This is a genomic window from Bradyrhizobium sp. (assembly GCF_035935975.1).
Lineage (GTDB): Bacteria > Pseudomonadota > Alphaproteobacteria > Rhizobiales > Xanthobacteraceae > Bradyrhizobium.
Window position 1 is genome coordinate 114,430 of the sequence record NZ_DASYWN010000006.1, and the last position, 57,671, is coordinate 172,100.

42 protein-coding genes and 1 tRNA gene (2 of these 43 only partly in view) are annotated in these 57,671 nt (G+C 59.7%); 16 read left to right on the forward strand and 27 right to left on the reverse strand.

Going from position 1 to position 57,671, the window contains the following annotated elements; all coding sequences use genetic code 11:
- Positions 1 to 36 carry the end of a plasmid partitioning protein RepB C-terminal domain-containing protein gene (locus VGR99_RS01440; RefSeq protein WP_326896515.1) on the forward strand. The gene continues 861 nt to the left of window position 1, outside the view, so the window shows 36 of its 897 coding nt (coding positions 862-897); its start codon lies beyond the left edge, outside the window; it ends in the stop codon at positions 34 to 36.
- 196 nt (positions 37 to 232) lie between these two features.
- On the opposite strand, the gene VGR99_RS01445 is transcribed toward VGR99_RS01440, so the two are convergent.
- From VGR99_RS01445 to VGR99_RS01460, 5 genes are all read right to left on the reverse strand, one after another.
- Entirely contained in the window at positions 233 to 757 is a 525-nt protein-coding gene (locus tag VGR99_RS01445; protein WP_326896516.1) for a TIR domain-containing protein, read from the reverse strand.
- A gap of 209 nt (positions 758 to 966) precedes the next feature.
- Positions 967 to 3,720, reverse strand: a complete 2,754-nt coding sequence (locus VGR99_RS01450) for a hypothetical protein (RefSeq protein ID WP_326896517.1) — start codon at positions 3,718 to 3,720, stop codon at positions 967 to 969.
- Positions 3,721 to 4,126: 406 nt separating this feature from the next.
- On the reverse strand, positions 4,127 to 9,997 hold the full coding sequence (locus VGR99_RS01455; RefSeq protein ID WP_326896518.1) for a caspase family protein: 5,871 nt from the start codon (positions 9,995 to 9,997) through the stop codon (positions 4,127 to 4,129).
- Positions 9,998 to 10,388: 391 nt separating this feature from the next.
- Positions 10,389 to 11,531: a toll/interleukin-1 receptor domain-containing protein gene (locus VGR99_RS40070; RefSeq protein WP_414645078.1), complete on the reverse strand. Its 1,143-nt coding sequence runs from the start codon at positions 11,529 to 11,531 to the stop codon at positions 10,389 to 10,391.
- A gap of 405 nt (positions 11,532 to 11,936) precedes the next feature.
- Positions 11,937 to 14,108 carry a DEAD/DEAH box helicase gene (locus tag VGR99_RS01460; RefSeq protein ID WP_326896519.1) on the reverse strand — a complete coding sequence of 724 codons (2,172 nt, stop codon included), beginning with the start codon at positions 14,106 to 14,108 and terminating at the stop codon, positions 11,937 to 11,939.
- 49 nt (positions 14,109 to 14,157) lie between these two features.
- Between VGR99_RS01460 and VGR99_RS01465 the strand changes: the two genes are divergently transcribed.
- Positions 14,158 to 14,424 (forward strand): hypothetical protein, encoded by a 267-nt coding sequence (locus VGR99_RS01465; RefSeq protein ID WP_326896520.1) that lies wholly within the window; start codon positions 14,158 to 14,160, stop codon positions 14,422 to 14,424.
- 69 nt (positions 14,425 to 14,493) lie between these two features.
- Positions 14,494 to 15,762: an HNH endonuclease family protein gene (locus VGR99_RS01470; protein ID WP_326896521.1), complete on the forward strand. Its 1,269-nt coding sequence runs from the start codon at positions 14,494 to 14,496 to the stop codon at positions 15,760 to 15,762.
- 237 nt (positions 15,763 to 15,999) lie between these two features.
- Here the strand turns inward: VGR99_RS01470 and VGR99_RS01475 are convergent, their stop codons facing one another.
- The 4 genes from VGR99_RS01475 to VGR99_RS01485 all read right to left on the reverse strand — a co-directional run bounded on the left by VGR99_RS01475 (position 16,000) and on the right by VGR99_RS01485 (position 18,574).
- Positions 16,000 to 16,386: a hypothetical protein gene (locus tag VGR99_RS01475; protein ID WP_326896522.1), complete on the reverse strand. Its 387-nt coding sequence runs from the start codon at positions 16,384 to 16,386 to the stop codon at positions 16,000 to 16,002.
- 1,098 nt (positions 16,387 to 17,484) lie between these two features.
- Complete coding sequence (locus VGR99_RS40075; protein WP_414645079.1) at positions 17,485 to 18,147, reverse strand: helix-turn-helix domain-containing protein; 663 nt, start codon at positions 18,145 to 18,147, stop codon at positions 17,485 to 17,487.
- Positions 18,104 to 18,331 (reverse strand): hypothetical protein, encoded by a 228-nt coding sequence (locus VGR99_RS01480; protein WP_326896523.1) that lies wholly within the window; start codon positions 18,329 to 18,331, stop codon positions 18,104 to 18,106. Before VGR99_RS01480 ends, VGR99_RS40075 begins: the two co-directional genes overlap by 44 nt.
- 24 nt (positions 18,332 to 18,355) lie before the next feature.
- Positions 18,356 to 18,574, reverse strand: coding sequence for a helix-turn-helix domain-containing protein (locus VGR99_RS01485; RefSeq protein WP_326896524.1), 219 nt, complete (start codon positions 18,572 to 18,574; stop codon positions 18,356 to 18,358).
- 1,533 nt (positions 18,575 to 20,107) lie between these two features.
- On the opposite strand from VGR99_RS01485, the gene VGR99_RS01490 reads away from it, so the two are divergent.
- The 3 genes from VGR99_RS01490 to VGR99_RS01500 all read left to right on the forward strand — a co-directional run bounded on the left by VGR99_RS01490 (position 20,108) and on the right by VGR99_RS01500 (position 22,385).
- Entirely contained in the window at positions 20,108 to 20,551 is a 444-nt protein-coding gene (locus VGR99_RS01490) for a DUF2924 domain-containing protein (RefSeq protein WP_326896525.1), read from the forward strand.
- Positions 20,548 to 21,927: a recombinase family protein gene (locus tag VGR99_RS01495; protein WP_326896526.1), complete on the forward strand. Its 1,380-nt coding sequence runs from the start codon at positions 20,548 to 20,550 to the stop codon at positions 21,925 to 21,927. Before VGR99_RS01490 ends, VGR99_RS01495 begins: the two co-directional genes overlap by 4 nt.
- A 65-nt stretch (positions 21,928 to 21,992) precedes the next feature.
- Positions 21,993 to 22,385: a hypothetical protein gene (locus VGR99_RS01500; protein ID WP_326896527.1), complete on the forward strand. Its 393-nt coding sequence runs from the start codon at positions 21,993 to 21,995 to the stop codon at positions 22,383 to 22,385.
- Positions 22,386 to 22,516: 131 nt separating this feature from the next.
- Here VGR99_RS01500 and VGR99_RS01505 read toward each other — a convergent pair whose 3' ends face one another.
- The 6 genes from VGR99_RS01505 to VGR99_RS01530 all read right to left on the reverse strand — a co-directional run bounded on the left by VGR99_RS01505 (position 22,517) and on the right by VGR99_RS01530 (position 31,413).
- Positions 22,517 to 25,612, reverse strand: coding sequence for a type I restriction endonuclease subunit R (locus tag VGR99_RS01505; protein ID WP_326896528.1), 3,096 nt, complete (start codon positions 25,610 to 25,612; stop codon positions 22,517 to 22,519).
- Positions 25,609 to 26,232 carry a retron system putative HNH endonuclease gene (locus VGR99_RS01510; protein WP_326896529.1) on the reverse strand — a complete coding sequence of 208 codons (624 nt, stop codon included), beginning with the start codon at positions 26,230 to 26,232 and terminating at the stop codon, positions 25,609 to 25,611. Before VGR99_RS01510 ends, VGR99_RS01505 begins: the two co-directional genes overlap by 4 nt.
- Positions 26,233 to 26,234: 2 nt before the next feature.
- On the reverse strand, positions 26,235 to 27,485 hold the full coding sequence (locus VGR99_RS01515) for an AAA family ATPase (RefSeq protein ID WP_326896530.1): 1,251 nt from the start codon (positions 27,483 to 27,485) through the stop codon (positions 26,235 to 26,237).
- Positions 27,482 to 28,729 (reverse strand): restriction endonuclease subunit S, encoded by a 1,248-nt coding sequence (locus VGR99_RS01520; RefSeq protein WP_326896531.1) that lies wholly within the window; start codon positions 28,727 to 28,729, stop codon positions 27,482 to 27,484. The genes VGR99_RS01515 and VGR99_RS01520 overlap by 4 nt, the downstream gene beginning before the upstream one ends.
- Positions 28,726 to 30,729, reverse strand: coding sequence for a class I SAM-dependent DNA methyltransferase (locus VGR99_RS01525; protein ID WP_326896532.1), 2,004 nt, complete (start codon positions 30,727 to 30,729; stop codon positions 28,726 to 28,728). Before VGR99_RS01525 ends, VGR99_RS01520 begins: the two co-directional genes overlap by 4 nt.
- Positions 30,730 to 31,323: 594 nt before the next feature.
- Positions 31,324 to 31,413, reverse strand: a tRNA-Ser gene (locus VGR99_RS01530).
- Positions 31,414 to 31,608: 195 nt separating this feature from the next.
- On the opposite strand from VGR99_RS01530, the gene VGR99_RS01535 reads away from it, so the two are divergent.
- Entirely contained in the window at positions 31,609 to 31,950 is a 342-nt protein-coding gene (locus tag VGR99_RS01535) for a hypothetical protein (protein ID WP_326896533.1), read from the forward strand.
- 119 nt (positions 31,951 to 32,069) lie between these two features.
- Here VGR99_RS01535 and VGR99_RS01540 read toward each other — a convergent pair whose 3' ends face one another.
- The 5 genes from VGR99_RS01540 to VGR99_RS01560 form a co-directional block, all read right to left on the reverse strand.
- Positions 32,070 to 33,533 (reverse strand): trehalose-6-phosphate synthase, encoded by a 1,464-nt coding sequence (locus VGR99_RS01540; protein ID WP_326896534.1) that lies wholly within the window; start codon positions 33,531 to 33,533, stop codon positions 32,070 to 32,072.
- Positions 33,534 to 33,768: 235 nt separating this feature from the next.
- Complete coding sequence (otsB, locus tag VGR99_RS01545; RefSeq protein WP_326896535.1) at positions 33,769 to 34,590, reverse strand: trehalose-phosphatase; 822 nt, start codon at positions 34,588 to 34,590, stop codon at positions 33,769 to 33,771.
- Between the two features lie 3 nt (positions 34,591 to 34,593).
- The gene (locus VGR99_RS01550; protein WP_326896599.1) at positions 34,594 to 36,078 is read right to left on the reverse strand and encodes an MFS transporter; all 1,485 of its coding nucleotides are present in this window, start codon (positions 36,076 to 36,078) and stop codon (positions 34,594 to 34,596) included.
- Positions 36,079 to 36,505: 427 nt separating this feature from the next.
- Positions 36,506 to 38,539, reverse strand: coding sequence for a methyl-accepting chemotaxis protein (locus VGR99_RS01555; RefSeq protein WP_326896536.1), 2,034 nt, complete (start codon positions 38,537 to 38,539; stop codon positions 36,506 to 36,508).
- A gap of 240 nt (positions 38,540 to 38,779) precedes the next feature.
- Complete coding sequence (locus VGR99_RS01560) at positions 38,780 to 40,819, reverse strand: HAMP domain-containing methyl-accepting chemotaxis protein (protein WP_326896537.1); 2,040 nt, start codon at positions 40,817 to 40,819, stop codon at positions 38,780 to 38,782.
- Positions 40,820 to 41,162: 343 nt separating this feature from the next.
- Here VGR99_RS01560 and VGR99_RS01565 point away from each other — a divergent pair, with 343 nt between their 5' ends.
- The 4 genes from VGR99_RS01565 to VGR99_RS01580 all read left to right on the forward strand — a co-directional run bounded on the left by VGR99_RS01565 (position 41,163) and on the right by VGR99_RS01580 (position 46,212).
- Positions 41,163 to 41,648 carry a (2Fe-2S)-binding protein gene (locus VGR99_RS01565; RefSeq protein ID WP_326896538.1) on the forward strand — a complete coding sequence of 162 codons (486 nt, stop codon included), beginning with the start codon at positions 41,163 to 41,165 and terminating at the stop codon, positions 41,646 to 41,648.
- 85 nt (positions 41,649 to 41,733) lie between these two features.
- Entirely contained in the window at positions 41,734 to 44,076 is a 2,343-nt protein-coding gene (locus tag VGR99_RS01570) for a xanthine dehydrogenase family protein molybdopterin-binding subunit (RefSeq protein WP_326896539.1), read from the forward strand.
- Between the two features lie 15 nt (positions 44,077 to 44,091).
- Positions 44,092 to 44,892, forward strand: coding sequence for a xanthine dehydrogenase family protein subunit M (locus VGR99_RS01575; RefSeq protein WP_326896540.1), 801 nt, complete (start codon positions 44,092 to 44,094; stop codon positions 44,890 to 44,892).
- A 207-nt stretch (positions 44,893 to 45,099) separates the two neighbouring features.
- Positions 45,100 to 46,212, forward strand: coding sequence for a CaiB/BaiF CoA-transferase family protein (locus VGR99_RS01580; protein WP_326896541.1), 1,113 nt, complete (start codon positions 45,100 to 45,102; stop codon positions 46,210 to 46,212).
- A gap of 155 nt (positions 46,213 to 46,367) precedes the next feature.
- Here VGR99_RS01580 and hppD read toward each other — a convergent pair whose 3' ends face one another.
- On the reverse strand, positions 46,368 to 47,486 hold the full coding sequence (hppD, locus tag VGR99_RS01585; protein WP_326896542.1) for a 4-hydroxyphenylpyruvate dioxygenase: 1,119 nt from the start codon (positions 47,484 to 47,486) through the stop codon (positions 46,368 to 46,370).
- A gap of 122 nt (positions 47,487 to 47,608) precedes the next feature.
- Here hppD and VGR99_RS01590 point away from each other — a divergent pair, with 122 nt between their 5' ends.
- The gene (locus tag VGR99_RS01590) at positions 47,609 to 48,088 is read left to right on the forward strand and encodes an Lrp/AsnC family transcriptional regulator (RefSeq protein WP_157333018.1); all 480 of its coding nucleotides are present in this window, start codon (positions 47,609 to 47,611) and stop codon (positions 48,086 to 48,088) included.
- Between the two features lie 73 nt (positions 48,089 to 48,161).
- A complete protein-coding gene (locus VGR99_RS01595; RefSeq protein ID WP_326896543.1) occupies positions 48,162 to 48,473 on the forward strand; it encodes a DUF1272 domain-containing protein in 312 nt (103 codons plus the stop codon).
- A 193-nt stretch (positions 48,474 to 48,666) separates the two neighbouring features.
- Here VGR99_RS01595 and fahA read toward each other — a convergent pair whose 3' ends face one another.
- The 5 genes from fahA to VGR99_RS01620 all read right to left on the reverse strand — a co-directional run bounded on the left by fahA (position 48,667) and on the right by VGR99_RS01620 (position 54,360).
- Positions 48,667 to 49,941, reverse strand: a complete 1,275-nt coding sequence (gene fahA / locus VGR99_RS01600) for a fumarylacetoacetase (RefSeq protein WP_326896544.1) — start codon at positions 49,939 to 49,941, stop codon at positions 48,667 to 48,669.
- 229 nt (positions 49,942 to 50,170) lie between these two features.
- Positions 50,171 to 51,517: a homogentisate 1,2-dioxygenase gene (gene hmgA / locus VGR99_RS01605; RefSeq protein ID WP_326896545.1), complete on the reverse strand. Its 1,347-nt coding sequence runs from the start codon at positions 51,515 to 51,517 to the stop codon at positions 50,171 to 50,173.
- Between the two features lie 2 nt (positions 51,518 to 51,519).
- Entirely contained in the window at positions 51,520 to 52,476 is a 957-nt protein-coding gene (locus tag VGR99_RS01610) for an MBL fold metallo-hydrolase (protein ID WP_326896546.1), read from the reverse strand.
- Positions 52,477 to 52,498: 22 nt separating this feature from the next.
- Entirely contained in the window at positions 52,499 to 52,723 is a 225-nt protein-coding gene (locus VGR99_RS01615; RefSeq protein ID WP_129274078.1) for a DUF2783 domain-containing protein, read from the reverse strand.
- An 8-nt stretch (positions 52,724 to 52,731) separates the two neighbouring features.
- Positions 52,732 to 54,360 carry an FAD-dependent oxidoreductase gene (locus tag VGR99_RS01620; protein ID WP_326896547.1) on the reverse strand — a complete coding sequence of 543 codons (1,629 nt, stop codon included), beginning with the start codon at positions 54,358 to 54,360 and terminating at the stop codon, positions 52,732 to 52,734.
- 110 nt (positions 54,361 to 54,470) lie between these two features.
- Between VGR99_RS01620 and VGR99_RS01625 the strand changes: the two genes are divergently transcribed.
- A complete protein-coding gene (locus VGR99_RS01625; protein WP_326896548.1) occupies positions 54,471 to 55,013 on the forward strand; it encodes a MarR family transcriptional regulator in 543 nt (180 codons plus the stop codon).
- 79 nt (positions 55,014 to 55,092) lie between these two features.
- The gene (locus VGR99_RS01630) at positions 55,093 to 55,818 is read left to right on the forward strand and encodes a class I SAM-dependent methyltransferase (protein ID WP_414645082.1); all 726 of its coding nucleotides are present in this window, start codon (positions 55,093 to 55,095) and stop codon (positions 55,816 to 55,818) included.
- Between the two features lie 371 nt (positions 55,819 to 56,189).
- Here VGR99_RS01630 and VGR99_RS01635 read toward each other — a convergent pair whose 3' ends face one another.
- Positions 56,190 to 56,996 (reverse strand): N-acyl homoserine lactonase family protein, encoded by an 807-nt coding sequence (locus VGR99_RS01635; protein WP_326896550.1) that lies wholly within the window; start codon positions 56,994 to 56,996, stop codon positions 56,190 to 56,192.
- A 366-nt stretch (positions 56,997 to 57,362) separates the two neighbouring features.
- Between VGR99_RS01635 and VGR99_RS01640 the strand changes: the two genes are divergently transcribed.
- Positions 57,363 to 57,671 carry the start of a caspase family protein gene (locus tag VGR99_RS01640; protein WP_326896551.1) on the forward strand. It continues 1,221 nt past the right edge of the window, so only the first 309 of its 1,530 coding nucleotides appear in the window; the start codon lies at positions 57,363 to 57,365; the stop codon falls past the right edge of the window.

The following is a 57,671-nucleotide window of genomic DNA, read 5'->3' on the forward strand; positions in this document are numbered from 1 at the left end:
CAGCGCATCACCGAATCCGAGGCCAGCCCGGCTTGAGCCGCTCGATGACAATTTGAATCGAGCTGGCGACATTCGCGTATGCCTTGTTATGGAAAAGCTCGGCCAGCAAGCCGATGCGTCCATTACAGACCTGCATCCTAGGATTTACCTAAGCGCTGACTACATTCGCAGAAAGAGTCACCACCGCCCGGTCAGATCCGGGGGCGGCACACGAAAGCCTCTCGATATACGCTCATGCATTACGCAGCCGCCGACTTCTTACGTTGTTGATTAAGCTATTTTCCCTGAGCTTGGCAGCCGCGATGCAAGCATCGAGCTTTGCAGCACCAGATGTTACGGATTCCCAACTCTCCCACAGCGCGTATCCAGATACGATGTTATCGTGCAGCCGACCGGGAACCGTAACTTTACCGCCGCTCACTGGCGCCGTTGGTAACCTAACTCCAATCAGAGCATGGTTCATTTCCAAGCTGGCATCGATTTCCCAGTCGACGTATTTGCGCCCCCACGTCTGCGCACCGACCAATACGATAGTGCAGGAGGTTCCTTTGATAAAGTCTTCCCGGATGCGTCGCCTTACATACTCAGCGTTATCGCTATCGATGGCACGTTCCAACGAATTGTCATAGATCGTTTCATAAGCGTCATGGAATACACTCGAGAACTTATCATAAAAAGCTTGGTCACCTCCGTGATGGTAGCTGACGAAAACCCTATGCTTAACAGCGAAGAGCGCTCCAATTTGACTATAGGTCATTGTCCATCCCGATGCCGAAATAGCAACTGCTGAGAACGCCGCGACGAGAGCTCAACACCCTAGGCGACACAAGATTCCGACTTAAAACCCTGCAATCGTGGCGGCCTCCTATCCCCTACACCGGCAGGGCCGGGGTTCCGAGCCTTGGCAGCCGATTGCGGAACGCCACGGCAAGCCCAAAATCGTGTCGGATCCATGTGTTTCTCACCTCACGGCAATGGCTCGAGCATGCTCTTCCCGATTTCAACAAACCATTGTTCTAGTTCGACACTATTCGCCGTCGCGATAGCAGGTCCCACAATTGCCGGAAGAAACATTTTGTCCCCTATATGCTCGCCCAGGCTTCGATAAGCCTCGAACTGTGCCTCCGTAAAGAATTGATCTGCTGTGGAATGATGCGGGAAGGCCGGCTCGTCGATTCTATAGCGGCGGATGAATTCCCCTTCATTGCCAGTGAGCGATAGCTTCAGATAGATCAAATAGCCGAAGTTCTCCGGACCGTCGCGCGAACCGGACGGATACCGTATGCGGCAAAACGCAAAGTGCGAGTTGCTCAAGCCCTCATCGTTCAGTCGCAGAGGATCAAGACCGATGTCGAGCGTGACACCAAGGTCAATGAAGGCCAAGCGCTGCAAAGTTGTTAAACCTTGGAAAGTCATCTTGGAATCCTGCTCTCCGTCAATGGCAACGATGAATTTGCAACGACGGCGTAGCAATTCGTAGATTCCTAGATTCTCGATATGTCCTCCATCTGAAATGTTCACATAAGTTCGCTTCTCGTTCGCCCAACCAAACATCTCCTGCAAAAGATAAAAGAGACCAGGCGGCGTTTCGCGCGCACGACGTCGGAGAGCTGCGGGATTTCGAATCCAATATCCAAGACGAACATTGAATATGGCCAGCCAGAAGCTCAGATTTCTGATCGTCCCTAGCCCCATCTGCGGAGCGGCAGCCGCTCCGGAGACCGTCATCGCCGTCCCGAGATCGAGAGCATGGTTCGCGGCTTCCCAAGAGCTTGTTGGCGAATAATCCAAGAGAGGACTACCGGAGAAGTAGGGACTGAAAAGGAAGAAGTCCGTCAGTCGACCTTGCATGGCTGGATTTTGTGAGGCGGGAACATTAAGCGCACAATTGATGAGATGATAGGGAACTCGCCCTCCTTGGGCACACTCTGACACTCGCAGCGATACGCTGCTGACTAAACTGGCATTGGGATCGCTCGGATTGAGCTGCAAGAGATACGCCTCACTGAGTTTGCGCTTGTAGTACCGATTTGGAGAAGTGAAATTGATGTCAAAGAAAAAGTAGAACAGAACTGGCCCACCAAATGTCGCAGCAATCACTCCGAAGATGACCCAAGGAGAAGCTAAGCCGTATCCCGAGGCGACGAAATCGTAGACATACTGCTCAAGTCCGAAAAACAAGACGGGAGCAGCGAGCGCCGACAACCCTATCAAGACAGGCCGAATCAGAGGAAATCGACGTCCGACTAGAACTAGCAACCCCGACGACACCAAGGGCACCGCAGCAGCGCACGCTATCACTAGTCCGTTCGAACTACCGATGAAGTGCAAATAGCTGAGCCCCTTCCAAAATAGCAGGCCAACCAGGCCGATACTGGCGATTGTCATTACGGCGTCTGCCAGACTCTGCGCGCTTGGCGACTTTTCGGCCACCATCGACGTCAAGAATGCCGCTGCTGCAGTTGTCGCAACTGTTAGACAGGCGGACTTCCATAAGCTGTCGATCGGCAAAGCTTGACGAAGACCATGTTCCGCGACTGCAGCGACGAGAGCCAGATACGCAAACCCGAGACCGTTGAGGGCCATTCCGTAAACTTGAGTGAACGCCATCTGCAGACGCTCCCATAACCGTCCAGTTACCAGATATTTGCTGTGATGACGGACATAGCGGAGCGCTGCAGCCTCTCCGTCTTGGCGACGAAATGGCAGATCATTTCGAAGCAATCCGACCTGAGGCTGCTCATCGCCCTCTTCGTCTCCTATTTTCGAGCTCGGTCCGTTAAGGAACGTGGTCAGAAACGTCCCGAGGTATCCACCGCCGGAGACAGTCGACAGATAATCAAACTGAAAAAGAAGATTGCGCCGAGCCAAGGCAACAAGCACTCCAAGCGCGAATGTGGCCGAGCGAATGCCGCCGCCGGAAATGGCCAACGCCGTTGCATGTGGCCGATTTACCCAAGCCGCAGAATGCCCCCCCGCCCCCTCGGCCTTAGGATTGCCTGTAACGGCCGCGCCGCTCAAGGTGATCCCGCCATCAGTCGCGTGCGTCGATTGTTCGAGACGCCACTGATAGTAGCGACGTCTTTCTTTAATGGCCTCCATTTCTTTAGCATTTATCTGCTCCGCTGATCCGCGAGAAAGACCTCCTAGCTTAGGGTCGATCCCCCACCCTAACGATTGCCCCATCTCTTCGGTGATGCGCTTGTCACGATCGCTCTCGATGTTCTCCTTAAACGATTGAGTAGGCGGTATCCCATCGCGAATCTCGACCAGTAGAGCGTCAAAGCGTATCAGCAACCTCTGAAGCGCTAGTAGCTCATCTCGAAACACGTCCGATGCATCGGTCGCAGAAAGCCCACCGCGCTCGCTTTGTCGATGCCATCTAGCGGTGAAAGGCCTGACATGTGTGTTGATGACGTACCAACTAACCGCATCCGTTAAACGCGATCTTGGATGCGCTTGAAATATCTCACGTGCCGCACCAAAAAGCTCGTACACGCTTTTGAGCGCGGCAGCCTCCACTCCATCGGAATAATACAGACGTTGAGTAGTTATTCGCGACACCAGTTGCATGTGCAGCTTCGCAGCGGAAACTGTGTCATCGGCACTTTTTGGATCGTCATGGAGGGGCCATGTCTGGTTTCCCCAATGATCGAAAAATGCTTCGTCGAACAGCGCATAGCGAGCAAGATGATCTCGCCATGTAGACTGACTGCCCAATTGCGCCTCCGATTTTATGCCATTTCAAGATTGAGCTCGCGTGCGCGTAATCAGCAACTTATTGGGCCAAACTCAGCCTTGGCAAGCCTAGGAGCCAGCACGTCGTTGCCATCGGATCGGGTCGCTACTGGCAGCGCGCTGGTCTACGGATTCGAACCCAACATATCCTTACGGAAGCTTGATAACGCCGCTCGGGCCCTCGAACGGCTATCGGCCGAACACGCCGAACGAAGCACCTACCCCTCCAGACCGCTGCACAGCGCTCGGGCAGGCATTCCGGCTCGCTCGCCTGATCAGGAAGAGCTCCCGCGGGAGCCGCGGGAATTGGCTGCCAAACGATTAAAGCGACTGACATCGGAGCCGTTATGCGGCGACACCTCTGTAGGCAGAGGTATCATTTCGATAGCTAGAAAAGCGGAATTTCTCCAACCATCTGCGTGCGCGCAATCCAGGGGGTTTGGTCGCCATGCGTTTCTGCAACTATTGCCGATTTTAACGCCGCATACAACTCAGACTGCTCTATCGTCCCATTCGCATTAGTATCCGTCTTATCACGATTCAGAACGGCCTGCATAAGTCGTACAGTGAAGGCGCCTCCGCCGCCATCCCATTCTTGCCCCTCATTACTGAATTGGCGTCCTTTTGAGGCCGCCAAGACTGTGAGGGCAGCACGACCGGCTATCAGATGACGAACGGCATCGTCGTTGGTCGCCGCCCCCTCAATTGAGCCCGAATGACACGCATCTATGAAAACGAGAACCCGCGCCTTAGAACCATCGATCTCGCGCACGATGTCGTCCCATGATGCCGCGGTGTCTGCCAGGCGGCCTAGAGATGTTTCTCGCGTGGCGAGGTAGAATTTTCCGGCTCGATCCAACAAGCCATGGCCAGCAGCAAAGAGCATGATTGTGTCGTGCTCGTTGGCGGCGGCCACCAGTCGATGCAGAGCCTGCGGAAGCACATGGCGGAGGTCGGCTTGGTCCAGAATTCCCTGGGACTCGACACGTGAGTAGTAGATGCCCCGAGCGGCCTCAGCTGCTCTAATGAATCTCTGAGCGTCTGCCTTGGCATAATCAAGCGCAGCAAAACGAGGATCTGTGTAGGTGTCGGTTCCTACCGCTAGGACAAACAAACGTCCTTGCGGGTGCGCTGGAGCGGACCTGTCGGTCGGTATTGGGATCGTTTGAACCGCGCTCTCCGTGCCCGACCTGTCGATAGCGACAGCCGAGATCCAACGCGTTTCCGGCTTGACGGTCACGGCAATTGATTGCCGCACGACTTGACTCGTGAACGCGCGCTCCAAAACTTGCCGCCCATCGCTATAAATGCGGACCCCGGTCACATTGTTTTGCGAGTGAGATTCCACCATCAGCTCAAGATCGATACTCTGGTCGGATCTTGCCTTGACCCTACCGCCAAGCGCCAGAGAAGGAGGGAGTTTAATGGGCAGATCTTTGTAAGGAGCCACCTCGCCTCTTAGTAAGGCGGCTATTATGTCCGGTCGATGCAGCGACTTGGCGAACTGTTGAAAGGAATGAAAGCCGGCCAGCCCTGGAAATCTGAGAAACAGGTGCTGCGCGGCTTCCGGAGTGGCATCATAGCGCCAATGCTCATCGTAAAGAACGATTTCGTCATCGACAAAGTAACCGGCCAGGATGTGAGCTTGGCTCGCCAGATCGTAAATATGGAATTGCCCGTCAGAATTAAGCTGCACGATACGCTTAGCGTCGGTAGTGAGAAACACTTTGTCCGTCAAATATCCGCTTCGAGAGTTCTCTATTACAGACGCCACCTTTGATGCGACTAGATCATACACGACGAGAGACGGATTACGACCATTTGAGGCGATTAGGACGTATCGATCGTGCGACAGAGTCAAACGCAACGGCGACGGATCATACGTAGAGAGATAATAGGACAGTTTCTTGCCTCTCCACAGCTGCTCCGTAAGCCAAATCCATGATCCACTCTTCGCGCCAGGCGTCTGGCGCAATATAATTAGATGCCCGTAAGCATCCTGCGCACTCCCATTGGTACATTGGTTCTGTAGAGCAACAAGCTTTGCCCGCGAAACTTTCCAAGACCACAGTGAATGCACATTGCCGGGATACAGATGTCCTACGCTCTCCATACATCCCGTAAGGAAGCCTGATCCAATCTTGCGCGTATCAAAGAGCGTCGACGAGCCATTTATCTCGCTTTCCACGCGGATCTGCACCGCTCTACCAAAACGGTCGGCTGCGGATACATAGTCGCCACTATAATCGCGGGTCTCGCTGGGGGCGTGCATGACTTCGCCAACCGAGCCGGGCTGCAAGTATACTCTAAACGGCTCGAGCCGGCGGCGAAATCGCTCCGGGAGACTTAAGGGTGCGGTATCCGGGCGTCCGTCATCATAAGCTCTCGTGGCTCGAACAGCGCGCAGCTCCCCGCTTGAAGCAAGCGTCGATGCAAGGGCATCATCGAGCTTGACCGGCTTCGGGGAGTGCCTCTCGATATGAACGCCCTGATCAGGATAGTAGCTGTGACTGAAAGGCTTTTCATTTGCGGTAAGCCAATGATTGCCATCACGGCCGTCCATTGGGTAAGAGGGTATCACAGCCTCGGCGTCAAAGAACTGCTCGTAAGCGGTGTTATATTGAGCAGCCAGACCAGTGAGAGGTTTGTCGGCCTTCTGCGCTTCCTTCGGCTTCACCATAACCAAGCTAGCACTTGTCCAAAGGTCCCAAGGGGTGAACCCTCCATCGGGAGCCTCGCTCTCCCTAGTGAGCGATTCGCGGTGGTCCAGCATGGCGGTGGCCCACGATCCCGCTGGTCCGGATCTAGTCGTCAGGACAGCCAAATTATCAGGATCGAGGGCGACATTTTGTTGCGGCGCACCGCATGCATGACACGCGTCGCTCGAAATCTCGCTTGGTTCTCTGGCGATCAAAGTCGGTCGCACCTGTATGTTTCCATACACGTTGTATCCAAGTATCACGGCGGAATCGTTTAAGGCCCAAGCAATTGCGCCGAAACGATAGTCGCGAGCTTCATAACCCTCTTCTCCGAAGGAGCGCCGGATCGAAGAGACAATTTCTCCGGTGTATAGATCTACAATCTCAACAGATGCAGTGTCCGCCTCGGTTCGCGAACCTCCAAACGCAGCAATAAATCGCCCGGTAGGAGAGAAATTGGGCTCCTGGCCGGGACGTTCTACGATAAGGGCGCCCGTATGAGCATCAATGACGCGATAGTACCCTGAGAAGTCGCGTAAGATGTACTCTCCCGTCCTGGAATAGGTGACACGGGTAGGAGCATCGACACTGAAGCGGTCTTGCACGAAGAGTACTGGCTCTCGAGCTCGAACCTCTTGCACAGCTCTCCAAGACTCGTTCGTCAAAACGACAGCTTTGTCACCCGAGAAGTCGGCAGCATTTTTCGATTCCGGTCGAAATTTTGGAACTTCGATCAACGCCCACCTAATATCCATGGCACCGATGTCGTAAGCGCGAACAATCAAGCTGCCATTAAGGAGGGCCGCACTCTGATGGAGCGGCACGATGACGCGTGTCCGATCCTTCCAATGCGATATGCCAAATGGCGCGCGTGCCTCTGGTGTCAGTGCTGCAAATCCATTTCCCTCGAATCTTACGCGAGCGGGAAACGAAACAACGAGATAGAGCGGCGAATGACAACCCGCAGCGGGAGGCCGAGTAGTTCGCCAGCTCACACTAATTGGCGTTCCAGCTGGAATAGCGCCCTTTGTCGCAACCCGCACTTCAACAGCGGGAACTTTGGCATCACCACCCGTCAAATGGCACGCGCGTGCCAACCCGCCACCACCAGGGAGAACCTCTACTGCAGATACGCGAGTTCTTTCTTTGGATACCGACCGCCATTCGTCCACCGCTTGGGCGCCGTCAGATCCGCCTGCAACTACCTTCGCGTAAAGCGAAGTTGTATCGCCAATATCCACAGTCTCGGACACTTTGGCGAGGACAGCTGCGACGTATGGATTCCCGTTATCCGCGATTGACTGCCACAGTGACCGATGCGCCGCGGGAAGATTTCGCCATATTTCCGCGCCAGCTTCGAGAATCGACCGAAACTTTCGATACTCGAGTGTAAAGAGCTTATCTAGCTTACCATCGTTTTCCAGAAAAACGGACCATGGACCATAATTGACTTCAGCTTGCCAAAGACCTGCTTCAAGCGGAAAGGAATTCGCCGAGAAAGCTTTCAGCACCGACGAGCGTTCAGCGCCGTTAATCCGTCCCTCGAGCAGGGCCGCGTACAGATAGTATTGAGCCCACCACCGGATGCCGTCGTCCTTCGTTGACGCTATTGCTTCGAGATAGTTGGTTACGAAACTTTCATCCGCGGCCCGCGCTCTTGCTCCATACACATCGATCAGCCGCGCCAGTCCGTACGATGTGTCTGCAAGTCCCGATGTGCGCGCGGCCTTCAGATAGGCGTAGGCCTGCCGCACTCCTTCGTCATCCGACGCGTCCATGGCGAGATGCCACGCTCCCAGAAGATGAGCGTTCTCATATCCTCGTCGCCCGAGTTCGATGACGACGTCCGAAAATGTTTGGTCGGGGTTCTTCTTGAAAAGATCTCTCGGATTGAAGACAATATCTAGCGCTGCCAATCCATTATTATTTCCACTCTTCTCAAAATACTTTAGTAGCCAGTCGGCCGCATCAGTTACTTGCTTAGGTCCGCCCTTCCCTTTTTCCTCACGCTTGGCAAGCTCCAGCATGGCCTCTTTCAGGCCCTTACTGGCAGCCCGACGATAATATTCAGTGGCAAGGGTTTCATTCTTGGGCTGATCCGCGCGTCCAGAATCCAGTATTGTGGCTATGCTAACGTAACTTTCGACATCGCCCGCATTTGCTGCCTGCTCATACAACGATATTCCACGACCGACGTTCGTCGGAAGTCTGCCGCCGGCTACGAACTCATCCGCGAGCTCCGTCATGGCTTTTATCTGCCCCATGCCCGCCGCACGTTCGAAGAATTGCACCGCGATCTCGGTGTTACGCTTGACATCTTGACCCTCGAGAAATTTCTCAGCAGCCGCGAGAACGGCGGCAGGATCACTGCTTTGGCCCGCCTGACGGAACATTGAAACCGCCCCTGTCTCAGACTCAACGATTCCATCTCCCTTCGCGTAAGCTTCGCCAAGCTTGATGGCCGCCTGCCCATCTCCAATCTTTGCGGCAATCTGCAATAGATCAGCAGCATGAGCTTTGGACACGTCCACCACTTTAGCTTTCCCCGTCGCATAAACTGCAGCTAGTTGCACAAGCGCGGGAGTTGGTGGCCGATTAGCTTGCCGCTCGATCGCAGCCGCTTGCTCCAGGAGCTTCAAGCCTAGCAATGGGTCCTTATGCGTCTCTCCCGATTCGAAGTAAAATTTCGCAAGCTCGGTCATCGCACCGGAGTTTTGCGTTTGCGCAGCTAAACTTAGTACGGTGAGTTGAGCGTCTTTGTTGTCAATTTCCTTGAGGGCGCTGGCGGCCGGCTTTGATTGAGATACGGGGCGAGCCGCTAAGCTACGATAAAGCTCACGTGCCTTGGGAAGATCGCGCCCCCCCAGCCGACCACTTGCCAACATGGAAGCATAAATCAGAATTGAATCTGGGTCGCCATATCCAGCCCCTCGATCGAGATACTTTCGAGCCGCCTCGGGATCGCTATTTGGCAGCCTCTTATCGATGTGGAATTTTGCCATCAAGGCCAGCGCCGGTCCGAAGCCCGCGTCCGCCGCCTTAGAGACCAGAACAACGCCCTGGCTAAACTCTTTTTGATTGCGAGTTAACGACTGCCCAACTGCGTATTGAGCTGGCGGAAAACCTCTATCGGCAGCTTGGGCGTAAAGCTTGTTGCCCTCATTTTCGTCCTTGTCGACGCCCTGCCCTTGAATGAAGAGATTGCCAAGACGCATCAATCCTTCTGAATCACCAGATGCGCTCGAACGCCGCGCGAGATCCACAGCTTCCTTCAGATCGACTTCAGCGCCACTCTTTTGCAGAGCACGAGCCAGATATGCTTGGAGTGACGGGTTATTGGAGTGATCGCCGAGAGCTTTGCGGCATACAGCTATAGCACTTGCGGCGCTGATCTCTTCGAATGATATACCTTTGCCGGCTATCGGATAAGCGGCAACGTCACGGCAAGCCGCGACATCGGTCGCGGTCTCCGCATGAACTATTCCGAAACTCGCAAGCACGATTCCGACTGCGATAACAACACTTCGAAGCGCTCCAAGTAAAATGACGACTAGACGCATGACTAGCCTCAGCCTCGGGATGAAAATCTGAAAACAGCAATTCTGCTATGATGGCAAGAAAGAAGCTTGGACGCAACTACAAGCTGCTTCTCGCGGTCTAACGCGATGGGGAATTACTTCCTAGGCGCTGTTTCCGTTCCGGTCGATCGAACCGTGAAGCCCTCAGGTTCTCGACAGTCACACTTTCCGCATGGACCAAGTACCTCGCAGGCCTGCCCGCGAATACGCCGTTTCATAGCCGCGCCCGGCGAACCTGTCGAAGACTGAGTAGCATCTTGAGGCTCTTCAGTTCGGCTAGTCGACGATATCGACGAGTCTTGGCCCCTTGCTGAACCACCGATCGTGACAATCACGATTAGACCTACGAATAGGAGCGATCGCATATCCGCTTTTACCTCACATCTCGGCAGCGAGGTTGCCAGGTAGGCGGACGTGGATTCTGATTCGGCTTATAGCCAAGTTGTAACATGAGCGCACGCGCACCGGCAGTGTCCAACTCGCACGCTAGCTCGCGCCTGAGCTCAGAGGTCCCTCCGTCAGCGACAACCAGCTTAGCGCGCATTGTTACCTTCATGCGGGCCGCGTCGATCAGCACGGCATCGATCAGTTCTTTCCACTTCACCGGCGTGTTGGACACAGGCAAGTACATCGTCTCACGTGTCTCCGCTATCTCTCCCGGCCTCAGATTTTGCGACTTAACGCTGCTACGCTGGCATAACCAATCCGAGCACCTGCCATCAGACAGGGAAGCACCGCCGATTTCCACAATGTAAGCCCACCTATAATTTTCCTTTCTATCGCCGATCTCTAAATCCAAATCCTCTTCTATAATCTGAACTGATGGCGATCTCGTGTTTCGACTACTATAAGCGATTGGGAGAGTTATCGTTACGGGAGATGAAATCCAGAATGCATCCGAGCCGGCCTTCCCAAAATCCGACGGCGGGCGCTCTCGTGGCCGAAAATGGACGTAGTCAGGCCGAACGATCGACACGTCGGAATCAGAAAAGGGAGTTGGATTCGCAATGCCGCGGAGAAGAGCTGCTAGCCCTATCAAAAGCCCTGCTGAAATTGCCAAACAAGACCAACAAGCCAATTTGATCTTGCCAGCGCGTTCGAACATTGCAACGATTTCGGCCGGCGCGCTGCCCGACACAACTGCTGGAGCCACGCTGGAAAGATACGCAGGCAACATTTCAGGCGCCAGGTCTGGGTCAACGATAACTGATATCACCCGTCCTACCGGAGACGGCCACGCCTGTCTGGCAAGGTCTATCTCAGTTAGGGTATACTTTCCCGGCTGGATGGCCGCACGACTTGCCAGAAACAGAAAGCGATCTGAAGATCGGATCTTGGCTCTGATGCGGTCATTATAATCGCTCGCAGCTTCTAGACTGTGCCTGTCGAAGAAGACTTCGTGACCACGATTCACTAGCGCCTGGCAGACTCGCTCAGCGAGCGCATGCTGTTCCGACGAATAACTTAGAAATATACGCAACCTTGAGCAGTAACTCGGCAACAATCTCTTCAGCATGGGCGCGCCAGCGAACTTCTATTCTTTAGTGTAACCAGTCTGCCAATAGTTGCCAATGGAGCCTTTACCACAAAGTCCTGCGTAGCGTTCGCAAGCAGGCGGCTGCGGCTAGCTGATCGGCTGGATATGCCGAACGCCTCGCAAAGATGCTCGACTAAGGGCAAATCTGGCATGGATGGCTTTTGTTCCACCTCAAGGAGTTCGGCGTCTCCTCCGTTTGAACACAACCCGACGTCAGCATGACTGCGTCTTTGACTCGCAAAACAAACGTTATGGAAATACTCGGCCAGCGGCCGCCTCTGTTGCGGTCGAGTCCCTCCAAGCATACGGTTGAGCGAAAGACTTGGATTCCCTCAGCGCTCCTGGAGAGACCAATTGAGTAAGGATCGGCGAAGCCGATCTAGTCTACATTTCGTCAAAGACGAAGCCCGCATCGCCTTCAGGCGCGAAGCCAACGAAATAGGCTTGGCCTTGATAAAGATATCCGACGTGGCCCAATTCGTTCACGAAGATCTTGCTAATTTGTTTTCCGCTCCGATAAACCTCTGACAGGACTCTTTGAATCCCTTCTAATCGCTCTCGCTTTTCTGGGTCCGGCTCTAGCTCCGCTGGTCTAACAAATCGAATTTGCCCCCTTTGCTTTATAGCAATGAGCCTTCTGTCCCTTTGCAGAACAGAAAATGTTTTCCCGTGAGCCAACTTGGATGGATAAGCTTCCCCAGGAAGAAGATTGTCGAGCGTCGCAGCATTTGATGATGTCTCGGCGGAGGGAAAGGCGTTTAGACGCCCCAAATAGATTGGGGCAGACTGCGCAGCGAGCCTAAGAACGTAAAACCGATTGGGAGTCACAATAAAGCGTCCTCCGGACGGAAGCTCCAATAAGTAGCTCTCGAGAAGCTGATCGGGTTTGATCAGCTTCTTATCCGCATCAAAGATCGTCCCGGTAGTATCTACCGAATAGATCCTGCCCTCAACTCTCCCCGGATATTCGCTACCTCGCGATAATTGATAATCGCTAATCTCCGAATCAGATGGGATGTAAGCTCTCGGAGGCGACAATTGCTTCTCCGGTCGCTCATTCAAAACGTCCTTCCATCGGAAGTACTCATTCCGCTCGGCACCAACGAAGGCATGCCAATCAGCCTTCTCATAGATTAGTTCATCGACAGTGTTTGCAGCAAACAAGACGACCAGCCTTGCTCTCTTCGTTTCACCCGCACCGCGACGCAAAAGACGTCCAAGGGTCTGTATCCGCTGACGCACTGACGAAGACGCAGCCACGACTATGCCCATGTCGGCCGTCGGCACGTTGAAGCCTTCGATCAAAGATTTTGCTGATACTATTATCTGAGCCGTCCCCTCCCGAAACAGTGAGATTGCTTCCGCTCTGAGACGATCCGGAAACTCGCTGTGCTCAGCAACAACGGCATAACCGCGCAGCCGTAGCTGAGCAAATAGCGTCATAACCTCCGCAATGCTTTCGTGAAAGATAATGATCCTGCTATTTTGATCGACGGCAGTGGCCTCAGATATCAGGCGATCGACGGCTCGAAACCGCTCTTGAGCTCGGTAAAGCAACTGCTTCCTGTCGCTAATTAGCGCTATAAGACGCCTCGCGCTTGGATTCTTTGAGCCACCCGCAGAGCGGCACCAGCGAATAAGAGCGAGGCCACGCCTCGAGCCGGTCTCAAGCTCCCTTCTTAGATCTGTGATCTCCTGAGAAAGCGCGGAATACTTGGTTTGCTCGGGCCCACTCAATGAAAGCGCATAGTGCTCGATGATAAAGGGCGCAAGAATGCCCCCATTTATCGCTTCTGCGTAAGTCATCTCGTAGATGACAGGACCTATCTCTCGTTCCAGGACAGTCTGATCTGGATTGCGTCCCATCGTATCATCAGAATCATTCTCATCATCCGTGTCATCCTCCCGTTCTGGCGTAGCGGACAGCCCCACCGTATACGCACGCGGAGCATCAAAGAGCTTCCGCATTTCGGCTGCGCCTGCACGATGGCACTCATCCACTACCAAGAGCAGCCGCTCACCGAGCGACAAACGACGGACTTCAAAGGGGAGCTTTCGCGAAGCCGAATTGAGAACGCAGATAAGAATGCGCCGCTCATCATCGAATTCGTCATTTTCGCCTGCACCCAATACACCGATCGCGGAGCGAGGCAGGTTCGATCTAGCTAAAATTTCTTGTCGCCATTGCTCAAGCAGGACGACTGTGGGAACTACGATTGCAACGCGAAGATCGCGATCAGTTCTCTGAAGGCGTTCAGCGATAGCTAGCGCGAGTAGCGTCTTCCCCGCACCGGTAACAACCTTGATGATGCCCCGCTTGCCCGCGGCAAACCATTGCTGCACTGCAGCTTCTTGCCAGTCGTAAAGCTTGATGTCGCGCAGCAACGCCCAATCAGTGGGCAGCTCTTCGACTTTTTGCGACTTACGATCGGAGCTAACCTCATCCTCTGGCTTGGGCTGTCGGGACGACCAAGAACTTAGCTGCTCCAATTGCAGGAGCTGCAGCTGCTCTGGCTCGCTAAGACTAAAGTTGCTGTCGTCCCGTGCTACAACCATATTGTAAAAATTCCGAATGCTACAAGTAGTTGACCTTCAGGAGATTGACATGACTGTTTTTATAAGTCGCGAAGTAAAATCAGCGTGGGGGCTTCCGTGCAATCAAAATGCGGAAGGCGAACTGTGGGCCGGGAAGGGATACCAGAAGCGTCTGGCCGGCCAATTTGGGAAGAAAGTAGAATCCGAGATACTAGCCGCTCTTACTTCCGGCCGCGGCGACCGCAACGGGCGCTTTTGGGTGGACCTTGAAGAACGAATCGTCACGATGATGGTAGGCGAGGCGGCCGATAATAAGTACAAGAAAGTTGCGTTCTAGGCGTTCGGGCTTTCAGCAGCATTCTCTTCTAATCTCGGCTGCTATCGATTTTACCTCCGGGGATCTCTGATGAAAATGAATAAGCGTCCGCTTCCGCTTGCGACCATTTGCAGCTACGAAAAACGCATCGATCCGACACCGGACTATCAACGCCCTCCAGCATGGTCCCGCAAGCAGAAACAGTTGCTGCTGGACACCATCCTACGAGAGTACGACATCCCAAAAATGTATTGGCGTGCTGTTAAGCGGCCTGACGGCATTGAATACGAGGTTGTCGACGGGCAACAAAGACTTCGAACAATTTGGGAGTTTAGAAAAGGCCAGTTCGGATTGGCGAGGGATATGGATGACATTAACGGGTATAAGGTCGCCGGGATGAAATATGACGATCTTCCCCTCGATATCCGAACAATTTTCGATGCTTATCCGGTCGATGTCGTCGTCGTAGAAGATGCGACGCAAACAGAACAAGAAGATGAAGTACGTGACATGTTCCTCCGCCTCCAAAACGGGACCATTCTGAAGGCGCAAGAGAAGCGAAACGCAATGACGGGAGCCATGCGCGATTTCGTCAAAGACATTGCGCAGCACGCCTTTTTCCAGAATTGCAGATTCTCAAACTCGCGCTTTGCTTTTGACCACCTTGCAGCCCAGACCGTTCTCTTAGAGATCGAAGGGGGGCCGACCAGCGTACGTGACAGCGACCTGAATCAACTCTACGAAGAGCACCGGCAATTTGCCACTGATGGCAAGATCGCTAAGAAAGTCCGCCGCGTGTTTGATTTTCTGCTCCGCGCGTTTCCCGAAAAGACGCCGGAGCTCGAGCGCTACAACGTGATTACACTGTATTGTCTCGTGTCCATTCTAATCGACGGATATGTATGCGATGGCCTAGAAGTCCGACTCAAGGACTGGTTTATCGACCTTGAAGCCGAGCGGAAGGAGGACGAAGCCAAAAGTGATGAAGGGAAGGACATACAACTAGTCGAATACCGACGGCTGATCAGCCAATCGACCGATAGCCAAGAGAGCATTGCCGCTCGATTGGATTTCTTCGAGAAACGGTTTTTTGCTGCCGTTCCGGATATTGAGCCGAAGGATTTACAGAGGGGCTTTTCTCACGAGCAACGCCTAGCGATTTTCCGTCGAGACGGCGGCGTTTGTCAGCTTAAGTTACGCTGCGATGGCATCAAGGTCGCTTGGGATCATTGGCATGCAGACCACAAGGTGCCTCACTCTAAGGGCGGCAAAACCATCGTAGCGAATGGCCAGGTCGCTTGTCCCGATTGCAACTTCGCTAAAGGCGCAACAGCATCTCTTGTTAGTGCCGCTGAGTGAGGCGGGGAATCTGACGAGACACCTATTTCAGGTAGACTGCTGGCGCGTCCCAGGAGAGCTTTGAGGGCAATGATTGCGACTGCATGTCCGATCTGGCTACTGATGCCAGCCTTCTGGCGAGAAGACGGCTGACCGCGACGACTATGGCTCGCCACGAGCTGGGGAGGCGGTACAACATACCCAGAACGATTCGCAAATGAGATGTTATGGAAGAAGTCGACCAACGGCCCGGCGTGATCAAGCTTCCTTGAGATCTCCATCCGACTTTTTCGGCTCGAGTTTGATCTTCTTCCGCCTAGGTCGCACCCAGCTCACATTCATAGTACCCTTGCGCGGGGCCGAGTACGGCATGTTCCTCAATCGGACTAAAAGTTCACTATCGCGCGACTTGAAAGTGGTGCGCAAATAACCGGCAACATCGGCGATGGTGAAGACAATGCGTGGCTTCTTTAAACCATAACCTTTCTGTCGTGCAGTAATATCGCCCCGGTCCAGCATGCGACGTAACGTTTTCCGGTCCATGTTCAAGAGCGCAGCGGTTTTGCGTAGCGAAAGCAAACTGCAATTTGCAAACGACACACGAACTGGTTCAGGAAGATCTTCGTAGGGAGAGTTTTCCCGCACGGCTGAAACTCCAAGGGAACATCGGCTCGCATATTCATCGACCAGACGCTCGCGCCTCTACGAACGAGCGTTTCGATTCCCGTCGAATTAGGCACGGGCTCGCGTTGAGCGCAATTTTCCATTTGTTTAGTTGGCGAGGGCACCGATCGCTCGGCACGTCGGAGACGATCAACGCGGTCGGGCGGAATTTTTCTCGTTCTCCGGCAATGAATTACCCGATAATGGAAAGCCCTTCGGTTGCACTCCCTATCTTCCGGTTTAGCCCTAGCAGCCAGCTAAAGATAAACCTGCTGTTTAAATGGAGCACCAAACCAAGCTACAGAGGTCGCGTTTCCTCAGACTGCAATCCTTCTACGTTGAGCCTCGCATGCAGATCATGAGCGCGACGAACCTTTCCAGGAGATTGTGAGCCCTACGGCGGCATTCAATTTCACAGTCAGACTAAACCGGCATGCCACGATCTTATTCGACGCTGACAAAGGCCAAATGCACGAAGTCAGCTCGGGAATTAAATAGCTAGATTTAGCCGCGCCGCTGTCGATCGGCGGCGAGTTGTCGAGTTAAGTGAATGATAAGCGCCTGCCGGATCAAGCCTTTTTTTTGCCGACGCACATTGTCCGGGTTCTTACAGCCGTCGAACCGCGCTCTCAAAACACGCGCGACCGGGAAAAAGATCCGCGAATGGGAGTGGGGCCGGTCCTCGGGCTGGGATGTCCAGAGGAATCAACCTACCCCCCACCAATCTATCCGAGCGACTAACCCTAGCTGCCAGCTAGGGCCAATTACATTACAATTGCCAAATCCAGGTGCTGAAGTGCTCAACTATTCGTCTTTTGCCAACGTTTTGGCTCGGCTCGTGGGAGCGCCAACCAGAACTGGTCGTTCTTGACCCTAGCTGGTGGCGAGGGTCAGAAGAAGGCGGACCGGTACGGTGGTGAATGCGACTGCCGCGCACGATACGCTCCGCAGACGCCCGAACTTGCGCGGATCCGGATGGCTTTTTGTATTTAATTCCCCAATTTTGCGGGTGAACCAGGGAGACCGGTCCGGAAGATCTGCTTCCAGACTTTTGACTACCCCCCATCAGAGCCTCCCAACTCATCGCGCAAAGCGCGCGCGTAGCACCGCCTGTCTCAGCGTCTCATCATCAAGCTGGTGACGACCCTCCAACGCTGTTAGCCGTTCTCGCTCCGCATTGCTGAGCTCACCCAACAACAGCCAACCCTCCGGTCCCAGTCTGCGAGCCATGCGGTTCTGAGTGACCTCCGTTGGTTCTTGGTTAGCCTGAAAAGCCCGCAGTCTCGCCTCGGCATCGGTCCACATCGACGTGCCTGAAGGTTCTGTTGAAGGTTCTATTGAAGGTTTAGGCCGCATAGCTGTGCGGCCTGGTCGGCGTTCTTGATGCGGTCTGGCCAAGCCGCAATTCGGGTTGGTCTGAGGTGAGCGAAACGAGCCGTGCCGGCGTAGCGCGTCTTGGGATCTAGCCTCGCGGGGACGCATGCCCAGTTGATAAACGAACGTTTGCCATTGGCCGCGACGTTTAGGTGGGCGCGTGATAGATAGAAATCCTCCGTCTTTAAGCCTCTTTGTATGACGCTGAACTGTATCGAGCGACATACCCGTGTCTTCGGCTAACGTCCCCTGAGACGGCCAACAGATCCCATGCTTATCGGCATAGGTCGCGATCACAAGGAGCAAAAGCTTTCGTGCCGGTGGTTCAACCTTCTGGCGCACGGCCCAGGCTGTCGCTTGCCAACTCATCGGCGCTCATCCGCTGCGGCATAGATGGCATGAACAGCTTGCTTCTGCTTGCGGAATGTTCCGAGAGTTCGATCGTCACGGTCGAAAGCCAGGAACTCCTGCTCTCCAGAGCGGATGAATCGCCCGAGCCGCTCGCGACCGAAATAAACGGAATAATTGAGCGGCTCTTCAGCGTAACAATCATGCCTCTTGTCAGATCGCCCCTTCTTCACGGACGACACTCCGAGAGGCGACAACACGTGTTTGCGTCGATCCAGGCGATGAGATCGCGCCGGCGGTACCGAACAGCGCGGCCGACCTGCACGAAGGGTGGTCCGGCTTGTCGGGGACGCCATGATTGCAGCGTGCGGATCGAAATACTCAGAATTTCGGCTGCTATATCCTCCGTCAACAGCGCATCTGGATCTGCGGTCGGAATCAACTTCATTTGCGTTTGTCCTGCATCCACTACGATGCAGTCGAACGTGGTCGACTCGTCCCGATCAGAATACTGAGCGAACTAGATAGGATCTGGTACCATTATTTACGGTACGATTTCTTGGGTGCGCCCGCACGGCTCCAGGCGTCAGCTGCGTCTGGTACGGCCCGCTTCGCCGCTTCCCAGGCCGCACAAAAGATGTCCCAACCCAGATTTTCGCCGCAAGCCACTTTCGCGTCGCGAAAGATCAGCTGTTTCCTTTTTGGCCGAAGGTGTGGGGTGGCCCTCATAAGCCGACAAAGAAAGTCGAGGCACCCTTCATATCTTTCTTCGAATTTGTTCTTTTGCTGAGTCGACTTGGACGGCTTTCCAGTTTGGCTTGAGTTGTGAACTGGCGGGGACCGAAGCAAAACAGCCCGCCAGCGCAACTGGTAATTTTCGCGACCGTCAGACATTGGCGTGGTCTCGAACGGTTGGTCTCCCCAATCTCGGTCTTGCAGCAGGTCTCCGGTTCGCCGATCGAAGTAGTATCCTGGGCCGCCCCAAATTGTGGTAAGAATCTCCTGCTTGTCGCTCGACCGGACAGGATCTCCGACGGCAAGTAGGAGCCCTGTCTGTAGCGCATTGATCATAGCCTTATAGCGCTTTCGTAGTAGCGCTTGAGCTCGATCAGTTGCAGGTGTGTGCACGCGGCCTGTGATATATGGCTGAATTGGGTCGAACTCACCAATGTCTGTGACTTCATCTGGATCCAGCGGCCATAGCCAGTACGTAGATCGATCGACATCTCGGTAAAGCGAGCGAAGCTCAGGCCAGTCGACTATCGCAAGCTCCGCAGTAAGCTGGACTTCGGGATCACCGATCACAAATCTGTTGAACGCATCCTTTAGGGGCAGATGCCCAAGGTAGCTAGCCAGGTTCGGAGCCTCGAGCACCGGGAAAATTCGGAGATCGAAAACTGGCCGCCCATCCGAGAGCATTCCCTCAATCTGACCCTTCTTTCTAGTCCGTAAGCTGCCATCGAGCCAACGAGAGGCATCAATGTAGGAGGCGTCGGCGTCAGTATCGCCTACACGACCCCAAGCCACTAGATCTCCATAGCGAAGATGCATCGCAGCGTTCGGCACCCGGACAAGGGCCTCGCTAACGGTCCACCCATTGCCGTCGGAACCAAAGTCAACCATCCACCGCCACCCGAATCACAGGCGCAGTTTTCCGAAAACTCGGGCCTATCGGAAGCGCTTCAGCCGCTTTGATCCACAGAACCCTAGCGCCTTGACTACGCCTGAGTGCGACAGGGTTCGAGCTCTTACCGTTTCATATGAAACCGTTGGACCAGCGAGACGTCTCCGCCGAGTAACGGCGTATGACCACTGAACACGATGACACACTACCCGAACTTGCCGCCCTCTTGGCCGCAGGCCTCCTGCGTCTTTTGGAGCGGAAGTCCAGTCGAAAATTGTGCGGTGAAGCAAAATCTCTGCTCGACTGTGGCGAGCCGTCTGGGGGTGATGTCACCTGCAAAGCCCAGGAAGTTAGACCGTGAAAGAGAGCGTTTTGTCGCAATTGGCGGCCCTGAAGGGCGCCTCCGCCCCCGTTCTGAAGGCCCGTTGGCGCGAACTTTTCGACACTGAGCCGCCCGCCTACAACCGCCGTTTCTTAGAGAGCCGGCTTGCCTACCGCATACAGGAGCTGGCCTATGGCGGCCTGAGCCGGGAAACCACCGAACGGCTCAAAGCCATGGCCAAGCAGTACGCCGACCAGAAGCCCGCGGACCGCAAGGTCCGACCGCTTCTGCGCCCACTCGCCGGGACGAAACTGATTCGCGAATGGGAGGGCGTGGAGCACTGCGTCACCGTTCGCCACGACGACTTCGAATACCTCGGCCGTCCCTACAAATCCCTGTCCTCGGTCGCCCGCCAGATCACGGGCACCAAATGGAATGGGTGGGTCTTCTTCGGCCTCAAAAACTCGCTCGGCAAATGACCTCCCGAGCATCGCAAAAACGGCGAGCCAGTCCATTTGCCAGCTCTTTTGAGCGGGCAGATCCCGGCCGCCCCGCAATCCGTAAAGTTCGGTGTGCAGTGTATACCCGCAAGTCGAGCGAAGAAGGCCTCGACATGGACTTCAACTCGCTAGATGCCCAGCGAGAGTCTTCTGAGGCTTACATCGTGAGCCAGCGAGCGGAGGGTTGGATCGCCGTTTCTGATCGCTACGATGATGGCGGCTTCTCGGGCGGCACGTTGGAACGACCGGCCCTGAAACGGCTCATCGCCGCAGTCCAAGCCGGCAAGCTCGATGTGATCGTCGTCTACAAGATCGACCGACTTTCACGGTCAATGCTCGACTTCCTCAACCTTGTCGAATTGTTTGAACGGCACGGCGTGACATTCGTCTCCGTCACCCAATCTTTCAACACCAAGGATGCCATGGGCCGCATGGCTCTGAACATCCTGGTGACATTCGCCCAATTCGAGCGCGAGCTGATCGGCGAGCGGATCCGTGACAAAGTCGCGGCCTCGCGCAAGCGTGGCAAATGGATGGGCGGCTGGACGCCTCTCGGCTATGAAGTACGCAATCGCAAATTGCTAGTTTACCCGGCCGATGCGGACCGGGTGCGGGCGATTTTCCAACGCTTCGTGCAGCTCAAGTCTGCAACCCTGCTGGCTCGAGAGCTTATCGCCGCCAACGAACGCACCCGGTATGGTCACCTCGTAGATAAGACGCTGCTGTATCGGATTCTTCGTAATCGGGTCTATCTCGGAGAGGCAGTTCACAAAGGCACCGCTTACCCTGGGGAGCATGAGGCGATCATCGACCGCAAGCTCTGGGATCAGGCGCACGGCATTCTGAAGGAAAGCCCCCGCAAGCGGGCGAACAACAGCCGGGCTCAGACACCAGCCTTGTTGAAAGGTTTGTTATTTGGTCCGGACGGCGCGGCCATGTCGCCAACGCACACCCGGAAGTCGGGCCGCCTCTATCGCTACTACATCAGCCAGACCGCCATGAAGCAGGGCAGATCGGATTGCCCGGTCAAGCTGGTGCCCGCGGCTGAGCTAGAGCGCATCATCATCGAGCAGGTCCGTCGGCTCCTGCAGGCTCCTGAAATCATCGTTCAAACCTGGCGCGCTCTACGCAAGCAGGCCGCTGAGGTCAGCGAAGCTGAAGTGCGCAATGCGCTGCTCGGCTTTGACGAACTCTGGGACGAATTGTTTCCGGCCGAACAGGCCCGCATCGTTCAGCTACTCGTCGAACGCATCGACATGCACGCGGAGCGAATGGACATCACTTTGAAGATCCAAGGCCTGACCTCGCTCTCTTCGGAGTTGCAACCACAGCCCTTCCAGCAGGCCGCCGAATGAATAGGCCGACCACCCTCACCCTCGGTCCCATTGGTCGACCGAAGCTCGGGCGCGACGGACGAACAATGGTCGTGAGTATCCCGATCTCATTCCGCCGGCAGGGCGGTCGTAAACGCGTCGTCACCCCCGCAACTGCCGAGGCTTGGTCACCCCCGAAGCCGCAGGTCGACAACACATTGGTCAAGGCCGTGGTGCGGGCCCATCGCTGGCGCGCTATGCTGGAAACGAACCTGTTTAGCTCGGTGCGAGACCTCGCCAAGGCCGAGAAGATCAACGAGTCCTATCTCTGCCGAGTGCTTCGGCTCACCCTGCTCTCGCCGACCATCACCGAAGCCATCCTGAACGGGCTGCAGCCAGACGGGCTCGAACTGGCGCAGCTGTTGAAATCCATCCCAGCCGAGTGGGACCAGCAGCAAGCTCTGTTCAGTCGCTCCACTCGGAATGCCGGAAGCCGCTAAAACCCCTTTCAAAATGGAAGGTTTTGGGGGCGCGGATTCGCACATCGAACATTATGGAACATCTTTTATCCCGCCTCTGATGCATCCGCGGGATACAGAGAAGCTGAACCACAGGGCAGCGCGGAGGTCCTTTAATCCAGCGAAGCCGGTGTTATGGATGATGCTGCCAAATCTGGGGCCTCCGCGTCGCCCCTATCAGGTACACTCTGAAAAGGCGAACGAAGCTTCTTGTAGGCCTCTGACGATAGCCACTCCGTCACAACCTTCTGGAAAGATCTATCATTCATGAACCGCACGAAAATCTCTTCGTTCTGGTCCATGCGTTCGACAAAGAGAGCCTCAAGCAGGTTCTTGAAGACCAGCTCGAACTTGTCGCCGGGATTGACGGCCGCGGCCTGTTTCAACGCAGCATCGGAGATCGCCGCCTCCACGATCTGATCGAAGAACAGTTGATCCGCCTGATTGAAGTCGGTGCCGAACCGGTCATTGACGACATCGATCAGCCGCGAAAGCGGAACGTTTTCCTCGTGGAGCACGCCGGATCCGACCTCAGACGGGCCGTCAAGCCGGTTGGCCTGGCCGTCGCGCAGGCTAATGGAACCTTCACTGATCTTCTGCAAGCGGTAGTATTCGAGGCGCACTTCGTCATCGAACTGATAAGAAGACCCGGCGCCGCGCTTCGGCAGCTTAGTCGCGAGGTGTCTAAGGAAAACGTACAGACGTTCGAGATCCGTGTCCTGATAGGGAATGATCTGGCTGAGGAAGCCATACAAGCTGCAAAAGGCCATCACCTTGCCGTGCCATAGCTCGGCCTCGTCGGTCTTTTCCTGGTGAAGTTCTTTGAACCGGGCCACACAAGGATCAAGCGCCGCATTCATCAACTGATGATCGTTCGGGCTCTGGCGTTGGCGCGGCTTAAAATACACGGCGCTGAAGCGTTCTACGTCCGCGACGACATAAATGCCATCGGCGTCAAGTTCGCTCTTGATCTCATACATTCGGGCCGGGTCGACGTCCTCGCCGACCTCCGCGCCCTCGAAATAGGTCTTGAACGCCTCGCGGATTTCGTTTCGTTCGTTGACGAAATCGAGGACGAAGGTGTCCTCCTTCAGCGGATGTATACGGTTCAGGCGGGATAGCGTCTGCACCGCCTGAATGCCCGCAAGCCGCCGGTCGACATACATCGTGTGCAATAAGGGCTGATCGAAGCCTGTCTGGTACTTCTCGGCGACGAGTAGCACTTGATACTCCTGGGCGGCGAAGACCTCCGGCAGTTCTTTTTCACGCACGCCGAGATTCATGCCCTCCTCGGTGTAGGTGACATCCTTCAGCTTGTCGTCCGTGACAGCGCCGGAGAAGGCCACCAGCGACTTGATGGCATAGCCCTTCTCCTCGATGTAGCGATCGAAGCTCTGCTTGTAGCGAACCGCTTCGAGCCGCGATCCCGTAATCACCATGGCCTTGGCCCGCCCGCCAATCTTATGCTGGGTCACGGCGTGGAAATGCTCGATCATCACCTCGGTTTTCTGGGCGATGTTGTGTGGATGCAGCTTGAGGAACCGCGCCAGCGCGCGTGCCGCCTTCTTCCGCTCGACATTCGGATCGCCCTCGCTCGCTTTGAGAAGCTGGAAATAGGTGGCGTAGGTCGTGTAGTGCTTCAGCACGTCGAGGATGAAACCTTCCTCGATCGCCTGCCGCATCGTGTAGCGATGCGCCGGCTTATCCTCACGCCCGAATACTTTGAGGGTCTTGTGCTTCGGCGTTGCGGTAAAGGCGAAGAAACTCAAATTCGCCTGCCGCCCGCGCTTCGCCATTGAGCGATAGAGTTCTTCGACATCCTCGTTGTCGTTCTCGGCCATGTATTTCGCGGCTTCCTCGCGAAGCCCCTGACCGCCGAGAACTTCCTTGAGGTCCGTCGCCGTTTCGCCGCCCTGCGAGCTGTGCGCCTCGTCTATGATCACGGCGCAGCGCAGCGCCTTCAGGACGCCACCACCGGCCTCGCCCCGCTCTTCGGCCATTTTGGCGAGCTGGCGCGAGACGAAGGGGAATTTCTGCAAGGTAGTGATGATGATCGGCACGGCGCTTTCGAGCGCTTCGGCAAGCTGACGCGAACTTTCGTCGATCTTCTGCACCACACCGTGCTTGTGTTCGAACTGGTAGATGGTGTCCTGTAACTGCTTGTCCAGCACCACGCGATCGGTGATCACAATTACGCTATCGAACACGCGCACGTTTTTGTCGTCATGGAGCGACGCCAGCCGGTGCGTCAGCCAGCCGATGGTGTTGCTCTTGCCGCTGCCGGCCGAATGCTCGATCAGATAGTTGTTACCCACACCCTCCCGCTGCGCCTGGTCCACCAGCGAGCGCACCGCTTCGAGCTGGTGATAGCGCGGAAAGATCATCGTCTCCTTTTTGACCTTCCGGCCCTGATCGTCGCGCTTTTCCTCGATCTGCAGGTGGATGAAGCGCGCGAGCAGATCGAGCAGGCTGTCCCGCTGCAACACCTCTTCCCAGAGATAGGCCGTGCGATAGCTGCGCCCTTTCGGGTCGGGCGCATTACCCGCGCCGCCGTTGTTGCCCTTGTTGAAGGGCAGGAAGTGGGTGGCTTGTCCGGCCAGCCGCGTTGTCATGAACACTGTGTCGGTGTCGGCCGCGAAGTGGACCAGCATGCGCCGCTTGAACTCGAAGATCGGCTCGCGCGGATCGCGATCGTTACGGTACTGCCGCAAGGCATGCTCGACCGTCTGCCCGGTCATCGGGTTCTTCAGTTCGACCGAGGCGACCGGGATCCCGTTGATGCTGATCGCCGCGTCCAGCGACTTCTCCGACGCCTTGGAGAAATGCAGCTGCCGCGTGATGCCGACGCGGTTGGCCGCGTAGCGCGCCTCAAGCTCAGGGTTGAGCCCATGCGCCGCCTTGAAAAAGGCCACACGCAGGGTTTTGCCAAAGCACTTGAAGCCATGGCGCAGGGTGGCGAGCGAGCCTTCCCGATCCATCCATTTGGTGAGGTCGGTCAGGATCTGCGTGCCGGTTTTTTCCCCATGCAGCGCTTCCAGCGCCTTCCATTCCTTGGGCTGGGTGGCGCGGATGAAATCAAGCACGGTCTCCGGAAAGACCGCTCGCTCGCGGTTGAACCCCGCCGCAGGCTCCGGCACGGCGCCATTGGCCAGCATTGTCGCTTCAATGACGGTCTCGAAAGCGCCTTCCGAATGCCGGGCGTGGTTCATGTCGCTGCGCCTCCCAGTTTCCGCCGAAGGAACCAGACCGCAACCGGACTGAATGGCTGGTGCTCCGCCGCGTTCGTGCGGTGATCAATTTGTTGCTGAACTCGTTGGCGCGCATTCGGTGTCGAACGCCACCAACTCAACACGGTATCCAAAACCGCCTTTCGGCTATTCTTTAAGTAACTCAGATTTAAACCCAGAACGTCATTTATTTGCGTATTGAACTCATCATCGGTGCTTTTAACCGTTCCATCGGCAAGATAACGCAGTCTGCTTTCGATGGCATGGGCTATATTCGCCGGATTCCACTTGAGATCGCGGTTAGCCTTCCTGGTATCGCAGTGTTGTTCGGTCGGAGAACTTCCTTCGCCGCCCAGACATGCGCCGAGCAGATTTCCATAAACAAGTTGCTGTTGAGGATATGTCGCCTGGCATTGCCAGTGCTCGATCTTCATCGCGTTTGACACCGCACGAATGCGTCCGGTGCAATAGGAGCAAAGGCCCTTCTGCTCGCCGACTAGAGCAGCGCGCAGCTCGTCCTTCTGCGCGTAGTTGTTGTAGTCGCTGTGCGCCTGCGCCCTATGGTGCGCGAGACTATTCGGCTCGACTCCCTTGGAGATCATCCTCACGCATCCCCCTCCATGAAATCGAGAAGAGTTCTGGCGCGGGTGATTTCGGGATCATCCTCTCCGATCTTGTCGGACAACGTATTGATTTCCGCCTTGGCTTCGTCGGCTTTGCCGTCGTCAATGAGTCTGGCGATTCTGCTGATTACGTCCTCGACGCCGGCGTTTCGTGACTTAGTGTCCATCACCTCTTCAAGGACACGGCTTGAATCAATGCCGAAGGAGCGCGCGGGCGAATAGACCTTGCCGTCCTTAATCATCTGAATCTTGTCGTGCGGCACTTCGCCAATCACCTGCGGTGAATGGGTGGTGGCGATGAACTGGCAATTCGGGAACGTCTCTTCCAGATTCCGGACAACACGCCGCTGCCATTGGGGATGCAGGTGCAGATCGATCTCATCGATCAGCACCACGCCAACGCCATCGCGCACTGGGTCATCGAGGCCGGGATGGGCCTGCGAGAGCCGCCTGGCTAGGTCGAGTACGAGAGCCAGCAAGCTGCGTTCCCCGTCGGAGAGCTGCCGCACATCGAGCGTGCGGCCCTGCTTTTCGATCAGCAAACGCGGGCCGTCCTCCATCTCGGCGCGCAAGCCGTCGCAATCCGGCAGGAAGCGCCGGGCGGCGGTGCGCATGGTGGCCAAATGCAGCCCGGCACGCGGCAGTTCACGAGACAGCGCGTCCTGCGCGTGCATCCAGGTGGCAAGTTCGGCAAGGCGCAGCGGGCGGGCGACAAGCGCATCAGCGAAGGCGGCGGCTTGCCCGCCCCTTGCTTTGCCGGATTTCGGCTGCTCGTCGGAAACGAGAGAGCGGCGCGTGGCGAAATAGGCGGCTACGGGCTGCGTTTTCGCCGTCTTTAGCGCTTTCGCCGCCTTGCCGAAATCGGGCGAGAGAGTTTCGCGGTCCGGCGTGGCAAGGGTCTGCTCACGTACGACGCCGTCCTTGTGCGGCACGTTCTGCTCCCGCTGTCTGTGGATCAGCAGATGGTAGGCTTCGCCATGGATCGTCAGGTCGAGATCGACGGTCAGAGCAGATGCGCCCACTTGGATGTCATCAAGGCCGAAGGCGTCCGGGCGGCTTCGGCTGGCGGTGAATTTAGGCAGCAGGCGCGAGACGCAAATGCGTAGCGCTTCCAGCACCGTTGTTTTGCCAACGCCGTTGACGCCGACCAGCAGCGTGAAGCCGGGATCGAAATCGAAGGACGCCTGCTCGAAGGCGCGCAGATTGGCGACGCTGAGCCGTGTGATCTTCATGCCGCCTCCCGGATGTCGATTTGGCCGTTGACGGCGGCGGCGATCAGCGCGCCTCGGCGTTCCTTCAGCAGCGTGATGGAATGCTCGGTGGCGGCGCGGAGGCGGTCGATCTTGGCGGCTTCAACTTGAGCGACTTCAACGATTGCATCCTGTTCGGCTAAGGGCGGAAGCGGCATAAAGATATCGCGGAAGCCATCCCAATACAGGCGCAGCCTGTCCCAGGTTATGCCCTGAGAGTTCCGGCCGGATTCCGCGCTAAATGAATCGGTCCTGAAGAGCAGACCCGCATACTCCGGGCGGAGACAAGAAGCGGCCTCGGCCACCGTATAGTCCGGACTGACGAGACCATCGACCGGCGCGACACCAACGGCGCCCTGCCACATGCGCATCTTGTTGAAAGCGATATCGCCACATCGCGCGACTTTGTACGTGTTGAAGTCTGATGCCGTGCCTTCGATTTTGTCATTCGAGAACTCGCGAACAATCACGCCGGAACTGATAGATACTTCAAGCAACGGCAGTTCCGGCTGACTCCGTTCGTCTCGCTGCGTGAAAAGCGTCGCAACGCGACGAACGTCCCAATGCGCGGGGATTTCGCCGAGCCAGTCGACGCCGGAGGGGCGCAATTGGGCGGTGGGATCAAGGCCGCGCATGACAGCCTCGGCGACAACCGCCCGCCGCTTCTCGGCCAGCAGGTCGAGCAAACGCTGCTTGGCGGCAATCAGGGCGTCGATGTGATCGAACTCCGCTTCAATGAAGTCGGCAATCACTCCTTGCTCTGGCAACGGCGGATACGGGATTGCGATGTCACCGACTTCGGATGCATTGATGGCCGGATAGCTGATGCCCGTTGATCGCATCTCTACTTCAGCAAGGAAGATCGGTTCGCGAAGAACGTAGCGGCAAAATTTCGCATCTAGCGCGCCGGGGCGCGGCCTGATGACGGCGAACCCCGTCGAAACGATCAGATTGTCCGGTGGTGAAGAAATCGAAGCAATGGCTTGAAGGTATGTTCGAACGGTCGAGATGATGACGTCGCCATCCCTGACAATACGCCGTGCCCGGCTTGGTGCAACCTCGAAACGATAGGTAGCGATTTCATGGACCGCCCCTGACGAGTCCACGTTGCCGATGTCGATGTACTGAATCTCGAAATCGGGATCGACATCCTCGGCAAGTGCTTCGTCATTGATCGTTGCCGCGAACTTGAGGCGTTGTCGCGGGTATTTTGATTTGCCGCTCATTCCGTCACCTCCCGCAGCAGCCTGAGGATTTCATCTTCCGCTTTCTTCAGGTCCGCATCGATCTCGGCCAGTTTGCGCGGTGGGGTGAACTTGTAGAAGTAGCGGTTGAAGTTGATTTCGTAGCCGACCTTATCCTTGGTGCGGTCCATCCAGGCATCAGGCACATGCGGCAGCACCTCGCGCTTGAAATAGGTGTCGATATCATCCTTCAGCGGCACGTTCTCGAAATCGCGAAGTTCGGCATCGGCCTCAAAGCCAGACCCCTTCTTCACCGCAGCGCCCTTCGCGTCCTTCACGGTGAAGACGGTGCGGAACAGCTTTTCCTCCGGCCCTTTCCAGCGCGAGCCCGACTTCTTGAGCTGCTTCTCGATGCTGGCCCAGACTACATTCCAATCGAGATGTGGTTCGCGGCCAAGCGCCGTGTCGATCGCCTGAATGTCATCCAGCAAATGCGGCGCGGCATCGAGGAAGCGCGCCTTGTCCTCCACGCTCATCTGGTAGCGCAGCTTCAAGGGCCGCTCGACCGTGATGCGGGTGTAGCCGAAGTCTTCATTGTCGAAGAGCTTGGACTGTTCATTCACCTGGAATCGTCCATAGAGCCGGACGATTGCCGCGATCTGGTCGGGCTCGTCGGCACGGTCGTCACCTTCCAGCGCCGGGCCTTCGCCGATCTTGCGGCGCTTGTCGCCCTGGCTGCGGCGCATGGGAATCCACGTCTCGCGTGCATCGACGAGCTGGATTTTTCCCTCGCGCCGTTTCGCCTTCCTGTTGGTGACGATCCAGATATAGGTTCCGATGCCTGTATTATAGAACATTTGCTCTGGCAGGGCGACGATGGCTTCCAGCATGTCCCGTTCGATAATCCAGCGACGGATTTCGCTCTCGCCGCCGCCCGCGCCGCCGGTGAACAGCGGCGACCCCGAAAACACGATGGCCGCGCGCGAGCCGAACTTCAGCGCCTTGTGGTCAACCGGTTCGAATTTTGAGATCATGTGCTGGAGAAAAAGCAACGAACCGTCATTGACGCGCGGAAGCCCGGCACTCCATGCACTTTCCTTCGCTGCTTTCTCGTGCCGGCGAACAATCTCTGTCTGCTGTTTTTTCCAATCGACGCCGAAAGGTGGGTTCGCGATAAAGTAGTCAAAACTCTGCCCCTCAAACTTATCGTCGAGAAAGCTGTCACCGAATTGCACGTTCTCGCCGCCACCGTTATGGTCGACCTCTTTCATGAGCATGTCGGAGGCAGCGGTGGCAAAGGCGCGCTTGTTATAATCCTGCCCGTAGACGTAGAGCTTCGCCTCCCTGTGATGTTCGCGCATGTATTTCTGCGCTCCAGCCAGCATTCCGCCGGTGCCACACGCGGGATCGAGCATACGCATGGCGACGCGCGGCCGGCTCAGCAGCTCATCCGCATCGAGGAACAACAAATCGATCATCAGCGTGATAACCTCACGCGGCGTGAAATGATCGCCAGCCGTTTCGTTCGCGAGTTCGTTGAAGCGGCGGATTAGGTTCTCGAACACCAGGCCCATGTCCTGGTTAGTCACTTTGCGCGGATGCAGGTCGACGTCGCAAAATTCCTTGATGACCAGGTAGAGGATGTTCGCCTCTTGCATCCTTTCGATTTCATTTTCGAACTCGAAATACTCGAAAATACGCTGGACGTTGGCGGAAAAACCCTTGATGTAGCTTACAAGGTGCTTGTTTAGGTTGTCGGGATCGCCCTTCAGCTTTTGGAAATCTAGGGCCGATCTGTTGTGAAAGCGATGACCTGAGGCCTTGTTCAAGATGCTGTCGAGCGCATCTCCGTCAAGCCTGCCACCTTTGCGGCGCTCGAACTCCGATAGCACCTTCTGCTTAGTGTCGGCGAGAACGCAGTCGAACCGGCGCAGCACAACGAGGGGCAGCATTACGCGTTCATACTGCGGCGGCCGATAAGGCCCTCGCAAAAGGTCAGCAATTTGCCAGATCAGGTTCGCGAGATCGGAATGACTTGCCATGCTATACTAGCCTCAGCGCCGGGTTGCCGGGCCTCTTGTTCTGCTCAATCACTTGTTCTTTCCAGGACGTTTGGCAGGGCTGGGCTGGCACGTTGTTTTTCTGTCTCGTCCGCACACTCGTCTTTGGTAAACCGGAACCCGACGACAGACCTGCCTTGTTTTCGGCGGCAACCCACTTCACCTCGCCAGATCGATTGGCGGCCGCCTCTGGGCGTCGGCTAGCAACGGCAGACAAAGTGATTCCCCTCTTGATTGAGCCACCTTAGCTGTCGCTTACAGGATGAAAAAGAGACGCTTTGCGCAGCGCTGGTGAAAGCGGAGGCGGTTGGGGCGAAACTTCTGAATTGGAATGGTAAACACATCGCTTGAGCGAGAGAGATTCAAACCGCGCCCCAAAAGAAGCCCCTGGTTTTCCCGAGAAAACCGTACTGGACCGATTTTGCATGTTCTAAGATTCGGAGAAAATTCGGTTCTCCAGACCTATCTGGCACCAATTTGGACGGGTGAGCGGTCGTCTCCGTCGGCAAAAAAGCGGGAAAACGGCCGCATTTCTGACCTCCCTCCAGATCGAAGTACGAGATCATTTCGATGGGATGGCGGAGAGAGTGGGATTCGAACCCACGGTACGGTTTCCCGCACACACGCTTTCCAAGCGTGCGCCTTAAGCCACTCGGCCATCTCTCCGGAGCGCCCTCTCTTGAAGGGGCGCGGGTGATTTTGCAAGGGATCGCGGGGAGATCGGGTGAATTTTCCGTAAGATATTGTATTTAAACAACAATATCTGACGTCAACGGACGCCCGGGAACCGCCCGAAGGCTGAACCTGAGGCGGGTTTGGCGCGACGATTCACTTGAGACCGCCAAACCGACCGGGGACGCCATGACCATCGGCAAGACCATCGTCGCACTCGGCCTGATTTCCGCCCTTGGCTCCGCCTTGTCCGTGCCCGCATTGGCGCAGGTCTGCACCCGGCAGGGTGTCGATGTGAGCTGCGATGACGGGCGGCGCGGGGTGCTTTCCGGCGACGCCATCCTCTGGCCCGACGGGACGCGTTCGAGCGCGACGCCGCATCAGAGCGTGATCATCGGCAACAAGAGCTCGGTGCATATCGGGCCCGGCGTGTTCGTCGGCCAGGGCAAGGGCATGGTGCCGCTGGACGATCCGAACGCGCCGAACAAGCGGCAATGCGCGATTCTGGAGGGCGTGTCGTATTGTTATTGAGATCGAGCGATGCTCTCGAAGACCGCCGTCATGCCCGGGCTTGTCCCGGACATCGACCTTCTAAGAGCTGAGAGGTTAGACGTGGATGGCCGGGACAAGCCCGGCCATGACGTTGCATCCTAAATCAATCGTACGCCTGAGATCGCCGACTTCAGCCAGCGCAAGGCTTGCGGCGGCTGGGCTGCCAGCGGGGCGACAGCGGCCTTCTCCGTCCGGCACTTCTCCAACTCGGCGACGAAGTCTGCCGACCATTGCTGAATAGTGTGGCCGCGCAGCTTCTTCATCATCGCATCCCAGCGCATCTTGCGCTCGGTGAGCGGCATCGCGGCGGCAACCGCAATCGCGCGGGCCATGCCGTCGATGTCGTGCGGATTGACCAAGAGCGCGGTGTCGAGCTCGTTGGCGGCGCCCGCGAATTTCGACAGCACCAGCACGCCGGGATCGGCCGGGTTTTGGGCCGCGACATATTCCTTGGCGACGAGGTTCATGCCGTCATGCAGCGGCGTCACCACGCCGATCTGCGCGGTACGATAGAGGCCCGCGAGCACGGCCTGGCTGAAGCCCTTGTTGAGATAGCGGATCGGCGTCCAGTCCACTTCGCCGTGACGTCCATTGACGTCGGTGACGAGACGCGCGACCTCGTTCTGGAGATTGCCATAGGCCTCGATGCCGCCACGCGATGGGTTCGCGATCTGCAGCAGCGAGATGCTGCGCGCAAACTGCGGCTGATCGGTCCAGAGCCGGTCGAACGCGCTGATGCGGTTGACGAGACCCTTGGAATAGTCGAGCCGGTCGACGCCGATCGCGAGACGCTCGCCATTGAGGCTGCGGCGGAGGCGCGACACATCAGGGTGCGAGGCCGACTTCGCAGCATAGGCCGCGAATTTTTCCGCATCGATGCCGATGGGAAAGACTTCACAGCGTGTGCGGCCGTGCTGCGACAGCACGATACCGTCCTCGATGGTGAGGCCAAGCTCGCTGCCGGCATACCTGAGAAAATTCTGGCGATCTTCTTCCGTCTGGAAGCCGAGCAGATCGTAAGCGAGCATCGCCGTAATCAGCTCGCGATGATTGGGCACGCCCTGCATCACCGCAGCCACCGGCCAGGGCGTATGCAGGAAGAAGCCGATCGGATCATCGACACCGAGATCGCGCAGCTCCGCGCCGAGCGCGAGGAAATGATAATCCTGCACCCAGAACCCGGTCTTGGCTTTGCGGAAGCGCATCAGGGCGCGCGCCATGAACGCGTTGACCTCGCGATAGCTGACATAATCTTCGCGCGAGACGCGGATCAGGTCGCTGCGCGAATGCAGCGCCGGCCACAGCGCCGAATTGGCGAAGCCTTCATAATAGCCGCCGTAATGCGCAGCCGGCAGATCCAGCGTCGCAATCGCGCCGGAGCCCAGCGCCTCGATCTCGGCGAACGGTTCCTTCTGATGGCCGTCGCGCACGCGGCCGGAGGAACCCACCCAGATCGCACCTGAATGCTCCACGACGGGAAGCAACGCCGCTGCGAGGCCGCCCGTCATGGGCTCGTTGGGTTTACCGCGCGCAACTCGATTTGAAACGACGACTAAGTTCACAGGTCGTCCCCTCCTGTTCATTCCACCCCGTTTAACTGCCGTTCATCAATATGGTTCCTGTCATCATTTCTACGAAATGAAACCAAAGTCAGGCATGCGCGTTGGAACCAGTTTCCTTGCGGGAACCGGGGGGATTCCTATTGAGAAAGAGAGTTTTGGCGGCTGTGTTGCGCAGCGTGAATTGCGCGTGCGATGGAGCATTGCGCGCGACAATGTGGCCCCGAGATGACGTGCCTTATTCCAACCTTGTATCGTCGAGCAGGCGCGCAAGGAACGCGCGCACATCGTTCGGCGCGTCGAAGTGACCGTTGACGCCGATGGCGCGGCGGCCGACGGAGAAAGAAAGTCCGTTCATGTCGGGCATGATCGCGAAGACGGTTTCATCGGTGACGTCATCGCCGATGAAGATCGGCCGGCGCCCCCTGAACGGTTCATGCTTCATCAGTTCGCGCACGCCGGTCGCCTTGGTGAAACCGGAATGCTTGATCTCGAAGACGAACTTGCCGGGCAATACCTCGATCGGTGCATTGGGCAGGTCGGCGCGGATCAGCGAGACAGCCTCATAGATCGCCTTCTCCGCATGCGGCGCGAGACGGTAGTGCAGTGCCAGCGAATAGCCCTTGTCCTCGAGCAGAATGCCGGGGCTGAGCTTCGCGATCGCGGCGAGGCGCCGCTTCAGCTCCTTGTCCATCGGCGGCGCATGCACGTCGTCGGCCTCGTTGTCCACCGACAGCCGCATCTCCGCACCGTGTCCGGCGACCGCACGAAACACATCGGGCGCGAAGATCAGGTCGATGTCGTTGAGCGAACGGCCGCTGACCATCGCCAGCGCGCCGGACGTGCGCTCCGTCAGCCGGTTGAGCGTCTCCGACAGGCCCGGCGGCACCCACACTTCGCGCGGCGTCGGCATCAGGTCGAGCAGCGTCCCGTCGATGTCGAGCAGGATCGCTGTCTCATTGAGATGCGGGACGAGCGCATGGGGCACAGGCACCGCGTCGGGCGCTTCATCTTCCAGCATGGGACGCTTCCGATCCAGTTCAGCAAGTTCCGATTTCATAGTCTACTCCATGGAAGCAAGCGGCCGCGCGATTTGTTCGAGCGATTTTCGTTCCGCCGAGACAGCATAGCGCCACGCCACGATCGCGGCCGCGATCATCAGGAAGGACCCCAGCAGATAGCCGGCGAACACGCTGGTGCGCGATCCCGTGTCGATCAGTGCGCCGAACAGGGCTGGCCCGATCACGCCGCCAATACCGGTGCCAATCGCGTAGAACACGGCGATCGCCAGCGCGCGGACTTCCAGCGGAAACGTCTCGCTGACGGTGAGATAGGCCGCGCTGGCCGCCGGCGAAGCAAAGAAGAAGATCACCATCCAGGCAATGGTCTGTCCCTGCGCGCTCAGCGCACCGATCGAGAACAGGTAACCCGACAACGCCAGCAGCAGGCCGGAGACGCCGTAGGTGAACATGATCATGACGCGTCGGCCGAGCGTGTCGAACAGGCGGCCGAGCAGCAGCGGACCGAGGAAATTGCCGGCGGCGAACGGCAGCAGATACCAGCCGACATGGTCGGCGCTGATGCCATAGAAATCCGTCAGCACCAGCGCGAAGGTGAAGAAGATCGCGTTGTAGAAGAAGGCCTGCGCGCTCATCAGCACGAGGCCGACCAGCGCGCGCTGGCGATAGAGCGAGAACAGCGTGTGCACGACCTCGCGGATCGGCGTGTGGTCGCGCATCTTCAGGCGCATCTTGGGGAAGCGCCTGTCGCTCGCATGCTGATCGTGTCCGATCACAGAGCGCTCGATCTCGTCGACGATGGCGTGCGCCTGATCGGGCCGGCCATGGATCATCAGCCAGCGTGGACTTTCCGGGATCCACATTCGCATCAGGAGCACGACGAGGCCGATGGTGGCGCCGATGAGATAGGCAAGGCGCCAGCCGAGATCGGGGCTGATCACGGCGGGATCGAGCAGCACGATGGCCGCCACCGCGCCCATCGCGGCGCCGAGCCAGAAGCTGCCGTTGATGACAAGATCCGTCCAGCCGCGATAGCGCGCCGGCACCAGCTCCTGGATGGTCGAATTGATCGCGGTGTATTCGCCGCCGATGCCGGCACCGGTGAGGAAGCGAAACAGCGCGTAACTCGCGACATTCCATGACAGCGCGGTCGCGGCGGTCGCCGACAGATAAAGCGCCAGCGTGATGAAGAACAGCTTCTTGCGGCCGATGCGGTCGGTGAGCCAGCCGAAGCCGAGCGCGCCGAGCACGGCGCCGGCAAGATAGGCCGAGTTGGCGACGCCGAGATCAAGATTGGAGAAATGCAGCGTCGGGCTCTGCTTCAGCGCGCCCGACAGTGCGCCGGCCAGCGTCACCTCGAGCCCGTCGAGAATCCAGGTGATGCCGAGCGCCAGCACGACGCGGGTGTGAAAGCCGCTCCACGGCAACGCATCGAGCCGCGCGGGAATGCTGGTCTCGACGATGCGGTCGGTCGCGGCCGCCGAGATCGCAGATCCATAGTCCAGCGCTGGGCTTTGCTGCAATTCCATCGCGTTGTTGCGTTTGACCAATGGAATCGGCCCCGGTTCACATCAGGTGGACAGGGGGCGATCCGATCATGGGGGTGCGGCATTCCGCCTGCCACCTGCGACAACGTCTGCGGCAGGGGTGAGTTCCCATAGGAACGGCCCCGAATGCGGCCCGTTTCCGATGGAGCTGCAAGGAGTTGGCGCATGGCTGATGTCAGAAAGACGACACATTCGCGGAAGAGCCGCGCGGGCAAGACGAGCGGCGCAAGGCGCAGCACCACGCGCAAGATCACGAGGCACGCCGCGCCAAGACGCTGGTCGCAGCACGTGGAGTGAGGTTGTAGGGTGGGTTAGGCGAAGCCGTAACCCACCGCTTGACTCGCGGTGGTGAAATCGAGGCGGTGGACTACGCTTCGCTAGTCCACCGTACGAGTTATTCCAGCGGTCTCTACGCCGCCCGAATATTCCCCATGAACCGGTCGAGCTCGGCACGCAGGCGCGTGCTTTCGCTGGAGAGCGATTTTGCCGAGTTCAGCACCTCTTCCGAGGCCGCGCCGGTTTCGGCGGCGCCGCGGTTGACCTGGCCGATGTCGGTGGCCGCGGTCTGGGTGCCCTGCGCAACCGTCTGGACGCTGCGGGCGATCTCCTGCGTCGCGGCGCCCTGCTGCTCGACGGCGCTCGCGATCGAGGTCGAGATCGACGAGATCTGGCCGATGGTCGCGCCGATCTCCTTGATCGCGGCAACCGACTCGGCGGTGGCGCCCTGCATGCCCGCAATGTGCGAGGAAATCTCGTCCGTCGCCCTCGCCGTCTGGCTCGCCAAGGACTTCACTTCGCTGGCAACCACCGCGAAGCCGCGGCCGGCCTCGCCGGCGCGTGCCGCCTCGATGGTGGCGTTGAGCGCGAGAAGGTTGGTCTGCTCGGCAATCGCCGTGATCAGTTTCACGACCTCGCCGATCTGCTGGGCGGCATGCGACAGCTTGCCGATCCGGCCGTCGGTTTCCTTGGCCTGCACCACGGCGGCCTCGGCAATACGGTTGGAATCGCGCACCTGGCGACCGATCTCCTCGACCGAGGCCGAGAGCTCTTCGGTCGCGGTCGCGACCGACTGCATGTTGCTGGAGGCCTGCTCGGAGACACCCGCAACCTGGCTCGACAGGCTCTGCGTGGTCTCGGCCGTACGCGTCAGCGTGGACGCTGCCGATTCGAGCTGCACGGCGGAGGCCGAGACGTTGGAGACGATGGCGCCGACGGCGCTCTCGAAATCGTCGGCAAAGCGGATCAGCTCGGAACGGCGTGCGGCAGCCTGCTCACGGTTCTGGACTTCGCTGGCGGCGGCGTCGCGCTCGGCCTTGGCGACCGCCTGAACCTTGAACTCCTCGACCGCGCCGGCCATCTCGCCGATCTCATCCTTGCGGCCGAGACCCGGCAGCACGACATCGAAGTTGCCCGAAGCGAGCTCGCGCATCGCCTTGCACATCGCGATCATCGGCCGCGAGATGCCGTTGCCGAGCATCAGGGCGAGGACAGCGCCGACGGCAAGGCCGCCCAGCGCCATCATCAGCATCAGCCGCTCGGTCTCGCCGATGGTCGCATTGGCGCTTGCCTCGATGCGCTGCTGATCGGTGGTCAGGTCCGAACGCAGGTCGGCCGAGAGCTTGAGGATGGACGCAGCCGTCTTGGTCATCTCGCCATTCGACTTGACGATGATTTTCACGTTCTCGGTCAGCTTCGAGAACGAGGTGCGGTACTGCTTCAGCAGGTTGCCGATCTCGGTGACGCGGTCGGTGATCTTCTGGTCGTTGGCATAGATCGAGACCAGCAGGGTCTCCAGGAACTTGATGCGGGCGATCACGCCGTCGGCGGTCTTCGGCTCGGGCTTGGCGACGAAGGCGCTCACCGAGGTGGAGACCGCGAGATATTGCGAGGTCACGTCCTTGGCCGTGGTCTGGACCGAAGCGAGCCCGGCGAGCGCGGCGGTATCGGAAAGGTCGTCGAACTTGAAGCGGATCTTGTTGCCGACACTGTTGAGCTCATCGGCCGCAATCTTGTTGTTCTCGCGCGTCAGGGTGATGATTTCGCCGAAAATTTTCGCAAATCGCTGGAACTCGGCCTCGAGCTTGCCGACCTGCTCGCGGCGCGCCGCGCCGGTCGTGGCTGCCATGGACTTGGCGATGGCGCCCCTCAGATTCTCTTCGGCCGCCTTGGCCGCGGTCTCGTCATCGGCCGCGCCGGTCAGCGTGTAGGCCCGCGCCAGCCCCTGATAGGCGATCAGCTCGCGGTCGACGGTCCGCGCCAAATCCGCTTCCGACACGCTGGTCCGGTAGGCCGCCACGGCGCCTGCGATTCGCTCGAAGCCGAAATAGGCGAAAGCCATGCTGACGGCGAGGATGGCCAGCACCGCCACGAAGCCGAGGATGATTTTTGCGCGAAAACGCAAGGTGAACAGCTTCGATGAGCTTGCTTTCGACTTGGCGGACATTTCCCCCACCCCATTCCATTCGCGGAAAACCAGGCGCAGCCCGGGAGCAGCCCGCTCCCCGACTCGCATGCACGGTAAGGGGCAAAGGATAAGCCACGGTAAATTTGTGGCGCCGCAACTTGCGGTTAGGTGACGCGGAGAATTGTTAAGGCGCACTTTCTGGCGCCTCTAAAATTGAGGCCGGCGCCGCGTCCGGGCGTTTGCCAGGGCGACGGCGCAGGACGCGATGCGGCGCGAACCTTACGCCGCCCGGATATTCGCCATGAAACGGTCGAGCTCGGCGCGGAGGCGGGTGCTCTCGCTGGAGAGGGTCTTGGCCGAGTGCAGGACCTCCTCCGAGGCGGAGCCGGTTTCGGCGGCGCCACGGTTGACCTGGCCGATGTCGGTGGCGGCGGTGTGGGTGCCCTGCGCGACCGTCTGGACGCTACGGGCGATCTCCTGCGTCGCGGCACCCTGTTCTTCCACCGCGCTGGCGATGGAGGTCGAGATCGACGAGATCTGGCCGATGGTCGCACCAATCTCCTTGATGGCGGCAACCGATTCGGCGGTGGCGCCCTGCATGCCTGCGATATGCGACGAAATCTCGTCCGTCGCCTTCGCGGTCTGGCTCGCCAGCGACTTCACTTCGCTCGCGACGACCGCAAAGCCGCGGCCGGCTTCACCGGCGCGGGCGGCCTCGATGGTGGCGTTCAGCGCCAGCAGGTTGGTCTGTTCAGCGATGGCGGTGATCAGTTTCACCACCTCGCCGATCTGCTGGGCGGCATGCGACAGCTTGCCGATCCGGCCGTCGGTCTCCTTGGCCTGCACCACGGCGGCCTCGGCAATACGGTTGGAATCGCGCACCTGACGGCCGATCTCCTCGACCGAGGCCGAGAGCTCTTCTGTCGCGGTCGCGACCGATTGCATGTTGCTGGAGGCCTGCTCGGAGACGCCGGCGACCTGGCTCGACAGGGTCTGCGTGGTCTCGGCGGTGCGGGTCAGCGTGGACGCCGCCGATTCGAGCTGCACGGCGGAGGCCGAGACGTTGGAGACGATGGCGCCGACGGCGCTCTCGAAATCGTCGGCAAAGCGGATCAGCTCGGAGCGGCGCGCGGTGGCCAGTTCCTTATTCTGGGCTTCGCCGGCGGCGGCATCGCGTTCGGCCTTGGCGACCGCCTGAACCTTGAATTCCTCGACCGCGCCCGCCATCTCGCCGATCTCGTCCTTGCGGCCGAGACCCGGCAGCACGACGTCGAAATTGCCCGAGGCCAGCTCACGCATCGCCCTGCACATCGCGATCATCGGCCGCGAGATGCCGGTGCCGAGCAGGAAGGCGAGGACCGCACCGAGCAGCGTGCCGCCGACGGCCAGCATCAGCACCAGCTGCTCGGTCTTGCCGATGGTGGCTTCCGATTCGGCATCCAGCCGCTGCTGTTCGGCGACGAGGTCCGCCTTCATGGCGGTCGCGCCCTGCAGGATCGCGCCGGCCGAGCCGCTCATCTCGGTGACGAGCTCGTCGACCATCTTGGCGTTGGCGATCAGCTTCTCCAGCGCTTCGCGATAGGCGACGAGGATGGTCTTGGCATCCTTGAGGCCCGCAACGATCTTGTCGTCCATGGAATAGACCGCGCCGAGCGAGTTCTCGACGAATTTCAGCCGTGCCAGCGCACTGGTCGCGATCGCCTGGTCGGACGTCAGCACGAAATTGGTCGCGGCCGCGCTTGCAGTCTGGAACTGGGCGTTGACCTGCTTGGTGCCGAACTCGATCGACTGTGCCTCAGAATCGGAGGCATTGTTGCCGATATCGTCGAGCTTGTACTTCAGCAGATTGGCCTGGCGTGTGAGCTGGTTCTGCACCAGCAACGTGCTGTCACGCTTGGCCTGGAGCACCTTGGCGAAGGTCGACGAGAAATTCGAGAACTCCTTGGCGAGCTTGTTGAGGCTCTCCAGCCGCGCCGGTTTCTTGGCGCTCTTGACGGCCTGGTCGATGGCGCTCCTCAGGCTGGCCTCGGCGTCGAGGGCCGCCTTGGCGTCGTCCTCCTTGCCGGTGGCGACGAAATATTTGACGGCCGAACGATAGGCCAGCAGCTCGCGGTCGATGTTGCGGGCAAGGTCGGCCTCGGAGACGCTGGTGCGGTAGGACCCGACCCCGGCCGAGACCCGCTCGAAGCCGAAATAGGAGAAGGCCATGCTGCCGGCGGAAATCACCAGCACCGCCGCGAAGCCCAGGATGATCTTGGCGCGGAACCTGAGGGTCGGAAATATTGTGCGCTTAGACGGCGACGCGACACGCCCGGACATTCCCAACCCCCATTTTTCATTTCAGCCGTGATCCGGAAGCGCCCCGCCTCCAGACCCGGATGCGCAAAACTAGGGCACAATGGATAAGGGGCGGTAAATTCGGCAGGCCCGCGCGATCTCAGGCCTCATCGGCCAACGGCCGATCGGGATGGCGGCGATTGCTGGCATCCCAAGCCGGCCCGACGGCTCCACCCAGGGGGCGGCCAGCCACCCGCAAATCATTGCAGGCGCGTCTGGATCAATGACTTTTCCATGACCAGGGCGACCAAAATCCTAGTTGCAAAGTTCCGGGTCGCTGTCTCTAATTAGAAACAATCAAAATCAATCCCGGGAGGATGACACCGTGTCTACAGTCAAACTGACAGTGAACGGCAGGGCCGTTGCTGTCGACGTCGAGGACCGCACGCTGCTGGTCCATCTGCTGCGCGATCACCTCAACCTGACCGGAACGCATGTCGGCTGCGATACCAGCCAGTGCGGCGCCTGCGTCGTGCATATGGACGGCAAGGCGGTGAAATCCTGCACCATGCTGGCGGGCCAGGCCGACGGCGCCAACGTCACCACCATCGAAGGCATCGCCAAGGGCGACGAACTGCACCCGATGCAGGCCGCCTTTCGCGACAATCACGGCCTGCAGTGCGGCTATTGCACCCCGGGCATGATCATGTCGGCGATCGACATCGTGCACCGCCATGGTGGCGAGCTCGACGAGACCACGGTCCGCCAAGAGCTCGAAGGCAATATCTGCCGCTGCACCGGCTACCACAACATCGTCAAGGCCGTGCTGGATGCAGCCGGACGCATGAAGGTCTCGCAGGCGGCCGAGTAAAGCGGCCCGCCTCGAAAAAAGAACCACCGCTGCTGCTTTCGAGGGAAAGCGCAGTCAAAGAAATTTCCGGTCGGGAGGACCAGACATGGGTGTTGAAGGCATCGGCGCGCGCGTCGTGCGCAAGGAAGACAAGCGTTTCATTACCGGCAAGGGCCGGTACGTTGACGACATCAAATTGCAGGGCATGACCCATGCCCATTTCATCCGCAGCCCGCACGCGCACGCCAAGGTCAAGAAGATCGATGCGTCCGCCGCGCTGAACATGCCGGGCGTGGTCGCGGTGCTCACCGGACAGCAGCTCGTCGACGACAAGGTCGGCAACCTCATCTGCGGCTGGGCCATCACCTCCAAGGACGGCAGCCCGATGAAGATGGGCGCATGGCCGGCGATGGCGCCGGAGACGGTGCGCTTCGTCGGTCAGGCGGTCGCGGTCGTGATCGCCGACAGCAAGAATCTGGCGCGCGACGCGGCGGAAGCTGTCGTCGTCGATTACGAGGAGCTGCCCGCCGTTGCCGACATGCAGTCGGCCATCAAGGCCGGCGCGCCGCAGCTTCACCCCGAAGCTCCCGGAAACCAGGTCTATGACTGGGTGATCGGCGACGAGGGCGCGACCGATGCCGCCTTCGCCAAGGCCGCCAATGTCGTCAAGCTCGACGTCACCAACAACCGCCTCGCGCCGAACGCGATGGAGCCGCGCGCGGCGATCGCCGACTACGATGCGGCGGAAGAGCACTTCACTCTATACACAACGTCACAGAACCCGCACGTCGCCCGCCTCGTGCTGTCGGCGTTCTACAACATTGCCCCCGAGCACAAGCTGCGCGTCATCGCCCCCGATGTCGGCGGCGGTTTCGGCTCGAAGATCTTCATCTATCCCGAAGAGATGGTGGCGCTCTGGGCCTCGAAGAAGGTCGGCCGTCCCGTGAAGTGGACCGGCGACCGCACCGAGGCCTTCCTCACCGACGCGCATGGCCGTGACCACGTCACCCACGCCGAGATGGCGTTCGACGCCAGCAACAAGATCACCGGCTTGAAGGTGAAGACCTACGCCAATTTCGGCGCCTACATGTCGCTGTTCTCGTCGTCAGTGCCGACCTATCTCTACGCGACGCTGCTGTCTGGCCAGTACAACATCCCGGCGATCCATGCCGAGGTGGTTGGTGTCTACACCAACACCACGCCGGTGGACGCCTATCGCGGCGCCGGCCGTCCTGAAGCGAGCTATCTGATCGAACGTCTGATGGAAACGGCGGCACGGCAGCTCAAGGTCGATCCGGCCCAGCTGCGCCGGACCAACTTCATCACCCAGTTCCCGCACCAGACGCCCGTGATCATGGCCTATGACACCGGCGACTTTAACGCCTCGCTCGACGCGGCGATGAAGGCGATCGACTATGCCGGCTTCGCGGCCCGCAAGGCGCAGGCGAAGTCGCAGGGCAAGCTGCGCGGCATCGGCGTGTCCTGCTACATCGAGGCCTGCGGCATCGCGCCGTCTAAGGCCGTCGGCAGCCTGGGCGCCGGCGTCGGCCTGTGGGAATCGGCCGAGGTGCGCGTCAACCCGGTCGGCACCATCGAGATCCTGACCGGCTCGCACAGCCACGGCCAGGGTCACGAGACCACCTTCTGCCAGCTTGTTGCGGATCGCCTCGGCGTTCCCATCAGCCAGGTCTCGATCGTCCATGGCGACACCGACAAGGTGCAGTTCGGCATGGGCACCTACGGCTCGCGCTCGGCGGCCGTTGGTCTCACCGCGATCCTGAAGGCCATGGAGAAGATGGAGTCCAAGGCCAAGAAGATCGCGGCGCATGCGCTCGAGGCGTCGGAAGCCGACATCGTCATCGAGAACGGCGAGTTCAAGGTGACCGGTACCGACAAGGCGATCGCCTTCCCGATGGTCGCCCTCGCGGCCTACACCGCGCACAATTTGCCTGATGGAATGGAGCCGGGGTTGAAGGAAAGCGCCTTCTACGATCCCACCAACTTCACCTTCCCGGCCGGCACGTATATCTGCGAGCTTGAGGTCGATCCCGGCACCGGCAAGACCTCCTTCGTCAACTTCGTCGCCGCCGACGATTTCGGCCGGCTGATCAATCCGATGATCGTGGAGGGCCAGGTCCATGGCGGCCTTGTCCAAGGCATCGGACAGGCGCTGCTCGAGCACGCGATCTACGATGCCAACGGCCAGCCGGTCACGGCCTCGTTCATGGACTACGCCATGCCGCGCGCCGACGATGTTCCCTCGTTCAACCTCTCCCACACCACGACGCTGTGCCCGGGCAATCCGCTCGGCATCAAGGGTTGCGGTGAGGCCGGCGCGATCGGCGCCTCCGCGGCCGTGATCAACGCGATCACGGATGCGATCGGCAAGAACAACCTGGAAATGCCCGCAACCCCGGACCGGGTGTGGCGCACGATCCACGCGGCTTAAGAGGGAGGAACGAAGATGTACCAGACCACCTACCATCGCGCTTCCTCGGTCGACGAAGCCGCCAGCCTGTTCGGCAAGAGCAGCGAGGCGAAATTCCTGTCCGGCGGCCAGACGCTGCTGCCGGTCATGAAGCAGCGCCTCGCCGGGCCTTCCGATGTCATCGATCTCGGCAAGATCAAGGACCTGATTGGTGTCGAAGCCTCCGGCGACACGCTGACCATCAAGGCCGCCACGCCGCATTATGATGTGGCGACCAGCGATGCCGCGAAGAAGGCGATCCCCGCGCTCGCCTATCTGGCATCACAGATCGGCGATCCCGCCGTGCGCTATCGCGGCACGATCGGTGGCTCGATCGCCAACAACGATCCTGCCGCGGACTATCCGGCCGCGCTGCTCGCACTCGGCGCCACCGTGAAGACCAACAAGCGGTCGCTCTCGGCCGAGGACTTCTTCAAGGGCCTGTTCACGACCGCGCTTGAAGACGGCGAGATCATCACCGCGGTGTCGTTCCCGGTACCGGCGAAAGCCGGTTACGCCAAGATGCGGCATCCGGCCTCGCGCTTCGCGCTGACCGCCGTCTTCGTCGCGCAGACGAAGTCCGGCGAGATCCGCGTCGCCGCGACCGGCGCGTCGCAGAGCGGAGTGATGCGGGTTGGCGCCATCGAGGCCGCGCTGAAGGCGAACTGGTCGCCGTCGGCAATCGATAGCGTCAACATTCCAGCGAGCGGACTTCTGGCCGACATCCACGGCACCGCCGAATACCGTGCCAATCTCATCAAGGTGATGGCGCAGCGCGCAGTCACTGCTGCGGGCTGACAATCGCGGCTAGCGACTGAACGCAAATTTTCCGCGGCGCGCAGAAATGCGCGCCGCTTTTATTATGCGTCCATGCGCGAAAAGCGCTTGCCTCGCTGGCGTGAAGGCGGGAAAAGTTAATCAGCCAATTAACTCGCCCCAGAGAGGAATGTCCTGGAACGATTGCCGGATCACCGGCACGCGCCCGCGACCCGAGGAAACAACAACGTGCTCGACAAACCAGCCCCCTCGCCTTCCGTCCGCACCTCCGGCCCGCTCTCGGGCTTCCGCATCGTCGAATTCGCGGGCATCGGACCCGGCCCGTTCGCCTGCATGATGCTGGCCGACATGGGCGCCGATGTCGTCACGCTCGACCGCGTCGGCGCGAAGAAGAGCATGAAGTCGGTGGCGGGCCGCGGCCGCAAGGTGATCGAGCTCGATCTCAAGGACAAGGCAGCGATCGCGCAGGTGCTCGACCTGCTCGCCAGCGCCGATGCGCTGGTCGAAGGTTTTCGTCCGGGCGTGATGGAGCGGCTCGGGCTCGGCCCCGATGTCGTCCTCGCGCGCAATCCAAAACTGGTCTACGGCCGCATGACCGGCTGGGGCCAGGAAGGCCCGCTCGCCAACGCCGCCGGCCATGACATCAATTACATCTCGATCACCGGTGCGCTGGCCGCGATCGGAACCAAGGAAGCGCCGGTGCCACCCCTCAACCTGGTCGGCGATTTCGGCGGCGGCGCGCTCTATCTCGTCGTCGGCGTGCTCGCAGCACTCCTGGAAGCGCAGAAGTCCGGCAAGGGCCAGGTCGTGGACGCCGCGATGTGCGACGGCGCGGCGTCGCTGATGTCGTTCTTCTTCGACATGACCACGCTCGGCCGCTGGACCGAAGGCCGCAACCAGAACTTCCTCGACGGCGGCGCGCACTTCTACGGCGTCTATGAATGCGCCTGCGGGCACTTCGTTTCGATCGGCTCGATCGAGCCGCAATTCTACGCGCTGCTGCGCGAGCATGCCGGCCTGCTAGATGCCGATTTCGATGCGCAGATGAACCCGAAGGCCTGGCCGGCGCTGAAGGAAAAGCTGAAGGCCGTGTTCAAGAGCAAGACGCGCGAGGACTGGTGCAAGATCATGGAAGGCACCGACATCTGCTTCGCGCCGGTGCTGACCATGTCGGAGGCGACGGAACATCCGCACATGGTCGCCCGCAACGTGTTCCTCGAGCGCCACGGCGTGAAGCAGCCCGCGCCCGCGCCGCGTTTCTCGCGCACGCCCTCGACGGTGCGTGAACCGGAGGGTGCGGAGATCTCGGCAGTGACGGCTGCCTGGAAGCGGCAGATCTAGCCTCGGGAAAGATCCCGTAGCCCGGATGGAGCGCAGCGCAATCCGGGGTTCTTCGATACGGCTGATGCTGTCCCGGACTTCGCGGAGCCTGTCATCGGGCGGCGCTTCGCGCCGACCCGGTGGCTCCATCCGGGCTACGGAACTACAGCTCCAACCTACGCCGCGTTGTCCACCTTCAACACCCCGCGCCGGATCTGATCCTCTTCGATCGACTCGAACAAGGCCTTGAAATTGCCCTCGCCGAAACCGTCGTCGCCCTTGCGCTGGATGAACTCGAAGAAGATCGGGCCGATCGCGTTGGCCGAGAAGATCTGCAGCAGCACCTTGGTCTGGCCGCCGTCGACCACGCCTTCGCCGTCGATCAGGATTCCGTTCTTCTGGAGACGTGCGACGTCCTCACCGTGCTTGGGCAGGCGGGCGTCGACCTTCTCGAAATAGGTATCGGGCGGCGACGGCATGAAAGGCAGGCCAGCCGCGCGCAGGCCCTCGATCGTGCCGTGGATTTCGCGGCAGCCGCAGGCGATGTGCTGGATGCCCTCGCCGCGATAGGTCTTCAGATATTCCTCGATCTGGCCGGAATCGCCGGCGTCCTCGTTGATCGGAATCCGGATCTTGCCGTCCGGGCTGGTCAGCGCGCGCGAGAACAGGCCGGAGGCGCGGCCCTCGATGTCGAAGAAGCGAATCTGGCGGAAGTTGAACAGCTTCTCGTAGAAGCCGGTCCAGACATCCATGCGACCGCGATGGACGTTGTGGGTGAGATGGTCGAGATAGAACAGGCCGGCACCGACCGGCCGCGGATCGCGCGCCTCCAACCATTCGAACTCGGCATCATAGGCCGAGCCCTTGGCGCCGTAGCGATCGACGAAATAGAGCAGGCTGCCGCCGATGCCCTTGATCGCGGGCACGTCGAGCGTCGTCTGCGCGGATGACACGTCGGCAGGCTCCGCACCGAGCGCAACCGCCCGGTCATAAGCGGCTTTCGCATCGACCACGCGGAACGCCATCGACGGCGCGCAGGGGCCGTGCGCGGCGACAAACTCGTAGCCGTGGGTGCCCGGCTCCTCGTTGACGAGATAGTTGATGTCGCCCTGGCGATAGACCGTGATTGTCTTGGTCTTGTGGCGCGCGACGGGGGCATAGCCCATCAGCTTGAACAGCGCGTGCAGCTCTTCCGGATTGGGATGCGCATATTCAACGAACTCGAACCCGTCGGTGCCCATCGGATTGTCGGCGCTGACAGTGGCCGGCGGTGCATCGTGCGGAAACGGACCCATGGTATTCTCCCAGATTGCTGCTGGGGATGAACTATCCTTCACGGCGTGTGCAAAGAGCGTGCAAACGGGGCGCGTTTTGGCTACGATATGCACGATCCGTGCATGAAATGGACAAAAGACGCATGATTTCTGTGGACGCCTTCGACCTCAAGATCCTGGGCGCGCTCCAGGATGACGGCCGCCTCACCAACCAGGAGCTCGCCGATCTCGCAGGCCTCTCGGCCTCGCAATGCTCGCGCCGGCGGATGCGGCTGGAGGAGGAGAAGGTGATCGCGGGCTATCACGCCGACCTCTCCAGCGAAGCGCTCGGCTTCGGTGTGATCGCCTTCATCCAGGTGGGGCTCGCAACCCACTCGCCTGACAATTCAAAACGCTTCCGCGCTCTGGTGAATCGGATCGACGAGATCCAGGAGGCCTATTCGCTGACGGGCGATGCCGACTACGTGCTCAAGGCCGTTCTGCGCGACCTCAAGGGCCTCTCCAACCTCGTCAACGACGTGCTGATGCCGCACCAGAGCGTGGCGCATGTGCGCTCCTCGATCGTGCTCGACCGGCTGAAGGAAAGCTCAAAGCTGCCGCTGAAGGAGATCAAGCCCGGCTGAAATCGAGGGAACTACGTCATTCGCGCTCGCTGTGCGATCTGCGATGATCGCGTCAACTGACGGAGATTGCGCCATGGCCCTCCAGCTTCGACCGAACTGCGAATATTGCGATCGCGACCTGCCGCCAAGTGCAACGGATGCGCGGATCTGCTCCTATGAATGCACGTTCTGTGCGGATTGCGTCGAGACAAAACTCTCCAACGTCTGCCCGAACTGCGGCGGCGGCTTTGCCCCGCGCCCGATCCGGCCGACGCAGGAATGGCGGCCGGGCGTGTGCACGACCAAGCAGGCGCCATCCGACAAGCGGGTGCATTTGAAGTACAGCGTGGAGGACGTCGCAGCGCATTGTGCGCGGGTAAGGGACGTGCCGCCGGAGAAGCGGTAAGCTGCATCCGCACCGTCATTGCGAGCCACCGGGTCCGCGCAAAGCGCGGCCCGATGACAGGCTCCGCGAAGCAATCCAGAATCCCTCAACGAAGGGACTCTGGATTGCTTCGTTGCGGAGCCTGTCATCCGGCCCGCCGAAGGCGGGACCGGGTGGCTCCTCGCAATGACGGAGGTTGTTGCGGCGGTGGAAGCTACTCCGCCGGCAAAATCGTCCCTTCAACCTCGCCAAAGCCAACGCGATAGCCGTTGGCCTGGCACCAGCCGCGCATCACGAGGCTGTCGCCATCTTCCAAGAACGAGCGCTTGGCTCCACCAGGCAGTTCGACCGGTTCGGTGCCGTTCCAGCTGATCTCCAACAGGCTGCCGCGCTGGTTCTTCTCCGGGCCCGAGATGGTGCCGCTGCCCAAGAGGTCGCCGACATTCATGGCGCAGCCGGAGGAGGCGTGGTGCATCAATTGCTGCACCGAGGACCAGTACATGTATTTGAAATTGGTGCGGCTGATGCTCGCTGGCGCATTGGCGCCGGCGGTGCGCAAGGTCACGTCGAGCTCGACATCGTAGTTCTGCGGCTTGCCCTGCTTGAGATAATCCAGCGGCACCGGCTCCTGCGCCGGGCCGTTCAGGCGGAACGGTTCCAGCGCTTCGCGCGTCACCACCCACGGACTGATCGAGGTCGCAAACGCTTTCGCCAGAAATGGCCCGAGCGGCACATATTCCCATTGCTGGATGTCGCGCGCGCTCCAGTCGTTGAGCAGCACGAAGCCGAAGATCATCTCCTCGGCCTGTTGCTCCGTCAGCATACCGCCCATGGCTGAGGGCTGGCCGATCACGACGCCCATCTCCAGCTCGAAATCGAGCCGCTTGCATGGGCCGAAGCTCGGCACCTCGACATTCGGCGGCTTCAACTGTCCGCGCGGGCGTTTCACCTTGGTGCCGGAGACCACGACGGTGGAGGCCCGGCCGTTATAAGCGATCGGCATATGCAGCCAGTTCGGCTGCAGCGCATTGTCCTTGCCGCGGAACATCACGCCGACATTGGTGGCGTGCTCCTTCGACGAATAGAAATCGGTGTAGCCGGAGACGGCGAACGGCAGATGCAGCCTTGCATCGCGCATCGGCACCAGTACCTGCTTGCGCAGCTCCTCGTTGTCGCGCAGTTCCGGATGATCGTGGCGCAACAGCTCGCTGATCCGCGCCCGCGTCCTGGTCCAGACCTTTGGCCCGAGCGCCATGAACGGATTGAGCGAGGGCCCGGAGAACACGCCGAGCGGGCCGACATCGAGCCGCGAATCCTGCTCGAGCTCCCAGAGATCGAGCACATGGCTGCCGATCGCGACGCCGACCCGCGGCGTCGGATTGGCCGCGGTCGAGAACACGCCATAGGGCAGGTTCTGGATTGGGAAGTCGGAAGAAGGGTCGATGTCGATGAAGGAGCGGAGGCCGGGGTCGTTGGGATAGGTTGTCACTTGCGGCTCGATTCTTTCTTCCTTCTCCCCTTGTGGGAGAAGGTGGCGCGAAGCGCCGGATGAGGGGTCTCTATCCGCGTTTCCAAAAGCGAGAGGTTCACTCGCCGAGACAGACCCCTCACCCGTCTCGTCGCTTCGCCATAGCCGATGCAGAGCATCGGCGTTTTTAGAGACGGCGGCCGAAGGCCGCCTATGCCACCCTCTCCCACAAGGGGAGAGGGTAAGAACGTCACGGCCTGTTCGGATCGAACCGCTTTTCAAGTCCCTTCCAGCAATCCGCGTAATCATCCTGCAGCGTCGACGCATTCGCGGCGTGCGACGTGACACGCTGCGGATAGCGGGTCTCGAACATGAAGGCCATGGTGCCCGTGAGCTTCACCGGCTTCAGCTCGCCGTTGCTGGCATGCTCGAAGGCGTCGCGGTCGGGGCCGTGCGGCAGCATGCAATTATGCAGGCTGATGCCGCCGGGGACGAAGCCTTGCGGCTTGGCATCATAGACGCCGTAGATCAGCCCCATGAACTCGCTCATGATGTTCATGTGGTACCACGGCGGGCGGAAGGTGTTGTCGGCAACCATCCAGCGCTCGGGGAAGATGACGAAGTCGATGTTCGCGGTGCCTGCCGTCTCCGACGGCGAGGTCAGCACCGTGAAGATCGAGGGATCGGGATGGTCGAAGCCGATCGCACCGACCGGCGAGAAGGTGCGCAGATCGTATTTGTAGGGCGCATAATTGCCGTGCCAGGCGACGACGTCGATCGGCGAATGCGGGAGCGTGGTCTTGAACAGCGAGCCGCCCCATTTCACGAACAGCTCGGTCGGCGTATCCTTGTCCTCGTAGTTCGCGACCGGCGTCAGGAAGTCGCGCGCATTGGCGAGGCAGTTGGCGCCGATCGGGCCGCGCTCCGGCAGCGTGAAGGCGCCGCCGTAGTTCTCGCAGAGATAGCCGCGCGCCGGTCCGTTCGGAATCTCGACGCGGAATTTCACGCCGCGCGGGATCACCACGATCTCGCCAGGCTCGGCATCGATCCGGCCGAACTCGGTGACGAGGCGCAAGACGCCCTGCTGAAGCACGAACATCAGCTCGCCATCGGCATTGTAGAAATGCTGGTCCACCATCGACTTGGTAATGAGATAGACATGCGCGGCCATGCCGGCCTGGGTGTTCACGTCACCCGCGGTCGTCATCGTCTGCACGCCCTGGACGAAGGTGACGTCCTCCTTCGGCAGCGGCGTCGGGTCCCAGCGCAGCTGCGCGATCGGCAGGTCATATTCATGACATGGCGCCGAGCGCCACAGGCCGGCATCGACCTTCTCGAAGCGGCCGGAGTGCTTCACCGACGGGCGGATACGATAGAGCCAGGAGCGCTCGTTGGTGCCGCGCGGGGCGGTGAAGGGCGAGCCCGAAAGCTGCTCGGCATAAAGCCCGTAGGCGCAGCGCTGCGGCGAATTGCGACCGATCGGCAGCGCGCCGGGCAGCGCCTCGGTCTCAAAGCTGTTGCCGAAGCCGGACATGTAGCCCGGCGTCACCTGGGCCGAGCTGCGGATGATCTGATCAGGCGAGGTATTGATGTTCATGACTATCCTCCTCCTTGCAGGGCGGCCCACATTTCCTGGTCGCGCTTGTCGGTCCAGATCACGGGATCGTCGATGCCCGACGCCTCGTCATAGGCCCGCGAGACGTTGAACGGCAGGCAGTGCTCGTAGATGGCGAAGCTGTGGAATTTCGGGTCCATCACCTCGCGCGTCGCCGCCATCGATTCCTTCAGCGTGCGGCCCTTGGCGACCGAGATCTCGGCCGCGCCATAGAGCGAGGTGACGAAATCGCGCGTCATCGCGATGGCTTCGCGCACGGTGCCAACGCCCTTCAACGCATCGCCGCGGCCCGGCGCGATCGCCTTGGGATTGAAGTTGCGGATCTCGTTCAGCGTCAGCGGCCATTCGCGCAAATGGGCATCACCGCAATAGCAGGCCGAGTGATATTCGATGAGATCTCCGGAGAACATGACCTCGGCATCCGGCACCCAGGCGACGATGTCGCCGGAGGTGTGCCCCGCGCCGAGCTGCATCAGGCGCACCTCGCGTTTTCCCAGATAGATCGACATCTCGCCTTCGAAGGTCAGCGTCGGCCAGGTCAGGCCGGGGATGCTCTCCGCATCCTGGAACAGGCGCGGGAAGCGGCCGTATTCGGAATCCCAATCCTGCTTGCCGCGCTCCTCGATGAGACGATAAGTCTCCTGCGAGGCGACGATGCCCTGCGCCTTGTAGGCGGAGGCACCAAGCACACGCACCGCGTGATAATGCGACAGCACGACATATTTGATCGGCTTGTCGGTGACCGCTTTGACGCGCTCGATCACCTTGCCCGCCATCGCCGGCGTCGCCTGCGCGTCGAACACGAGGCAGCCGTCGTCGCCGACGATGATGGCGGTGTTCGGGTCGCCCTCGGCGGTGAAGGCGTAGAGGTCGGTGCCGATCTCGGAGAAGGTGATCTTTTTCTCGGAGAGATCGCCGGTAGATGCGAAGTTCTTCGCCATCAGTTCATCCTTAGGTCAGTGGCTATTGTTGTTGCTGTTGTTGCTGCTGGCCGTCGATCATGCGGCGCTTCGCCAGCACGAGCGCGTCCCGCAGCACGTCGATGTCGCCGATATGGTTGGCGAGGATCAGCACCAGCGCCGCGTCGAAATCGGCGCTCTGCTCCTCGGTGAGACCGCGATGCGCCTCGACGATGGCGCGAAAGGCGTCGTCGGGCCGCGCGAAGTTGGAGCTGGTCGAAAGCGGCATGCGAAACCTCAATTCAAGCCTGCGGCACGCGACAGCGCCGCCGCGATCGCTTCACGCGTCGGATGACGGAAGCGCGCCGCGACGTAGCCGTCGGGCCTGAGCAGATAGGCCACACCCGGCTCGGCGTCGTAACGTCTAGCGACAAGCCCCTGGGGATCGGCAAGCCCGCCCTCGCCACCGATGCGAATATCCTTCACGCCATCGGGCGCATCGATCGCCGCGCCATTGCTGAACGACAGCAGCGTAAAATCCGTTCCCCCCTTGCGGAACGCATCGGTCAGATAGGCCTGCTCGCCCGCGCGCGTCGCAACCGGCGCGTCGAGCATGGAACAGCCCGGCGACGGTCCACCACGCCACGCATCCGCATCGCGCGAGGACAGCGGCGAGTCGTAGCTGCAAGGCACGGAGAGCCGGCCGCCATTGACCATGCGCTTGCCGAACTCGGTTTCCTTGGCGAGCGACAGCACCGCCTTGCGCAGCCGCGCTTCCTGGTGCGAGTTCGGCGCCATGAAATCGGTCGAGCGGGTGGACTCGCGGATGTTCTCGTCGGCCGCGAGGCTTCGCTCGACGTGATAGGTCTCGAGCAGGCTCGCGGGCGAGGTGCCGCGCAGCACGCGGTCGAGCTTCCAGGACAGGTTTTCAGCGTCCTCGAGTCCCGAATTCGCGCCGCGCGCGCCGAACGGCGAAACCTGATGCGCGGAATCGCCGGCAAAGATCACGCGGCCATGGATGAATCGGTCCATCCGCCGGCACTGAAACTTGTAGAGCGAGATCCACTCGAACTCGAACTTGTCGTGGCCGAGCATCCGCGCGATCCGCGGCCGCACGTTCTCCGGCTTCTTCTCGACCACGGGATCGGCGTAACGATTCAATTGGAGATCGATGCGCCAGACATCGTCGGGCTGGCGGTGCAGCAGCGCCGAGCGTCCCGCATGAAACGGCGGATCGAACCAGAACCAGCGCTCGGTCGGGAATTCCGCCGTCATCTTGACGTCGGCGATCAGGAACTGGTCCTCGAACACTTGCCCCGCGAACTCGGCGCCCACCATCTGCCGCAGCGACGAGCGCGCGCCATCGCAGGCGACGACATATTGCGCGTGCAGGCGATAGTCGCCATCAGGCGTTTCGATCGTCAGCGCGACGGAATCGTTGCGCTGCTCGACCGCCGTCACCTTGTTGCGCCAGCGCAGGTCGATCGCAGGCAGATCCCCGATGCGATCGACCAGATAGGCCTCGGCGTAATATTGCTGGAGGTTGATGAAGGCGGGCCGCTTGTGGCCGTCCTCGGGCAACAGGTTGAATTGATAGAGCTGCGACTCGCCGTGAAAGATCCGGCCGACGCTCCACACCACGCCCTTGTCGACCATGCGGTCGGCGACGCCGAGCCGATCCCAATATTCCAGCGACCGCTTCGAGAAGCAGATCGCGCGCGAGCCCTCGCCGATACGGTCGGCATCGTCCAGAAGGACGACGCGCTGGCCGCGCTGGGCGAGATCAATCGCCAGCGACAGCCCAACGGGCCCTGCGCCGACGACCACGACCGGATGCTCGGCCGGACTTTGGCCGGGGCGATCCTGGTCTGCGTGGCGGCGATAGCCGAACTGGGTTTTGGCCTGATGCGTATTGGCGGGCGCCATACACTAACCTCGGCTCTGGTCAGGAGAGGACTGATCTGCTAGATAGTCTCACGTGCAACTATTTTGGACCGGAGCCGGCCGGCCGTCAACTGGAATTCGGAGCGCTCCCCTTGGCGAGGACATCCAGCGACATCGCGCTGAAGACACGGCAGGCCGATGAGGCTTCGCCGCGGCCAAAGTCACGGCTCGATCTGTTCAAGTTCGTGCCGTTCCGGCTCAACCGGCTTGCCGCGGAGGTGAGTTCCGCGCTCGCGGTCGAATATCAGGAGCGTCACGGCCTCGACATTCCGGCCTGGCGCGTGATCGCGACGCTCGGTTTCCGCAACGACGCCTGCAGCGCGCAGTACATCGCGCAATGCACCCGCACGCACAAATCCACCATCAGCCGCGCAGTGACCACGCTGCTGCATGATGAGCTGATCGAGCGGGTCGAGAACGAAGCCGATCGCCGCGAATTCCGCCTGCAACTGACCAAGAAGGGCCGCACGCTCTACGAGGAGCTGTTTCCGCAATTGCTGCGGCGGGAGGACGAGATTTTGGCCTGCCTCTCCGCACAGGAGCGCAAGCAGCTCTCGGCCCTGCTCGGCAAGATCGAGCAGAGCCTCGATCTGATCCAGACCAGCGAAGAGGCCGACGCCAAGCAGGCGTATTAGGGCGTGGACTCATGGTTTAGCAAAGATGCGCCTCGACCGGTTGAGAAAGCTTGGCAGGCCCGTGACGGCACTGGCTTACATGGCAGCGCTGCTTGTGGCGTCTACCGCAACTCGCGCATACGCCGCCGACATCGGTTTTCTGGCTCCCCCCGGGGTCGCTGCAAACGAGTTTCCCGCACCGCAGCGGCCTGTTGCACGGATCGTCAGCCCGCAGCGCGCCGCCGAAGAGCGCCGCGACGCCCTCAATGAGGCCGGCCAAATCGCACGTGCTCTTGAACTGAAACCAGGCATGACAGTCGGCGACATTGGAGCAGGCAGCGGCTACCACACGGTCAGGCTCTCGCATCTCGTCGGCCCCGCCGGCTCTGTCGTTGCCGAGGACGTCACGCGGGATTACCTCATCGAACTCGCCAAACGAACCGAACGTCTGAAGTTGACGAACGTGCAATTCGCGCTCGGCGAACCACACGACCCGCGCCTGCCCGCTTCATCGCTGGATGCCGCAATCCTCGTGCACATGTATCACGAGATAGCCCAGCCCTATGGCCTCCTCTACAATCTCGCGCCCGCTTTGAAGCGAGGTGCGCGGGTCGGAATTGTCGACATCGAGCTTCCGACGTCGAAGCATGGCACGCCAATCGAGTTCTTGCGCTGCGAATTGACCGCCGTCGGCTATAGCGAGATCGCCGCATATCAGCTCGCGGGGGACCGCGCCTATCTAGCGATATTCTCCCCACCGGAGCTAGCGGCGCGAAAATCTCCTCGCGATATCGTTGCTTGCCGCGATCCTGCCGGCACTCGGTGACAACCGGCCGGCCGCCCATCGCGAAGGCTGAACACATCCGGAGAAGAGGTCAGACCGGAAGTTGTCGGCTGAGACTAAAACTGGAGATTTTGGCCCGAACGCGCTCGGCTCTGCTTGGCAAGATCGAAGCGAGCCTCGACCTGGTCCAGACCAATAGAGGCGGTGCGAAGCAGGCATATTAATTGAGTCGCCCGCGCGTAGTGCCGGCCCCGTCATCCTGAGGTGCGAGGCGCGCGATGCGAAGCATCGTGCGGGGAGCCTCGAAGGATCAGCGGTCTCGATGCAGCCGGGCCGTCGCCCTTCGAGGCTCGCCGAAGAGGCGAGCACCTTAGGGTGACGGTGATGGAGTCGCGACCGCTTTCTCTACCGCGTCATTTCGCAAACGACCGCGACGGCGGCAGGTGAAGCGCCCAGGCATCGACCTTGTCGCTGGCGCGCGGATAGATCTCGGTCACGATCGGATCGTGGCCGGGGATGAATCGATCGGGGTGGCCTGCAAGGCGCTCGATCGTCTCCCAGCCCTGCGCCATGTCGCCGACATTGTAGACGATCGGGAACGGGCTCTTGCGCTGGAGATTGGCGTAATAGTGCGCGGCATCGGACGCCAGCACCACCGGCCCGCGCGCGGTCTCGACCTTGACCACCTGCAGGCCGTCGGAATGGCCGCCGACCCGGTGCACGGTGACACCCGGCGCGATCTCGCCGTCGCCGGAATAGAAGGTGACGCGCTCGCCATAGACATGGCGCACCATCAGCGTGACGTGCTCGACCGAGAACGGATGTCGCAGCAGTCCGTTGCACATGCAGCGGCCCGTCGCATAAGCCATCTCGCGCTCCTGGAGATGGAAGCGCGCGTTCGGGAAGCGGTCGAGATTGCCGGCATGGTCGTAATGCAGATGCGTCACGATGATGTCGCGGATATCAGGCGCGGCGACGCCGAAGCGCTCCAGCGCATCGACCGGATTGAGCGTCAGCTTGCGCGCCCGCGCACTCGCCTCCTCGGCATTGAAGCCGGTATCGACCAGGATATCGCGGCCCCGCCCTCGGATCAGCCAAACGAAGTAGTCGAGGTCCTGCGCCGCGCTGTCATGCGGGTCGGGCGCCAAAAAATTCATGCTGGGGGTGCGCGGCGACATCGTCGCGTAACGCAGTGCGTAGATTTCGTAGACGTTTCCCATGGTTTTGCTTTTCTGATTGGATCTTCGGGGACGATCGAGCGCACCAAGCCATTGTCCGCCGAAAAGGTCAAACGCCCCGCATGACAGCGGAGACCAGCGCCAATGTGAGACCAATCACATTTTGGTCGCCATCCCTGTCCTAGCATGGCTGCCACAATGCCCAACCGGATCGCGTCGAGCAAAATCATGACAGCCCGTTCATTCTCGTCGCGACGCGCCCCTGCGTTGCGGTCAATCGTCGCGATAACGCCGAATCTCCAAGCGGTTGACGCCCCCCTTCCCCGGTTTGATAATGCCTAGAGCGTAAGTTAAGGTCGCCGCGGCGCAAGCTGGGATCGGCGCCTTTTTGGCTGGACCGCGCTGATTATGAAAATTCGCTTCCTTTTCCTTCTCTCATTGATCGTTTCGCTCGTCCCGACCGCGCCGACGCTTGCGGCCGGCGATCGCTTTGCGCTGATCATCGGCAACGCGAAATACCCGGATGCGGACGCCCCGCTGAAGGAACCGATCAACGATGCGCGCGACATCGCCGACGAGCTCAAGCGCGACGGCTTTTCCGTCGAGATCGGCGAGAACCTGACCGGCGACGGCATGCGCCGCGCCTTCGACAAGCTCTACGGCAAGATCAAGCCGGGCTCGGTGGCGCTGGTGTTCTTCAGCGGGTTCGGCATCCAG

What these genes read in the sequence shown, in the direction of transcription:
- VGR99_RS01500 (WP_326896527.1), top strand. Translation starts at nt 21,993, where the DNA reads ATGGTCGTGAGTATCCCGATCTCATTCCGCCGGCAGGGCGGTCGTAAA.
- VGR99_RS01620 (WP_326896547.1), bottom strand. Translation starts at nt 54,360, where the DNA reads ATGGCGCCCGCCAATACGCATCAGGCCAAAACCCAGTTCGGCTATCGC.
- VGR99_RS01460 (WP_326896519.1), bottom strand. Translation starts at nt 14,108, where the DNA reads ATGGTTGTAGCACGGGACGACAGCAACTTTAGTCTTAGCGAGCCAGAG.
- VGR99_RS01575 (WP_326896540.1), top strand. Translation starts at nt 44,092, where the DNA reads ATGTACCAGACCACCTACCATCGCGCTTCCTCGGTCGACGAAGCCGCC.
- otsB (WP_326896535.1), bottom strand. Translation starts at nt 34,590, where the DNA reads ATGAAATCGGAACTTGCTGAACTGGATCGGAAGCGTCCCATGCTGGAA.
- VGR99_RS40075 (WP_414645079.1), bottom strand. Translation starts at nt 18,147, where the DNA reads ATGAGTTGGCAAGCGACAGCCTGGGCCGTGCGCCAGAAGGTTGAACCA.
- VGR99_RS01480 (WP_326896523.1), bottom strand. Translation starts at nt 18,331, where the DNA reads ATGATTGTTACGCTGAAGAGCCGCTCAATTATTCCGTTTATTTCGGTC.
- VGR99_RS01525 (WP_326896532.1), bottom strand. Translation starts at nt 30,729, where the DNA reads ATGGCAAGTCATTCCGATCTCGCGAACCTGATCTGGCAAATTGCTGAC.
- VGR99_RS01570 (WP_326896539.1), top strand. Translation starts at nt 41,734, where the DNA reads ATGGGTGTTGAAGGCATCGGCGCGCGCGTCGTGCGCAAGGAAGACAAG.
- hppD (WP_326896542.1), bottom strand. Translation starts at nt 47,486, where the DNA reads ATGGGTCCGTTTCCGCACGATGCACCGCCGGCCACTGTCAGCGCCGAC.
- VGR99_RS01550 (WP_326896599.1), bottom strand. Translation starts at nt 36,078, where the DNA reads ATGGAATTGCAGCAAAGCCCAGCGCTGGACTATGGATCTGCGATCTCG.
- VGR99_RS01630 (WP_414645082.1), top strand. Translation starts at nt 55,093, where the DNA reads ATGGCAGCGCTGCTTGTGGCGTCTACCGCAACTCGCGCATACGCCGCC.
- VGR99_RS01505 (WP_326896528.1), bottom strand. Translation starts at nt 25,612, where the DNA reads ATGAACCACGCCCGGCATTCGGAAGGCGCTTTCGAGACCGTCATTGAA.
- VGR99_RS01485 (WP_326896524.1), bottom strand. Translation starts at nt 18,574, where the DNA reads ATGAAGTTGATTCCGACCGCAGATCCAGATGCGCTGTTGACGGAGGAT.
- VGR99_RS01455 (WP_326896518.1), bottom strand. Translation starts at nt 9,997, where the DNA reads ATGCGTCTAGTCGTCATTTTACTTGGAGCGCTTCGAAGTGTTGTTATC.
- VGR99_RS01615 (WP_129274078.1), bottom strand. Translation starts at nt 52,723, where the DNA reads ATGCCGCTTTCGACCAGCTCCAACTTCGCGCGGCCCGACGACGCCTTT.
- VGR99_RS01560 (WP_326896537.1), bottom strand. Translation starts at nt 40,819, where the DNA reads ATGTCCGGGCGTGTCGCGTCGCCGTCTAAGCGCACAATATTTCCGACC.
- VGR99_RS40070 (WP_414645078.1), bottom strand. Translation starts at nt 11,531, where the DNA reads ATGCTGAAGAGATTGTTGCCGAGTTACTGCTCAAGGTTGCGTATATTT.
- VGR99_RS01510 (WP_326896529.1), bottom strand. Translation starts at nt 26,232, where the DNA reads ATGATCTCCAAGGGAGTCGAGCCGAATAGTCTCGCGCACCATAGGGCG.
- VGR99_RS01555 (WP_326896536.1), bottom strand. Translation starts at nt 38,539, where the DNA reads ATGTCCGCCAAGTCGAAAGCAAGCTCATCGAAGCTGTTCACCTTGCGT.
- VGR99_RS01595 (WP_326896543.1), top strand. Translation starts at nt 48,162, where the DNA reads ATGGCCCTCCAGCTTCGACCGAACTGCGAATATTGCGATCGCGACCTG.
- VGR99_RS01610 (WP_326896546.1), bottom strand. Translation starts at nt 52,476, where the DNA reads ATGGCGAAGAACTTCGCATCTACCGGCGATCTCTCCGAGAAAAAGATC.
- hmgA (WP_326896545.1), bottom strand. Translation starts at nt 51,517, where the DNA reads ATGAACATCAATACCTCGCCTGATCAGATCATCCGCAGCTCGGCCCAG.
- VGR99_RS01635 (WP_326896550.1), bottom strand. Translation starts at nt 56,996, where the DNA reads ATGGGAAACGTCTACGAAATCTACGCACTGCGTTACGCGACGATGTCG.
- VGR99_RS01515 (WP_326896530.1), bottom strand. Translation starts at nt 27,485, where the DNA reads ATGAAGATCACACGGCTCAGCGTCGCCAATCTGCGCGCCTTCGAGCAG.
- VGR99_RS01590 (WP_157333018.1), top strand. Translation starts at nt 47,609, where the DNA reads ATGATTTCTGTGGACGCCTTCGACCTCAAGATCCTGGGCGCGCTCCAG.
- VGR99_RS01520 (WP_326896531.1), bottom strand. Translation starts at nt 28,729, where the DNA reads ATGAGCGGCAAATCAAAATACCCGCGACAACGCCTCAAGTTCGCGGCA.
- VGR99_RS01535 (WP_326896533.1), top strand. Translation starts at nt 31,609, where the DNA reads ATGACCATCGGCAAGACCATCGTCGCACTCGGCCTGATTTCCGCCCTT.
- VGR99_RS01445 (WP_326896516.1), bottom strand. Translation starts at nt 757, where the DNA reads ATGACCTATAGTCAAATTGGAGCGCTCTTCGCTGTTAAGCATAGGGTT.
- VGR99_RS01495 (WP_326896526.1), top strand. Translation starts at nt 20,548, where the DNA reads ATGACCTCCCGAGCATCGCAAAAACGGCGAGCCAGTCCATTTGCCAGC.
- VGR99_RS01465 (WP_326896520.1), top strand. Translation starts at nt 14,158, where the DNA reads ATGACTGTTTTTATAAGTCGCGAAGTAAAATCAGCGTGGGGGCTTCCG.
- VGR99_RS01470 (WP_326896521.1), top strand. Translation starts at nt 14,494, where the DNA reads ATGAAAATGAATAAGCGTCCGCTTCCGCTTGCGACCATTTGCAGCTAC.